This window comes from Microbispora bryophytorum (genome assembly GCF_006874465.1).
In the GTDB taxonomy this organism is placed as follows: Bacteria; Actinomycetota; Actinomycetes; order Streptosporangiales; family Streptosporangiaceae; genus Microbispora; species Microbispora bryophytorum.
In genome coordinates this window covers 508,805-566,475 of sequence record NZ_VIRL01000001.1, presented here as the reverse complement: position 1 = coordinate 566,475, position 57,671 = coordinate 508,805, and the positions used below count along the sequence as shown (strand labels likewise).

Genomic DNA, 57,671 nt, shown 5'->3' with positions numbered 1-57,671 from the left:
TCCTCAGGCTGGCGACAACCTTGTGCACGGTCATGACGATCATACTGGGGAGTTTCACCGCCAAGAAGAACACAATCTTGAAGCCCACATCGTTTCGCGGCCTTCGGGGTTGCGCGATATAAACCGACGTCTTCAGTGTGTCATTGGGTAGAGCTGAACGGTCGTAAACGTCTTATACCGAAACCCTACGGTGGCAACTGAAGGTGTGGCGAAGTGTGGGTCCGGCTTCCACAGCGGCGGCAGTCCGCCGACCGTGCGCCGTTCCCTCCGCGAGGATGCCGAACAACGACAAGCGCCCCGACCTGGCGTAGGCGGGGAACTGGAAGACCGTTAGCCAGTCGGCGTGCTCGGCTACGAAGGCCTTTATGCCAGCACCAGGTGCAAATTCAGGTTGTCCCAGACCAGCACGATCGGGGCGCCGAGCTGGGCGTGGGCGGTCAGGAGCAGATCGCGCTAGTCCCTCCAGCCGAAAGCCTTGGACTCGCCCTTGCGGCCCCGATACACGTGCAGGCGGTAGATCAGCCGGGAGCGTTCACCGCTCTTGTAGCAGACCAGGGCGGCGATGTTCACCCGACCGGTGCCGCCACCGCACACATGCACCACCGGAGTACGCCCGCGCCGGCCCCAGGTACGCGCTTGAGGCGGCCTCACCCTTAACCGGCTTCGTCCTCGAAGCAGATCCAGGCGCCAGAGGCTGCCGCCGCCTTTCCACCTACGGCCACACCTCCTTCTTCCATACCTCGATCGCGGCCTCATTGCGCTCGATCCTCCGCCGGGCGGGGCGCTGGCACGACCAGCCGTTACGGCGCAACAGCAGCCACACCCCGGGCACCGTGTAGCCGATGTGGAACATCCGGCCGATCAGCGTCTTGATCCGCATCAGCGTCCACCGCTCGTCGGCGAACCCGCGTCCCAGTTCGGCTTCCAGCCGGGCGAACTGCGCGGGGCTGAGCTTGGGCCGCGAGGGTGGGCCCTTGGAGGCCAGCGCCATGGTGCCGCCTTCACGCCAGGCACGCCGCCACCGCTCCACCGACCGTTCGGTGACGCGCAGCGTGCGCGCCACCCTCGCATTTGTGTCCCCCTGTTAGAACATTTCGGCTGCTTGCAGCCGCACTGCCTCGCGACGCTGCTGATCCTGGGGAGTGAAGCCGGCGCTGCGCATACCGCACATATCGGTCGTATCGAACAGATCAGCCCACGTCAGCTATCCCGACAAGGCGCATTTAAGTTCGGTAGTCCTTAAAGTGCCTCTTGTAGATTTTCGGCACTCAAGCTATCGTCCTGTGTAGCGTCAACTGTCAGGAGGCTGATTATGGCGGAGGCCGACTCGCCAAGAACAAACGTCCTTTATCAAGGCGTCAACTCACAGCAGGGGGCGTGGGTTGGTTCGATTCTAGACGGTAGTCGCTTTGTCCGGTCGAGTTTCAGCGACTGCGAGTTCGTCGACACCTCCCTTCGAAGCGACACATTCGCGCAGGTGTCGTTCGATGACAGTCGAATGTTGAGGTGCAGCTTCAACAATGTCGTGATAGAGGCGAGTGACGTATCCGGCCTCATCATAAATGGCGTCCACATCGGGGACCTGCTGGCCGAGCACAAGGCAAAGGGGTGATTCGTGTGGCGGAAGAGAGGTTCTTCATTCTGGAGAGCGCCCGTCCGGACGTCCTTCGCGACTTCCAGTTGGCGGCGCTCACGATCGATGACGCCATCGCCAACGCCCTATCTCTCGCCTCGGACGGCTGTCATAGCGATGGCAAAGAAGGCGGCTCCGACGGAAACGAGACGGGTAAGGAATCGAGCGAGAAGGACAGCGAGGGCAAGGAGTCCAGCGACCCGGAACTCCTCAGTTCGATCGATCCACTCGTGCTTCCGGGTGAGATAAGCGCCGTGGAGCAATTCCTGCGCCCAATGATGTGATGCGCTCGATAATCGTCTTTGCTCCTTCGCATGATGACGGCGCCCAGTCATTCATTGATCATTGTGCGGAGAAGAATGTGTCTTGCGTGCTCGTGAGCGACCTCCGAGATATGTCATTCACTCTTTCGTATGAGCACGGCAGGCATCCCCGATGGCTCTGCTTCGTGGGTGATCAGCGATTCTCGTCCACCGACACCTGTGTTTGGGTCAGGCACGCCGGAGCCCTTCGACCGATCACCGAGGTCGAAGAAGAGCGATTCGCGTCACAGGAGTACTTCGCAGCCCTGTGGTCCTTGGCAGGCATGGCGTCTCACACGGTGAACCGTCCAGGTCGATGGGCCTGGGACTACGGCCAAGGCCTACGATCGCTGATCAGGGATTCGTTCGTCGGCATCTACACGGGTTCCCGCACTACCGAATTCCATGAGTTGGTGAATCTCACGCGGGAGAAGTCTGCCGGCGAGATTCATTGGCAGGACCCGATTTCCTTGGACACCTGGTGTGGTGACACGCTACCGACGGAGCGGGAAATGCCTCCGTTCCTGCGGGCACAGGTGTGCGACACCGCGTCCTATGATTTGTATCTGATAGTGGGCGAGCACTTGTTTCCTTTGAGGTCGGCCAGCGGCCTCGATCGCTCGTCGGAGAGGTACGCGACCTGGTTGGCTCGCTTCAGGAACCGGGCCGCGAGAGAAGGCCTGTCTTTCTATACGGTTGCGGTGGTCGGCCGTCGAGGTCATCCTCTGGTCTCCGCGGTCAGGACGGACCCGCCGCTCGCCTGGTACCGGCAGTGGTCCGATGAAGTACACGACGCATTGGTCGACGTCTGCTGTGGGAGCGGTAAGGACTCTTGATCGTCTTATTGGGTGCCACGCACGATAAGACCATTGTTCATACTGCGGCAATGGCGAGATACCACGATGTTCCGTTTCTATTTTTCGATGTACAGCGCTTTCTCGACGAAGGAGGTTGGATCTGGGACGGCGAAAGTCGTGAAGGAAGACTGTGGTACGGCGACACCGTTCTGGAACTCTCGAGATCACGAGTTAGCGGCATATATTCCCGCCTGATCGACACCACTGAGCTATTGGCCGCGGAAACAAGAGGCGCGGCCCGTGTGCGGCTACGGGCATTGGTCGAAATGCTTGACGCGTGCGAGGTCGCTGTAGTGAATCGCCCGCGCTTAGAGCCCAGCAACGGCTCCAAACTCTACCATCTATGGGTGCTCGAGAAATTCCGTTTCACGACCCCCCGATCCCTGCTGACGAACTCTTGGGAGCTGCTCAGCGACTTCCTCGAACAGAACGGTCGCGTACTCTACAAAGGCGCGAGCTCGGAGAAGACCGTCGTCTCCCTGTTCACCAACACGGAAGCGGCGAGATCGGAATTACTGCGCAACAGCCCTGTCTTGTTTCAAGCGTATGTGCCTGGTGTGGATGTTCGATTGCACCTAGTGCGCGGTGAAGCCATCGCTCTTAGCGTGACCTCCGAACGATCGGAGGACTCCCTCGTGGTCGATTACCGATTCGATCCTTCGCCGAAGCGCTACGCGGTTGTACCGGTACCGGACGACGTGTTGTCATCGTGCAATGCATACCAAGCATGGTCGGGGCTCGACTTCATCGGTTTCGACTTCCGGGTGAGCCAGAAGGGCTGGACCATCCTGGAAGCGAACCCGATGCCTGGTTACGAAAGTTACGACCGCAGAGTCGACAATCGGATATTCAAAGCTTTGCTGAGCCTGCTCAGCGTCCACCGGTAGATGCGCAGCATGATCTACCGAACTTAAATGCGTCTGGTCGGGTAGCTGACGAGGGCTGATCTGTCTGTATGACCAGGGTGTGCGGTATGCCCAAGGCGGCGGCTTCACCCCCCAGGAGCAGCACCGCCGCGAGGAGATAAGGCTGCAAGCAGCCGAGATGTTCGCGCAAAATGCTGATCGGCAGGATGTTCCACCTCGGCTACACCGTGCAGGAGGTGTGGTACCTGCTGCGGCGTAACGGCTGGTTGTGCCGGCGCCCCGCCCGGCGGGCGATCGAGCGCGACGAGGCCGCGATCGAGGTGGGGAAGAAGGAGGTCTGGTCGCTGGTGGAAGATCCGCGGCGGCCAATGGCGCCTGGACCTTCGGCTGGATCGACTACCGGGATTGGTCTTGTCTGCCCACGCCCAGCTTGGAGCACCGATCGTGCTGGTCTGGGACAACCTCAACCTGCACCTGGTGCTGGCATAAAGACCTTCGCCGCCGAGCACGCCGACTGGCTCACCGTCGTCCAGCTCCCCGCCTCCGCTCCCGACCTCAACGCCACCGAGGGCATCTGGTCCCTGCTCAAACGCGGCGCCCTTGCCAACCTCGCCGCCGCCGACCTGCCCCAGCTCGTCCGCGTCATCAAACGCGCCCTGAAGAAGATCCAGTACAGGCCTCACCTCATCGACGGATGCCTCCCCCCGACCGGCCTGGCCATGAGGATGGGAGTCGACATCATGAATTAAAGAGCGGCGACGGATGGGACGCCACCGCCGTCGAGCGGCCCGTCTCCTCGCTGGTCAGCTACCGCCGCCGACACCGCCGCGATGAGTGCTGGGCCAACCACTGCGGTTCCTTCCCCTCCAATGCCGCCGCCCTCATTTGCTACCGCCGACTCGCCAAGGACGACGCCTTAGGTAGTGCCGGCGAAACCCATCCGGATTCTTTCGTGATCTCGGTGTGGTCGTGACGGTAGTGGATCTCTGTGATTTCCGCGGGCGGCCGCCGGCGGAGTCGCCCGCCCCGCGTCCCCGCAAGACGTCGTCGCCTTTTTCACGGTTCGGTGGTCGGCCGGGACGCCGTGACGCGCCCTGGGACCGCGGCGGTCTCCTCCTCCGGCGGCGGCGCGGTCCGGCCGCGGCGTTCGGTGGACACCACCAGCGCGACCCCCACCACGATCAGGGCTCCCGCCACCAGCATGGCCGCGGTGACCGGCTCCGACAGAACCGCCATCCCGAGGAGCACCGCCACCACCGGGTTCACGTACGCGTAGGTGGACACGAGCGAGATCGGGGCATGGCCGAGCAGCCAGATGTACGACGTGAAGCCCACCAGTGAGCCCACCAGCACCAGGTAGGCCAGGGCCGTCCACGACTGCCAGCTCACCGCGCCGACGTGCAGCCGCTCGCCCTGCACGAGCCCCATGACCAGCAGGGCGACGCCGCCCACCGCCATCTCGACCGTGCTGGCCACGAAGGGGTTGGCCGGCATCGGGATGCGCGGGGAGAGGAACGATCCCACCGACCACGACAGCGAGCCCAGCAGCACCACGGTGATGCCCGCTCCGCTGCCGGACGCGCCGCCGCCCCGGAGCGAGAGGAAGGCGACTCCGGCGAAGCCCACCAGCACGCCGGCCAGCGTCAGCAGGTGCGGCCGGTCCCGGAAGGCCGTTCTGAGCACGATCAGCCACAGCGGGGTCGAGGCGACGAGCAGCGCGGCCAGGCCGCTGGAGATGTGCTGCTCGGCCACGGCGACCATGCCGTTGCCTCCGGCGAGGAGCAGGAGCCCCACCAGCGCGGCGCTCCCGAACTCTCTCCACCGCATGCGGAAGGGCACGGCCCTGACGAGCAGGACCGTGCCGAGAACCAGCGCCGCCGCGACGAAACGGAGTCCACCACTCGTCATGGGCGGAAGGGTCTGGATGGCGATCGCGATGCCGAGGTACGTCGAGCCCCACACCACGTACACGGCCGCCAAGGCCAGCCATACCCGAGTGTCATGACCGTTTCGTTCCATGGGTCATGACAATAGACCGTCGCTTCTGTACGGTGATTACCGGTTCAGCTTCTCCACGATCAGACGGTAGAGCTGCCGCGGCCGGCCCGGCTGAGGAGTGCGGTTGGGCGGAAGCGGCCACGCGAGTCCCTCGTCAACCAGCGTGCGCAGCAACCGCCTGGCCGTCCGCGGGGTCACCCCGAGCATGCGCCCGGCGCCCTCCGCGTCCACGACCGTGTCCCCGCCCTCCAGCTTGGCGGCCAGGCGCGCCAGCACCTCGACCCCCTTGGGCTTGACCGGTCCGCCCGGCTGGGGCGGCATCCGGGGCGGTGGCACCAGCGCGCGCCCCTCCCGGTCGACCGCGAAGCCCTGCGGCTGCTTGCCGCCCTGGGTGCGGGCGAGCGCGCCCCTCGCGTGCGTCTCGGCCTCGTGCGTGGTGCGGCCCATCCCCACACCCACCTCGACGGCCAGACCCAGCTCCTCGCGGATCCGCGCGGCGAACGGCAGCACGCGGAACCCGTCCGTGGCCGTCGCGATCGAGCCCTTCGTCGCCACCACGAGATAGCTGTGGTCGTCGATCGGCCACACGCTCGCGTTGATCCGGTTGGCCTCCTGCACCAGCAGGCGGTGCAGTGACAGCCGCAGCTCGTCGCGCCAGTAGCGCGGCGCTGCCCGCCGCACCGGCTCGCGCAGCGTCGGCACCTCGACCAGCACGACCGTGAGCTGCGACTCCTCCAGCCGGTGACGGGCGCCGAGCAGCGACGCCGTGTGCAGTGCCGTACGGACGGCCGCGGAGGTCGGCCGGATCGGCACCACCGGCACCCCGGCTGCGGTCAGCCGGTCGGACACACCCTGGACGCACGTGAGAGCGCCCGTCGTGGCCCCTTGGCGGAACAGCCGCTCGTGAAAGGCCGTGATCGTGCCGACCGGGCCCGGCTCGTCACGGCTGTGGACCTCACCCGAGGAGAGATTGAGGTCCATGTACGCCTCGTCGATGTCCGGCCGCCCGAGCACGTCGAGGCTGACCCGGCGCGGATCGATCCGCTCGTCCAGCGAGGCTCGCGCGATGGCCGCCACGAGCGCGGCCCCGCCGAGCTGCACGTGCGTGGCGGGCATCGTCAGCACGCCGGCCCGGCGGGCGAGTTCGAAAGGCACCGGACTCGCGAACAGGCACGCGTCCACACCCGGACCGAGCCGGGTCACCTTGTCAGCCGCCTCCTGTTCATCTCGGTACGCGGCCGCGACCAGCCGGCAGGGCACCGGGGCAGCCGAGTGCCCCATGAGCATCACCCGTTCGACCAGATCGTGCGACCCCACCACACCAATGGTGAGGTCGGGTGTCACCGTGCCCAGACGTGACCCGCGCGGAGTGTCTTCCGTGCGCTCGACCAATGTTCGTCCCATCCCACGTCGCCCTCGTTTGTTGTGGCTTCTCTTTGGAACGATCGCTGGTTAAGGCCGTAATGTCACGCCCAGATTCGCCGGAATACCATTCTGGGTGGTCCCGGCTGTTCCGTAAATCGGAAGGTCCCCGCTGGTCAGGGCATTAGTAAAGGTTTCCGGACTCAGACCTCGTCCGAAGTGGAAATTTCACGCACCACATCTGCGCCGAGTGACTGCATACGCTGCGCGAGCGCGGCGTGACCGCGGTCGATGAGATATCCGGACCCGATCGTGGTCTCGCCCTCCGCCGCGAGACCGGCGAGCACGAGCGCGATTCCCGACCGCAGATCGTGCGCCGTCACCTCGGCGCCGCGCAACGGCGTCGGGCCGTGCACGACCGCCCGGCTGTCCTCGACCTCGACGTTCGCCCCCATCTTGTTCAGCTCGCCCGCGAGCGCGAAGCGGCCGTCGAAGATGCGCTCGTGGATGTAGCTGGAGCCCTCCGCGAGGCAGGCCACGGTCATGAGCGGCGACTGCAGGTCGGTCGCGAAGCCGGGATAGGTGTCGGTGATGACGTTGATCGGGCGCAGCGGGCGGTTGCGGCGGACCTGGAGCACCGCGCCGTGGTTCTCGAACTCGACGCCCATCTGCTCCAGCTTCCACCGGACCACGCCGAGGTGTTCGAGGGAGGCGCCGACCAGGCTGACCTCGCCTCCGGTGATAGCCGAGGCCATCGCGAACACGCCGGCGTCGAGCCGGTCGGGCATGACCGTGTGCTCCACCGCGGTCAGCTCGTCCACGCCTTCGACGGTGATGAAGCCCGTGCCGCCGCCGCGGATGCGCGCGCCCATCCGGGTCAGCATCGTGATGACGTCGAGCACCTCGGGTTCGAGGGCCGCGTTCTCGATGATGGTGGTGCCCCGCGCCAGCGCGGCGGCCATGATCAGGTTCTCGGTGCCGGTGTGCGACGGGGTGTCGAGGTAGAGCGGGGCGCCGATCAGGCCGCCCGCCTTGATGTGGATGACGGACTCGCCCTCGTCCACCATCGCGCCGAGGCGCTTGTAGCCCAGGTAGTGGAAGTCGAGGTTGCGGCTGCCGAGGTTGCATCCGCCGATGCCCTCGATGATCGCCTCACCGAGGCGGTGGAGCAGCGCGGGGACGAACAGCACCGATCCCCGGAACCGGCGGGCGATCTCCGCGGGCAGGACCGGGCTGGTCAGGCGGGAGGCGTCGATGACGAGCGTCCGCTCGCTCTCGTGGAACTCCACCTTCGCGCCCACGGCCTGGGCGAGCTCGACCGCCCGGCGCACGTCCTCGATGACGGGCACGTTGCGGAGCACCGTGCGGCCCTCGGCCGCGAGCAGCGCCGCCCCGATCATGGGCAGTACGGCGTTCTTCGCGCCCTGGATGAAGGCGGTTCCACGCAGTACGTTGCCACCGCGCACGCGGTAACGGACCATGAATTGCTCCTATTTCGGGGGAAGGGTGGGGGACTCCCGTCAGCCGGCAGCCGGGTTGTCGGCGAGGACGATCGGCCTAGAGTAGCCGCTGTTCCGGGAGCTTCGGGGAGGAACTACCCCCAGAACGCAGGGGGGAACGAGTCACTTGAGACTACTTGTGTGACCTGTGTGATTCAGCCGCGGAAGTGCTCGCCGGTCAGCCGCTCGTACGCCTCGACGTAACGGCTACGAGTGCGCTCGACGATCTCGTCGGGCAGCGGCGGGGGCGCCTCGCCCGACGACCTGTCCCAGCCCGACTCGGGGGACAGCAGCCAGTCCCTGACGAACTGCTTGTCGAACGACGGCTGGGAGTGGCCGGGCTCCCACTGGTCGAGGGGCCAGAAGCGGGAGGAGTCGGGCGTCAGCACCTCGTCGCCCAGGGTCAGCACGCCGTCGGCGTCCCAGCCCAGCTCGATCTTCGTGTCGGCCAGGATGATGCCACGTTCCAAAGCGATTTCGGCCCCGCGGCTGTAGACGTCGAGGGTGATCCGGCGCAGCCGCTCGGCCACGTCCTCGCCCACCTCCGCCGCGACCTCCTCGTACGTCATGGGTTCGTCGTGCTCGCCCATTGGGGCCTTGGACGACGGCGTGAAGATCGGCTCGGGCAGCCGGGACCCGTCGGTGAGCCCTTCCGGGAGCCGCACGCCGGAGACGACGCCCTCCCGGCGGTAGTCCACCAGACCGGAACCGGTGAGGTAGCCGCGGGCCACGCACTCCACCGGCACCATCCGCAGCCTGCGGCACAGCACTCCGCGGCCGGTGAACTCCGCCGGGACGTCGGTCGAGACCACGTGGTGGGGAACCACGTCCTTGAGCTGCTCGAACCACCACAGCGACAGCCGGGTGAGGATCTCCCCCTTGTCGGGGATGCCGGGTTCGAGCACGTAGTCGAAGGCCGAGATGCGGTCGGACGCGACCATCAGCAGCAGCCCGTCGGGAGTCTCGTAGAGGTCGCGTACCTTGCCGGAGTGCAGGTGCTTCACCGTTCCATCTTCCCAGTCCTGCGCACCGCCTTGAGCAGCGGGACAGAGCGCGGCCGGGCATGGACGCGGCCGGCCGCGCACGCAGGCGCCGGGCGCCACCTGCGTACGGACGGCCACGAGAGGTCGGGAGGACGCGGTCAGGAGGAGGCGGCGGCCAGGGCGATGTCGGACCGGTGGTGGGAGCCGCGCATCGTGATCTGCTCCAGCGCCTCGTAGGCCCGAGCCCTGGCCTGGGCGACGTCGGCGCCCGTGCCGACCACGTTGAGCACCCGCCCGCCGTTCGAGGCGAGCCGGTTGTTCTCGTCGAGGGCCGTGCCCGCGTGCAGGACGTACGCGTCCTCGACCGTCACCGGAAGCCCCGCGATCGGGTCGCCCTTCACCGGGTCGGCCGGGTAGTTCTCCGCGGCGAGCACCACGGTCACGGCGGCGCCGTCGCGCCACCGCAGCGGCGGGTGCCCGGCGAGCGCGCCGGTCGCGCACGCGAGCAGCAGCTCTCCCAGAGGGGTCTCCAGCCGGTCGAGCACGACCTGGGTCTCCGGGTCGCCGAACCGCGCGTTGAACTCGATCACCCGGGGGCCGTTCGCGGTCAGCGCCAGCCCGGCGTACAGCACTCCCGTGTACGGCGTGCCGCGCCGCGCCATCTCGGCCACGGTCGGATGCACGATCTCGGCCATCACCTGCTCCGACAGGCCCTCCGGCGCCCACGGCAGCGGGGTGTAGGCCCCCATGCCGCCGGTGTTGGGGCCCTTGTCGCCGTCGTAGGCCCGCTTGAAGTCCTGGGCAGGCTGGAGCGCCACGGCGCTCGTCCCGTCGCACAGCGCGAACAGCGACACCTCGGGGCCGTCGAGATACTCCTCGATGACGACGCGCTCGCACGCCCTGGCGTGCTCCAGGGCCTCCTCGCGGCTGTCGGTCACGACCACGCCCTTGCCGGCGGCCAGGCCGTCGTCCTTCACGACGTAGGGCGCGCCGAACGCGTCGAGCGCCGCCGCGGCCTCCTCCTCCGTCGTGCAGGTGTACGCGCGTGCGGTCGGCACCCCGGCGGCGGTCATCACGTCCTTCGCGAACGCCTTGGACCCCTCGACCTGCGCCGCCTGCGCCGACGGGCCGAAGCAGGCGATCCCGGCGGCCCTGACGGCGTCGGCGACGCCGGCCACCAGCGGAGCCTCGGGGCCGATCACGACGAGGTCCGCGCCCAGCCGCTCGGCGAGCGCCGTCACGGCCGCCCCGTCGGTCGGCGTGACTTGGTGCAGGGTGGCCACCTCGGCGATGCCCGCGTTGCCGGGGGCGCAGTGGACTTCTACGACGGCGGGGTCGAGCCGCAGGGTCCGGCACAGAGCGTGCTCACGACCCCCGGAACCGATGACAAGTACGCGCACCGGACCATTGTCGCAGCGGTCGGCCGCCTCCCGGCCTCCGGCGTCTTCTCGGGTGTCTTCTCCGGCGCCGGCGCGTGCCCGGGTGGGGGCGCCGAGGATGTCACGCGGAGCTCGGCGCCGAAGCGGGCGAAGCGGCGCCGATGTGCCAGGTACGAGTGGGATACACACCGATGGCCAGTTTGTGGAGGCTGTTTTTGGCAAGAAGTGCATGATCGGCGGGACTTGACGCCGCTACCCTGGAACAGGTGTCCAACGGCCGTGTGGTAGGTTGGATAGGCTTCGCGCTGTCTCGTGGCGATTGGAGGTGGTCTGGGATGAATTCTGGTGATCCCGTCAGTACGTGCTCGCGCACGTACGTCGTGCGCAATCCCGACCACTCCACAACTGAAGCCCGAGGGACAGCTCACGCCTGTATGAAGGGGTGACATCACGTCGCGCGTAGAGCGTGTCGGCTCGGGCGGGAAGGGACCGCCATGCGCTCCACTCTGCTCTTTCCCCGCATCAACAGGCACACCCGCGTCATGTCCACGCACCTCGGCGCCGCGTCGATGAACGCGGAGCCGGTCGTCGGCTGCGTCCCACCGAGCAACTCCCTCGTCGAGTTCGGCGCGTACGTCGGCGGTAGGAAGGTCGAAGCCGGCGGCATTCCCGAGGCCGTGCGCCTGGTGCGCGAGCACAACGAGGCCAACGAGGTGCCCGACGCGTACGTCTGGGTCGGTCTGCACGAGCCCGCCGCGCCCGAGGTCGAGTGGCTCGCCGAGGTGTTCGGCCTGCACCCGCTCGCCGTCGAGGACGCCATCAAGGCCCACCAGCGGCCCAAGGTCGAGCGGTACGGCGACTCGCTGTTCGTGGTGCTCAAGACCGTCGCGTTCCTCGACCACGAGGTGTCGACGGCGAGCGGCGAGATCATCGGCACCGGCGAGATCATGGTGTTCGTCGGGCCCGACTTCGTCGTGACCGTGCGGCACGGACGGCACTGTCCGCTCGGCGACGTCCGCGAGAAGCTGGAGTCGAAGCAGAAGCTGGTCGGCCGCGGCCCCACGGGCGTCCTGCACGCCATCGCCGACCACGTCGTGGACAAGTACCTGCAGGTCGCCGACCTCATGCAGGCCGAGCTCGAAGAGGTCGAGGCGGCCGTCTTCGCGGAGGTCAGCTCCCGCGACATCAACAGGATCTACCAGCTCAAGCGCGAGATGCTGGAGCTCAAGCGCGCCGTCGGACCGCTCCTGACCCCCTTCAACGCCCTTCCCCAGCGGCGCAGCATCCCCTCCGAGATGCGTGAGTACTTCCGCGACGTCGGCGACCACCTGTCCCGCGTGTGCGAGCAGGTCCAGGCGTCCAACGAGCTGTCCGACTCGATCCTCCAGGCCGCCCTGGCGCGCTCCAACGCCCTCGCCAACGAGGACATGCGCAAGATCTCCTCGTGGGTGGCGATCATCTCGGTCCCCACGATGATCGCCGGTATCTACGGCATGAACTTCGAGCACATGCCCGAGATCCAGTCTCTGTACGGCTACCCCATCGTGATCGGCGTGATGGTTGTCGCCTGCACGCTTCTGCACCGCGCCTTCCGCCGCAACGGCTGGCTCTGACCGCCTTTCTCCCCTTCTCCCCGGGACGCCCGCACGCGCGTCCCGGCGGGAGTCTCGCGGCTCGCCAGGACGCGCGTGGGCCGGATCAGGCGGCCCGGCCGGCCTTCAGCAGGGCCGCGGTGTCGGCGACCCGGCGGCCCTGGTGACGGGCCGCCTGCAACGACACCTCGCCGGGTGCGCCGTCGCCCGCCACGTGCGAGGCGCCGTAGGGATTGCCCGACTGGAACTGGACGGGGTCGGTGTAGCCGGGGGGCACGATGATGCCGCCCCAGTGGTAGAAGGTGTTCCCCAGCGCCAGGAGGGTGGATTCCTGTCCGCCGTGGGCGGTGTTGGAGGCGGTGAAGGCCGAGTACACCTTGTCCGCGAGCTTGCCCTGGTACCAGAGCGGGCCGGTGGTGTCGATGAACGCCCTGAGCTGGCCGGCCGGGTTGCCGAAGCGGGTGGGGGCGCCGAACAGCACGGCGTCGGCCCAGACCAGGTCGTCGAGGGCGGCCTCGGCGACGTCGGCGGTGTCCTGGAGATGCGCGACCCACTCCGGCCTGGTGCCGACGACCTCCGGTGGGGCCGTCTCCGCGACCTTGCGCAGCCGCACGTGTGCGCCGGCCTTCTCCGCGCCCTCGGCGACGGCCTGCGCCAAGGCGTGCACGGTGCCCGTGGCACTGTAGTAAACGATCGCGACGTTCACGGGTTCCATGATCGGCTTCCTTCTTCAGGGGTGGTCTCAGCGGTACGACGACACACCCCCTCGCAATGTGAGGCGGGGCCGCGATCTCCCAGAGCCGGGACCTCCCAGAGCCAGGACCGCACAGAGACGAGACCTCCCGGCACCGAGACCTCCGGCACCGAGACCTGACAGTCGGGTGGGGTGTCTCGTCGTACCGAGTGAGGACGGATGCGACCAAGGGGGCCGGCGACACCATGACCAACCCATCGGGGCCGGGAGACAGCCGGCTCGACCCGAGCCTGAGCGTGATCATGAGCGAGCGGCGCCGGTTGATCAATCTCGCGTATCGGCTCCTCGGCTCCCTGGCCGACGCCGAGGACGTCGTGCAGGAGACCTACGCCCGCTGGTACGCCATGTCGCGGCAGCGGCAGGAGGCCGTCGAGTCTCCCGGCGGGTGGCTGACGACGGTCGCCAGTCGCATCTGCCTCGACCTGCTCGGCTCGGCGCGAGCCCGGCGGGAGCGCTACGTGGGCGAATGGATCCCGGAGCCGCTGCCCGAGCCCGCGGAGTGGATCGGCGGGCGACCGGGCGGTGCGACGGCCGATCCGGCCGACCGGGTCACTCTGGACGAGTCGGTCAGCATGGCCTTCCTCGTCGTGCTCGACTCGATGACCCCGGCCGAGCGCGTCGCGTTCGTCCTGCACGACGTCTTCCGCTATTCCTTCACCGAAGTGGCCGAGATCGTCGGCCGCACCCCGGCGGCGTGCCGCCAGCTGGCCTCCTCGGCCCGCCGCCGCATCCGCGACGCCCAGGCTCCGGCGACCCCGGTGGCCCGGCGCGCGGGGATCGTGAGGGACTTCAAGCAGGCGTGGGAGGCCAAGGACATCGACGCCCTCATCGGCCTCCTGGCCCCCGACGCCGTCGCGACCGGCGACGGCGGCGGGTTCGTCGGCGCCGTGCCCCATCCGGTCGAGGGCGCCGAGCGGATCGCACGCTTCTTCATGGACCGGGCCAGCGCGGTGCCCTCCGTGACGGTCCGGGAATGCACGGTCAACGGCCAGCCCGGTCTGGTGGCCCGGCAGGACGGCGTCACCGTGTCGGTGATGGCGTTCGACATCGCGGATGACCGGATCACGCACATCTGGGCGGTGCTCAACCCCGACAAGCTCCGGCCTTGGGTGACGGGCTGACCACCGCGGCATCCGTTTCGCCGCGTACGCTTCATGACCGGAATCATGAGCAATCAGTCATTGCGATATGTCAGATGATGTTGTTAGGTGGGGGGAGCGGGCCGCTCGACACATCGACCGTTTCCACTCGCACAGGAGCGTGTCATGACAGAGGCGACACCCCGGCTGGCGACTTATCCCCTGACCCGGGAGCGTGCCTTCGATCCACCGGACGAACTGGCACGCCGTCGCGCCGAGGCGCCGGTCCAGCGGATGACGTACGCGGACGGGCACGAGGGCTGGCTGGTGACCGGCTACGCCGAGGCCCGCGCGATCCTGGCCGACAACCGTTTCAGCACCCGCCCCGAACTGCTGCACTCGCCGATCCCCCAGCGTGGCGAGTTCCGCGGCGAGCCGCTCACGCCGGGGTTCTTCCTCCGCATGGACGCTCCCGCGCACACCCGCTACCGCCGCCTGCTGACCGGGCAGTTCACCGTGAGGCGGATGAAGCAGCTCGAACCGAGAATCCAGGAGATCACCGAGAGCCGCCTCGACGCCATGGAACGCGAGGGCGCCCCCGCCGACCTCGTCGAGTCCTTCGCGCTGCCCATCCCCTCACTCGTGATCTGCGAACTGCTCGGCGTGCCGTACGAGGACAGGGAGAAGTTCCAGCGTGACTCGGCGGTGCTGCTGGACCTGGGCTCCTCGATGGCGGACATCCGGGCGGCGGTGCAGGACCTGTACTCCTACCTGCACGACCTGGTCACGGCGAAGGCGAAGGAACCCGCCGACGACATACTGAGCGGCCTGGTCGCGGGGGCTGAGCTGACGACCGAGGAGATCGCCGGCGTAGGGCTGCTGCTGCTCATCGCGGGTCACGAGACGACCGCCAACATGCTCGGCCTCGGCACGTTCGCGCTGCTGACGAACCCGGACCAGCTCGCCGTCGTGCGGGACGACCCGGCCGCCGTCGAGAACGCGGTGGAGGAACTGCTGCGCTACCTCAGCATCGTGCACATCGGGCCGACCCGTACGGCCCTGGAGGACGTGGAGGTCGGCGGCGCCCTGATCAGGGCCGGTGAGGCGGTGACGCTGTCCATCGGGGCGGCGAACCGGGACGCCGGGCGGTTCGAGGGCGGCGACGTCCTCGACGTGAGCCGGTCGGCGCACGGGCACCTGAGCTTCGGGCACGGCATCCACCAATGCCTGGGTCAGCAGCTCGCCCGGATCGAGATGCGCATCGCCTATCCCGCCCTGCTGCGCCGCTTCCCCAACCTGCGCCTGGCCGTGCCGGCGCGGGAGGTTCCGTTGCGGTCCAATATGGCGATCTACGGTGTGCACCGCCTGCCGGTGCTGTGGTGAGACAAGTGGTGGGAGAACGATGAAGATCAAGGCGGACACCGGACGGTGTATCGGTGCGGGGATGTGCGTGCTCACGCTGCCCCAGGTGTTCGACCAGAGCGAGGACGACGGGACGGTCGTGGTGCTCGACGCCGAGCCTTCGGCGGACGTGGCGCCCGCCGTGAACAGGGCCGTGCAGCTCTGCCCGTCCGGCGCGCTGTCCGTGGAGGAGTGAGTCGCCCGGGGCGCGCGACGGCGACCGCGCCGGGCCGGGTGCCGCTCGGCTACGTGACGTCGCGGTGCGGGCGGTGCGGGCGGTGCGGGCGGTGTGGCCCCGGGATGCCGGGCTTCAGGCTCCTACGGGGCGGAGCGGGGTCACCGGGTCGGGCAGCGGCAGGCCGCGGGCCTTCCAGAGGCGGCGCATACGGTCGGGGTAGTCGGTGACGACGCCGGCCACCCCCAGGTCGATCAACCGGGCGGCCTCTTCGGGGTCGTTGACCGTCCACACCACGACCGGCAGGCCCTGCCGGGCCGCTCCGGTCATCAGCGCCTCGTCGACGAGCACGCGGTCGGGGGACAGCGTCGTCGCCCCCACCGCCGCGGCCGCCGCCGCGAGGTCGCCGCCGACCTCGCCGAGGCGGATGCCGTTCATCCAGGCGGGGGTCATCGTGTCGCGCTCGACCAGGGCGTACCGCCGCTCGACCAGCGGCCTGGCGATCTCCAGGATGCGCCAGTCGAAGCTGAGCAGGGCCGCCCTCGACAGCCGGTCGTGCCGGTCGAGCTCGTGCACGACCTCCTCCACGAAGCGGCGCGGGTCGGCGCACAGGTCGGGGCGGGTGGGATCGGACTTCAGCTCGACGTGGAGGCGCACGTCGTCGGCGCCGAGGGCGCCGATCAGGCCGAGCACCGCCCCCAGCGTCGGCATCCGGGTGTCCGGCAGCGGCACCTGCGTGAGCGCGAAGCGGTCGTCCGGCCGCTCGGGCAGCCGTACGCCGACGTCGAGGGTCCGCAACTGGGGCAGCGTGAGCGCGACGATCGGCTTGCCGACGTAGGGGAACATCTCGTCCCCCGGCGCGGCCATGCCCGTGTCGGCGCTGGTCACCGGGGACACGTGCAGGTCGTGAGTGAGCACCAGCTGCCCGTCCGCGGACATGGCGACGTCGAACTCCAGCGCGTCGACCCCCAGCTCCAGCGCGAAGGCCAGGCCGGGCAGGGTGTTCTCGGGCCTCAGGCCCCGGGCTCCGCGATGCCCGTGCAGCTCAACGTATCCATGCACAGCGGCGTACCTTACCGCCTCGGTCGTCCGCGGCCCGGAACCCTCCGGTTCCGGGCGCGTACGCCACCGATCATCAGATAAGGGAGCGAATCCGGATGGTCTTCAGATGAGGGAACGAATCTGGATGGTCTGCGTGCGGCCCGGGCCGACGCCGATGGCCGAGATCGGGGCGCCGCTCATCTCCTCCAGCGCCCTGACGTACGCCTGCGCGTTCGGCGGCAGGTCGTCGAACGTCTTGGCGCTGGTGATGTCCTCCTGCCAGCCGGGCAGCTCCTCGTAGATCGGCGTGGCGTGGTGGAACTCGGTCTGCGTCATGGGGATCTCGTCGTGGCGGACGCCGTCGACGTCGTACGCCACGCAGACCGGGATCCGCTCCAGCCCGGACAGCACGTCGAGCTTGGTCAGGAAGAAGTCGGTCACGCCGTTGATCCGCGTGGCGTACCGCGCGATGACCGCGTCGAACCAGCCGCAGCGGCGGTTGCGGCCGGTGGTCACGCCGTACTCGCCGCCGGTCTGGCGCAGCCAGTCGCCCTGCTCGTCCAGCAGCTCGGTCGGGAACGGCCCCGATCCCACGCGCGTGGTGTACGCCTTGAGGATGCCGATGATCCTGGTCAGGCGGGTCGGCGGGATGCCGGAACCGGCGCAGGCGCCGCCCGAGGTGGGGGAGCTGGAGGTCACGAAGGGGTAGGTGCCGTGGTCGATGTCGAGCAGCGTGCCCTGCCCGCCCTCCAGCAGCACGACCTTGTCCTGGTCGAGCGCCTGCGAGAGCACGAGCGAGGTGTCGGCGATGTGGGGGCGCAGCCGCTCGGCGTAGCCGAGGTACTCCTCCAGCACCTTCGCCGGGTCGAGCCCACGGCGGTTGTAGATCTTGGTGAGGATCTGGTTCTTCTCGCCCACCGCGGCCTCGATCTTCTTGCCGAGGATGCCGGGGTCGAGCAGGTCCTGGACCCGGATGCCCATGCGGTAGATCTTGTCGCCGTACGCCGGGCCGATGCCGCGGCCGGTCGTGCCGATCTTGGCCTTGCCGAGGAAACGCTCGCTGACCTTGTCGATGGCCTTGTGCTGGGGCATGATCAGGTGCGCGCTGGCCGAGATCAGCAGCCGGTCGCAGGAGATGCCCCGCTCGGCCAGCCCGTCGATCTCGCTGAGCAGCACGCCCGGGTCGATGACCACGCCGTTGCCGATCACCGGCACCACGTCGGGCGACAGCACTCCCGTCGGCAGCAGGTGCAACGCGTACTTCTGGTCGCCGATGACGACGGTGTGGCCCGCGTTGTTGCCGCCTTGGTAACGCACGACATAGTCGACGTCGCCGCCCAGAAGGTCGGTGGCCTTCCCCTTGCCCTCATCGCCCCACTGGGCGCCAACGAGAACGACAGCCGGCATGGTTCAACTCCTGCACCAAGACGAAAGCCCCTGACGCAAGCGCGGCAGGGGCCCCTTGCACACAGAGACTACCTGAGGGGCACCCTGACGGTGAACGGAGTCTTAAGCCGCGAGACGGGCCCACGGCTCCGCGCACAGCCCCGTGTACGGCCCTGTTCAGGCAGTTCGTCCGGGAGGTCGTCCGGGGGTCGTTCAGGAGTTCGCGGTGAGCGCCTGCGCGGCGTCCTGGCTGCTGTCACGCAGGAACTGGGCGCAGCGCTCGGCCTCGTCCTTCTCGCCGATCGCCTGGGCGGCCCGGGCGAGGGCGTTCAGGCAGCGTAGGAAACCCTGGTTCGGCTCGTGCTCCCACGGGATCTGTCCGTGCCCCTTCCAGCCCGCCCGGCGCAGCTGGTCGAGACCCCGGTGGTAACCGGTGCGGGCGAACGCGTACGAGGTGACGGCGTGACCCGCGGCGAAGTAGTCGTCGGCGAGAGCGGCCCAGGCCGCCGAGTAGGCGGGGAAGCGAGCCGCCACGTCTGCCGCCTTGGCGCCCGACTCGAGCATCTGCCGCGGCTCGGGGGTGTCCGGAAGCAAGGTGGGCGGCGGGCCGGCAAGGAGGTTCTCGTGCGATTCCATGGTGACAGTCTTACCTGTCATGAGCCCGAGGGGTATGGGCCGCCCGGCGGGAACAGAAGATCGATACAAGAATGGATCTTCGTGTTTCCCGCCGGGCCGTTCCCTTACTTGATCCTGGTGCCCGTGGAGTTGAGCTGCTGGCATGCCTCGGCGATGCGCGCGGCCATGCCGGCCTCGGCGGCCTTGCCGTACGCGCGCGGGTCGTAGGCCTTCTTGTTGCCGACCTCGCCGTCGACCTTCAGCACGCCGTCGTAGTTGCGGAAGATGTGGTCCACGATCGGGCGGGTGAAGGCGTACTGCGTGTCGGTGTCGATGTTCATCTTCACCACGCCGTACGAGATCGACTCGCGGATCTCCTCAGCGGTGGAGCCGGAGCCGCCGTGGAAGACCAGGGAGAACGGCTTCTCCTTGCCGTACTTGGCGCCGACGGCGTCCTGGATCTCCTTGAGCACGCTCGGGCGCAGCTTGACGTGGCCCGGCTTGTACACGCCGTGGACGTTGCCGAAGGTGGCGGCCACGATGTAGCGGCCGCGCTCGCCCAGCCCGAGGGTCTCGGCGACGGCCAGCGCGTCCTCCGGCGTCGTGTACAGCTTCTCGTTGATCTCGCCGACGACGCCGTCCTCCTCACCGCCGACCACGCCGATCTCGATCTCGAGGACGACCTTGGCGGCGGCGGTCTTGTCGAGCAGCTCGCTGGCGATCTGGAGGTTCTCGTCCAGCGGCACGGCGGAGCCGTCCCACATGTGCGACTGGAACAGCGGGTCCTGGCCGCGCGCGACGCGCTCGGCGGAGATCTCCAGCAGCGGGCGGACGAACGAGCCGAGCTTGTCCTTCGGGCAGTGGTCGGTGTGCAGCGCCACCGTCACCGGGTACTTCTCGGCGACCACGCGGGCGAACTCGGCGAACGCCACGGACCCGGTGACCATGTCCTTCACGGTGGTGCCGGAGAGGAACTCCGCGCCACCGGTCGACACCTGGATGATCCCGTCACTTTCCGCCTCCGCGAAGCCGCGCAGCGCGGCGTGCAGGGTCTGCGACGAGGTCACGTTGATCGCCGGGTACGCGAAGCCGCCCGCTTTGGCGCGGTCGAGCATCTCGGCGTAGACCTCTGGAGTCGCGATAGGCATGCGAAGTCATCTCCTTCTGACGGTATGCGGCGTGGCAAGTATCCCGAAGGCCGGGCCGATCGGGAAAGCCGGGTATGTGGCGTGCCCGGAAAGCCGCGGTCATTCCGCGATTCACGGTTTTCCACAGCCCTGCCGCTTCTCAGTCTCATCGCATCCGGGACAGGTAGGCTCGCCCCGTGGACGTGCTCTTGGACCTTCTTGACCCGAAGTGGTGGCTGAGCATGCTCGGCGCCTTCGCGACGATCGGCGTCATCGCCATCGTATTCGCCGAGACGGGGTTGCTCGTCGGGTTCTTCCTGCCCGGTGACTCGCTGCTGGTGACCGCTGGAATTTTCAGCACCGCCGCCGCCGCGAAGGGATTCGGGATCGCGCCTCTGTCGCTGCCCACTCTGCTGATCGGCGCGCCGCTGGCGGCGATAGCGGGAGCGCAGCTGGGCCACCTCCTGGGGGCGAAGGTCGGCAGGAGGATGTTCGACAAGCCGGACTCCCGGCTGTTCAAGAGGGAGCACGTCGAGAAGGCGGAGTACTACTTCGAGAAGTTCGGCCCGGCGAAGGCCGTGGTCGCGGCGCGGTTCATGCCGATCGTCCGCACCTTCATGAACCCGGTGGCCGGCGTGCTGGAGATGGACGCGCGCCGTTTCTTCGTCTGGAACGTCGCCGGCGGTGTCGTCTGGGTCGAGGCCCTGCTGCTGCTCGGCTATTTCCTCGGCAGCAAGGTCGAGGGCATCGACAAATACATCCTTCCCGGGGTCTTCGTCGTCATCCTTCTGTCGGTGATCCCGATCGTGCGCGAGGTCATGAAGAGCCGCCGGAGCGCCACCGCCGCTCCCAAGGGCCGCCACCACGCACCCCGGTAAAGCCGCCGACGGGACGCGCCCGTCCGCCGGCGCCTACGGGGAGCCGGCGGATGACCTGCGGGAAGTCCTGCCGCACGAGAAGTGACCGGTCAGTACTGAGATATGCCTCACACCCGCTACCCTCCCGATTGTGGGACGCCACAGGTCTGATCCCCTTGGCATCGCCAGGCTGGCGCTGGTCGGTCTGGCGGCCGTGCTGCTGCTCGCCGTCATCGTGGTCGGCGCGGGAGCGCTCCTGTCCACGTTCGGCTCGGAGGAGCCCGGCTCCGGCGTGGCCTCCACCCCGTCGGCGCAGCCCTCCGCAGGGCCCTCCACAGGGCCCTCCGCCGAGCCCTCCGCGCCCCGCGCGCCCACCGTGCGCGTGGTCTGCCGGGCCGAACGGTGTCCCGTGTTCGTCCGGGTGCCCGGCGGCGACGTGCTCATCGACCGGGACCTGACCCGGGGCGAGGAGGCGTCCTATTTCCAGCCCGAACTCGACGTCGTCCTCGACGACGCGAGCACGGTCCAGGTCTTCGAGAACGGAACCGTCAGATCCCCCGGGCCGGCCGGTGAGCGGCAGGCGTTCAGTGTGAAGCGATCCGCGGATCAATGAGCGACAGATCGGCGAGCGAGTAGGCGGAGCGGTACGGCACGCCCGTCGCCGCCAGCGCCTCGTCGCCACCCCGGTGCACGATCGTCGCGATGCCCACGACCTGCGCACCGGCCTCGCGCAACGCCTCCACGGCGGTGAGCACGGACCCGCCCGTCGTGGTGGTGTCCTCCACCGCGAGCACCCGGCGCCCGGCGACGTCCGGGCCCTCGATCCTGCGCTGCAGGCCGTGGGCCTTGCCCGCCTTGCGCACCACGAACGCGTCGAGCGTGCGGCCGCGGGCCGCCGCGGCGTGCAGCATCGACGTCGCCACCGGGTCGGCGCCCAGCGTGAGACCGCCGACCGCCTCGTAGCCCAGATCCTCGGTGAGGTCCAGCATCACCCGGCCCACCAGCGGCGCCGCCACACCGTCCAAGGTGATGCGGCGCAGATCGACGTACCAGTCGGCCTCCTTGCCGGAGGACAGCACCACCCGGCCGTGCACGATGCCCTTGTTCTTGATCTCGTCTAGCAGTCTGTCGCGGTCACTCATGAGGCTCAGCGTACGGCCGGTCCCGCGGTGCGGGCCGTATGGGCCGGGACGCCCCGGGTGTGGCGTGCGAAGACTACTGAGAGTAAAGAGGCCCCAGCGGTTTAGCCAGGACATGGACTGCGGAATGTATCGCCGTGCAACTCACCGTAATCGCGAGGTCGCAATGGGTAGAGAAGTCCGGCATGCCGACATGGAACTGCTTGAAACCGTGCGGGGAGGCGACACGGCGGCCTTCGGAACGCTCTACCGGCGACACTCGGCCGCCGCGCGGTCCCTGGCCCGGCAGGTGGCGCAGAGCGAGGACGCGGTCGAGGACCTCCTCGTCGAGACCTTCGCGAGAGTTCTCGAGGTGGTGCGGCGGGGAGGCGGGCCCGTCTGCGCGTTCCGGCCCTACCTCCTCGCGTCGGTGCGCCGCTACGCTGCCGCCGGAGTGGTCGACCTGGCCGACGGCGACTCCCTCTACGTCGATCCCGAACTCACGGGGCTGGAGCGCTCGCCGCTCGCCCGCGCCTACCGCTCGCTGCCGGAACGCTGGCGCGCGGTGCTGTGGCATGGGGAGATCGAGGGCGGCAGGCCCGCAGACGCGGGTCCGATGCTCGGTCTGTCGGGCAGGGCCGCGGCCCTTCTCGCCCGGAAAGCACGTCAGGGCCTGCGGGAGGCATACCTGCGGTTGCACCTGGAGAGCGCCCCGCGTGCCGAGTGCCGGCCGATCCTGTCGATGATCCTGCGCTATGTCGAGAACGGCCTGCCCAAGCAGGAGGCCGGTGCGGTCGACGCCCACGTGGCCGAGTGCATCGACTGCCGGTCGGTCTTCCTCCAGCTGGTCGATCTCACGCAGGAACTGCGGGCCGTCGTCGGCCAGCTCGTCGCCGGGCCGGCCGTGGACGACTACCTCGCCGACCTCGCCACCGCGGCCGCCACGGGAGCACGGCCGTACGGGGGCATGACGAGCCGCATGAGCGGGCGCGGTTCGAACGGCCGGGCGGGCGGCAGGCTGGGTGGCGGGTTGGGGAGCAGGGCGCGGGCGCGGCTGGAAGCCGTGCGTCATCACATGGGGGCGTTGACGAGCCGCGCGGACCGCATGAGGGGGACCGTTCGGACCGCCCAGGGCGGGACGGGCCCGGCAGGGCGTGCGCGTGGACGGGCGGGCGCGCTGCTGCGAGGGGCGTACGCCAGGGCCCGGACGACGACCCTGCGCGCGTCCGCGAAGGCGCGTGCGGTGCCGGGGGCGGTGTACGGCCGTGCGCGAGTGATCACCAGGCGCGTGTTCGCGAAGGCGGGCCCGAAGGTGGGTGGGGTGCCGCGACTGGCGTTCGCCCGAGCGCGGGCGACGCCGGCGCGGCTGTCCGCACTGGTGCGGAGCGTGCCGACGTCGCATCGGGCGGTGCTGGGAGGCATCGCCGTGGCCGCCCTCGCGACGGCCGCCTTCCTGCTCGTCGCCCAGCCGACGGGCATGATCTTCACCGGCGGCTCGGGCAGGCAGGACGGGACGCGGGCTCTGGACCGTCCGCAGCTGGCGGACAGTGCCTCGCGTTCGCGAGCCGCGACCGGCCACCCCGAATCGGCGGGCGCCACGTCTCCCTACGACTCGCCGAGGCCGAGTGCCCAGGAGTCCCGGACGGATGTGGGCGCCCCGACGCCGGAGACCTCGGACGATCCTGCGGCCGTAAGCGGTGCCGACGGGCCTAGCGCGGGCATCGCGCTCGGCATGCCCGAGATCACCGGAAAGGTCACGCCCGGTGCCGATCGGCAACCGCCGCGGGAGGAACCCACGGCACGGGAGAACACAGCACGAGAGGCCATCGCGCGGGAGAACACGGCGCGGGAAGACAGGGCGCGGGAAGACAGGGCGCGGGAAGACAGGGCGCGGGAGGCAATCGAGCGGGAGGTCAGAGGTCAGGCCGCCACGGGTCAGGCCGCCACGGGTCAGGCTGCCACGGGTCAGGCCGCCAGGGGCCAGACGGCCACGGGGCAGGCGGCCACAGGTCAGGCGGGTAAGGGCCAGGGGGCTGAGAGCCAGGCGGCCACGAGCGCCTCACGGGCCTCCGCCCCGGAACGCCAGCAAGTGCGAGGTCAGCTCTCCCGGGACCCCTACCAGGGCCGTCCCGTTGAGGCCCGCGCGCAGGGCACCACCCAAAGCAGTGGCCAAAGCAGTGGCCAGGGCAGCGTCGGGCTCCGCGCGCAGGGCGGTACTCAAGGCGCTGCCCAGGGCAGTGCCCAAAGCAGTGCCCAGACGCGCGAGCGGGACAGTGCCGGCGGCAGTGCCCGGGGCCGCGGGCAGTCTGAGGCGCGGCAGGCGCCGGAGCGGGCTCGGGAGCGACGTGAGTCGCAGGCAGGCCGCCCGGCCACCGAGCGCGCGCCACTCGTGCGGCCAGGAACCGCACAGGGCCGCTCGCAGGCAGCGGAGCGCGGTCGGGCGGCCCGTGAGCATGTCCGATCGGGCCGGAGCGGCGCCGGATCCCGGAAGGCCGCAGGCACCGGGAGGAAGGCGAAAGAGACGCTCGTCGTCGCCATCGATCCGCTCGGCGCCCTGCTGCGCGGCCAGTCCGGGCTCCTCGCCGTACGGCTGCGCGACGCGGGCGACGCGACCACCGGCGAAGTCGCCGCGACGGTGACCCTCCCGCCCGGCGTCCGCTACCTGGGTCAGGACGGGCGCGGAGGCCCGAGCCGTGAGGCGGGCGGCGGCACGCGGCAGGGGCACGAGCCGAAGCCGGGCGCGGTGGGGCAGAACGGTGCGGTGCGGGAGGACCGTGAGGCGGGCGACGGCGCCGGTCAGGGGCGTACGGCGGGCGGGCGCGCGGAGCACGGCCGGACGGGAAACGGCGCGGGCGACGGCTGGTCGTGCACGGCGTCGGGCCGCCTGGCACCGGGCAAGACGGCGCAGGGTAAGGCGGCGCAGAGTAAGGCGGCACAGGGCAAGGCGGCACAGGGTCAGGTGGTGCGGTGCGTCCGGGGTCCGCTCGCCGCCGGCGAGGTGACAGCGATCTTCCTGAAGGTGGCCGTGGCGGCGGACGCGCCCACGGGCCGGGCCTTCACCGTACGCGTGCGGTCGGGGCGGCTGGAGACCACCGCCGAATCGACCGGGGGAGTGCGCGCCTCCGGCGCGGCCGCGCGCTTCGCCGCGGACGGGCGCCTCCTCGCCCGGGTCGTCGGCAACGCGCTCGTGGGCTCCGCCGCGCCGGCCGCTCCCTGCGGAGCCGCCGCGGGCGGCCGGGACTCGGGCGTGAGCGTGCCGATCGACCTCGACAGGGACCCCTCGACGCGTACGTCCAGTTGCGCCGATCTCGGCCTGCCCGCCGGAGGCAAGGTGCTGTGGGCGGGCCTCTACTGGTCGGGCGGCGGCCGGGGGACGGTTCCCCCGGAGGACATCCGGGTGCGCGCGCCGGGGATGCCGGGATACACGACCCTGCGCGCCGCCGAGGTCGCCCGGCGGAATCTGACCAACGGGTCCGGTTATCAGGCGTTCACCGACGTGACCTCTCTCGTCCGTACGGCGGGTGGGGGCCGCTGGTGGGTCGCGGGCGCCCCGGCGCGTGCGGGAACGGTCCGGCACGCGGCCTGGGGCCTGGTGGTGATGGTCGAGGACGAGCGGCAGGCGTACACGCGGGCCGTGGTCCTGGACGCGGCGGCGGTCATCGGGAGCGGGGAGAAGGCCCTGCGGCTCCCCCTCGACGGCCTCGCCCCGGGCGGCGCGCCCGCGCGGATCGACCTGATGGTGTGGAACGGCGCGGGGGTCAGGGCGGGGGTCGTCACCATGAGTGATCGTGCTCGCGGGGACCGGGAGGACCCGAGCCGGGAGGGCGTCCTGGGCCAAGGAGACGCCGGAGGCGTCGCGGTCGACACGCTCCACGCTCTCCTGGGATCCCACCCCGCACTTCAGCTCGCCACCCGGCGCGACCCTGTCTTCTTCGGCGTCGCGGTCGTGAGCGCGAGAACCTGGTCTTGACAGCTCCCCTCACTGCGGAGAGGGGAATCAGCCGTCGCCGGGGCCGGCTTCCCGCTTCATTGCCGGTCGCCTCTTTGCCTGCTTTTCATAACAAATTGGGGGGAGGCGATACATGGACAAACTGGTACGGTCGGCGTGAACGCTTCCGATCCCAGGGTCGTGGGTGTCTCGATTCCTCTACCAGGCGGGCGAGGGCTGAATCGTCGGGAATCACCCTCGCGGGAAGACACGCTTGTCTACCCTGAGAGAGCCACGTAGGAAGGGCGGTGTCGCGTGGATCGCTGCGCGCTGTTCGTTGACGCCGGCTACTTGCTGGCAGACGGCGCGATGGCCGTCCATGGGACCCGCCATCGCGAGGCCGTCTCCTGGGACTATCCGGGCCTGCTGCAGCTCCTGACCAGCTTGTCAAGAGAGCGCACCGGCCTGCCGCTCCTGCGCTGCTACTGGTACGAGGCGACCGTCGAGGGCCGCCGTACGCCGGAGCACGACGTGCTGGCGGACATCCCCGGGCTCAAGCTTCGCCTCGGCCGGATCCGGCCGGGCCGGCGGGAGGGCGTCGACGCCCAGGTCCACCGGGACCTCATGACCCTGGCGCGCAACAACGCGGTCTGCGACGCGGTCGTGGTCAGCGGTGACGAGGACCTCACTCAGGTGGTGAGCGACGCGCAGGACCTCGGTATCCGTGTGACCGTCATGCAGATCGCCGCCGACGGCGCCTGGTCGGCGGCGCGCACCCTGCGGCAGGAGTGCGACGACCTCGTCGAGATCGCGAGTGGCCATCTCCGGCCGTACGTCGCGATGCTCACCGGAGCGGACCCCCGTCCCGGCCTCGGCAACGGCCAATCCCACGGCAACGGCCAATCCCACGGCAACGGCCAGTCCCACGGCAACGGCCTCGTGCCTCTCTCCCACGGAAACGGTTCGCTGTCCAACGGGACCCACCTCACCGGCTCGCATCAGAACGGGACACAGCCGAACGGGACACCGCCGAACAGCAGTCAGTCACAGGGGAGCCACGCCGCCGGCCTTCACGGCGGGGCGACCCCGGTGACGGGATCGCACGGCCCCCCCTCGCCGAGCGTGTCGCAGGACCCGGGTGCTTCCGGCCCGGCGTCGAACGTCACTCAGCCGCACGCCATGGGGACACCCGGCATGGGCACCCACAGCGGCGGATCGCACGGCATGGGCCCCCAGGGGACCGGAACTCACGCGAACGGCATCCACGCGAACGGCGCCCCCCAGGGAAGCGGCCTTGAGGGAGCGGGCGCCCAGGGGACCGGCACCCACGGCACCCACGGCACCCAGGGGACCGGTCTTCAGGGAACCGGCACTCATGGCGCCCAGGGAGCCGGTCTTGAGGGGACCGGTACCCACACGAACGGCACCCAGGGACCCAGTCATCAGGGAACCGGCACTCATGGCGCCCAGGGAGCCGGTCTCGAGGGGACCGGCACTCACGCGAACGGCGCCCAGGGAGCCGGCACCCACGGCACCCAGGGAACAGGTCTTCAGGGAACCGGTGGGCATGGTGCCCAGGGAAGCGGTCTTGAGGGGACCGGTATCCACGGGAGCGGCGCTCAGGGAGCCGGTCTTCAGGGAACCGGTGGGCACGACACTGGCGCACACGGCACTGGGGGACACGGCACTGGGGGACACAGCGGCGGGCGGTCCTCCGCCGCCCACGCGCGTCCTGCCCTTCCCGCGCAGCCGTCCCCGCCGGTCTACAACGGCTACTCGCCGGAGTCCCCGCAGCCGCCCGTGCAGCCCTCTCAGCAGCAGCGCCAGGCTCAGCCGCCCGGGAATACTCCGCTGCCGGCTCCGCCGGCGTCCGCCCCGGCGTCGCCTCCCTCGGGAGTTCAGACGCCGCCGAGCAGCCCTGTGCAGAGCCAGTATGGCTCCGGTGCCTCCGGGAGCCAGTACGGCTCGGGTCCCTCCGGCGGCCAGTACGGCTCCGGCTACTCCCCCTCCCAACTGGGGCCGTACACGGGGCCGCAGCCCGCGCCGGTGCCGATCCACACGGGAGGGACCACGACGCTCGCCGAGGCGGTGAAGGCGGCGCACAAGGAGGGCCACGACTTCGGCGAGTCGGTCGCCAGGGACGCCCCCGCGCTGTGGCTGGAGGCCGTGCTCGCCCGCAAGCCCCGGATGCCGTCCGATCTTGAGGCCCGCCTGCTGCAAGGGTCCTCGCTGCCGATCGACTTCCTGCTGCACGACGAGGTCCGGCACGCCCTGCGCCGCGGCTTCTGGGACGCACTGGAGCGTGCCCGCCGCTGACCGGGCGTCCGTGACGGTCCCGCCCGGCTGAGCCGGGGGAAGAGCGGAGCGGGTGTGCCAGGGGAGAGCGGCGTGGGCGTGCCGCCACGCCCACGCTTACCCTGACCCAGGCGAAGGCGAAGGCGAAGGCGAAGGCGAAGGCGAAGGCGAAGGCGAAGGCGAAGGCGCCCCGTCCCCGGCCTTGCTGAACGGGGGGCGTACGCGATGTCAGCCCAGGGCGTCGAAGCCGGCCCGAAGGTGGGAGACGCGCTCGCCCAGCTCGGCGACGGCACCCTTCAGGGGCGTGTCACCGGACTTGTCCGCCAGGTCCCGCACCCGCCGCAGCTCGTCCTCGACGGCGGTGACGCGGCTGGACAGTTCGGCCAGTACGGAAGTGTGGTCGCCGCCGCCCGGAAGCTCGTTCGACAGGCGTTCGCGCAGCAGCGCCGCCTGCTCGGCGAGCCGCCGGTTCATCGTGTAGAGCTCCACGAACACGGCGACCTTGGCGCGCAGCACCCAGGGGTCGAACGGTTTGGTGAGGTAGTCCACGGCTCCGGCGGCGTACCCGCGGAAGGCGTAGTCGGGGGCGCTGTCGACCACGGTCAGGAAAATGATCGGGATGTTCCTGGTGCGCTCTCTCCGCTTGATGTGCGCGGCGGTCTCGAAGCCGTCCATGCCCGGCATGCGCACGTCGAGCAGGATCAGCGCGAAGTCGGTCGCCAGGAGGGCCTTCAGCGCCTCCTCTCCGGACCGGGCCCGCACGGGCAGGACGTCCAGGGAGCTGAGGATCGCCTCCAGGGCGATCAGGTTCTCTTCGCGGTCGTCGACCAGCAGGACCCTGGCGCGGTCAGGCATCGATCATGCCTCCTGGGAGTCTCGGGCCTCTGGGGACGGCACGCCCCTCGTTCGTTCTGTTCCCCCGTTGCGGCCGCGCATGAGCCATCCACGCAGCCGTTCGAGCAGCCGGTCGACGTCGACGGGCTTGGGCACGTAATCGGAGGCGCCCGACGCGATGCTCTTCTCGCGGTCTCCCCGCATGACCTTCGCCGTCAGCGCGATGATCGGCAGGTCGGCGAACTGCGGCATCGTGCGGATCGCCGAGGTCGTGGCCCAGCCGTCCATCTCGGGCATCATGATGTCCATCAGCACGAGCGCCACGTCCTCGTTGCGTTCGAGCTGCTCGATGCCCTCGCGGCCGTTCTCGGCGTACACGACGGTCGAGCCGTGCCGCTCCAGCACGCTGGTCAGCGCGAAGACGTTGCGGATGTCGTCGTCCACGATGAGGATCTTGGCCCCGGACAGCGGGTCGTCCCCCTGCCAGTCGTGGCCGTCCACCAGCGGCGTGTACTGGGGGACCGGCAGGTCGGTCGGGAGAGGGATCTCCGGGAGGATGTCCTTGATGTGCAGGTCGGGCACCACGTCGACGCGGCTGTCCGGCTCCACGGGCGTGGCGATCGCGCCGCCGTCGGGTGCGGCGAGCGGCCCCGAGTAGCTCGGGGGCAGGTACAGCGTGAAGGTGCTGCCCTCTCCGGGAGCGCTCTGGACGTGGATCTCGCCGCCGAGGAGACGGGCGATCTCCCGGCAGATCGACAGGCCGAGGCCGGTGCCGCCGTATTTGCGGCTGGTCGTGCCGTCGGCCTGGCGGAACTGCTCGAAGATCACTTCGAGCTTGTCCGGCGCGATGCCGATGCCGGTGTCGACGACCTTGAAGGCCAGCATGTCCTCCTGCGATCCCTGCAGTTTCTCGTCAACGTACGGCACGTTGGCGGGCGCGTGGGTGACTTCCAGCCTGACCTCGCCCTCGTGGGTGAACTTCACCGCGTTGGACAGCAGGTTGCGCAGCACCTGCTGCAGCCGCTGCTCGTCGCTGCGTAGGTCGTTGGGCACGGAGGGGTCGACCTGAACGGTGAACGACAGGCCCTTGTCCTGCGCGAGCGGCGCGAAGGTGGCCTCCATGTAGTCGACCAGCGCGGACAGCGACATCGCCTGCGGGTGGATGTCCATGCGGCCCGCCTCGACCTTGGACAGGTCGAGGATGTCGTTGATGAGCTGCAGCAGCGCGGAGCCGGCGTCGTGGATCGTCCGGGCGAACTCGACCTGCTGCGAGGTCAGGTTGCCCTCGGTGTTCTCCGTCAGCAGCTTGGCGAGCACGAGCAGGCTGTTCAGCGGGGTGCGTAGCTCGTGGGACATGTTCGCCAGGAACTCGGACTTGTAGCGCGAGGACACCGCCAGCTGCTCGGCCCGCTCTTCCAGCGTCCGCCGGGCCTGCTCGATCTGGAAGTTCTGGATCTCGATGGCACGGTTCTGCTTGGCCAGCAGCGCCGCCTTGTCCTCCAGCTCGGCGTTGGACCGCCGCAGCTCCTCCTGCTGGCGCTGGAGCTCGTCGGAGCGCTCCTGCAGCTCGATCGCGAGCCGCTGCGACTCGGTAAGCAGGTCCTCGGTCCGGGAGTTGGCCATGATCGTGTTGATCGTGACGCCGATGGTCTCGACGAGCTGCGTGAGGAACGCCAGGTGCACCTCGCTGAACTGCCTGAACGAGGCCATCTCCAGGACGCCGAGCACCTTGTTCTCGAAGAGGATCGGCAGTACGACGATCTGCGCCGGGTTCGACCGGCTGAGCCCGGTCTCGACCGTGATCGAGTCGACCGGCACGCCCTCCAGGATGACCTGCTTGGCCTCCAGGGCGGACTGGCCGATGATCCCCTCGCCCAGCTCGAAGCGCGGCTTGGGCGCCGATCCCGGCTGGATGCCGTAGCCGGCGATGAGGTTGAGCCGGCCGTCGTTGTACAGGTAGCAGGCGCCGTGGCTGGCCGAGACGAGCGGGGTGAGCTCGCTCATGATGAGCCGGGCGACCTCAATCAGGTCGCGGTGGCCCTGCATCAGGCGCGAGATCCGGGCCAGGTTGGACTTGAGCCAGTCCTGCTCCTGGTTGGTCTTGGTCGTCTGGCGCAGGGTGGCGACCATCGTGTTGATGTTGTCCTTGAGCTGGGCCAGCTCGCCCGGAGCCTCCACGGTGATCGACCGGGTGAGGTCGCCCCTGGCGACGGCGCTGGTCACCTCGGCGATGGCGCGCACCTGGGTGGTCAGGTTGCCGGCCAGTTCGTTCACGCTCTCGGTGAGCCGCTTCCAGGTGCCCTCGACGCCCTCGACGCGGGCCTGGCCGCCGAGCTGGCCCTCCGAGCCGACCTCGCGGGCGACGCGGGTCACCTCGGAGGCGAAGGACGACAGCTGGTCGACCATGGTGTTCATGGTGCTCTTGAGCTGGAGGATCTCGCCCTGGGCGTCGACGTCGATCTTGCGGGTCAGGTCGCCGTTGGCGACGGCGGTGGTGACCTGGGCGATGTTGCGCACCTGGTAGGTGAAGTTGTTGGCCATCGAGTTGACGTTGTCGGTGAGGTCCTTCCAGACGCCCGACACGCCTGGGACACGCGCCTGGCCGCCCAGCCTTCCCTCGGTGCCGACCTCCCGGGCGACGCGGGTCACCTCGTCGGCGAAGGCGGACAACTGGTCCACCATCGTGTTCATCGTGTCCTTGAGCTCCAGGATCTCGCCCTGGGCGTCCACGGTGATCTTCTTGGACAGGTTGCCCTGCGCCACGGCGGTGGAGACGACGGCGATCTGACGGATCTGCGACGTCAGGTTGTTGGCCATGAAGTTGACGTTGTCGGTGAGGTCCTTCCAGATGCCCGACACGCCGCGCACCTGCGCCTGACCGCCCAGCCGTCCCTCGGTGCCGACCTCCCGGGCGACGCGGGTCACCTCGGAGGCGAAGGACGACAGCTGGTCGACCATCGTGTTCATGGTGCTCTTGAGTTCGAGCATCTCGCCCTGGGCGTCGACGTCGATCTTGCGGGTGAAGTCGCCGTTGGCGACGGCGGTGGTGACCTGGGCGATGTTGCGCACCTGGTAGGTCAGGTTGTTGGCCATCGAGTTGACGTTGTCGGTGAGGTCCTTCCAGACGCCCGACACGCCCTTCACCTCGGCGCGGCCGCCCAGCTTGCCCTCGGTGCCCACTTCGCGGGCGACGCGGGTGACCTCGTCGGCGAACGCCGAGAGCTGGTCGACCATCGTGTTGAGGGTCTCCTTGAGCTCCAGGATCTCGCCCTGGGCGTCCACGGTGATCTTCCGGGACAGATCGCCCTTGGCCACGGCGGTGGAGACGACGGCGATCTGCCGCACCTGGGAGGTCAGGTTGTTGGCCATGAAGTTGACGTTGTCGGTGAGGTCCTTCCAGACGCCCGACACCCCGCGCACCTGCGCCTGGCCGCCCAGCTTGCCCTCGGTGCCCACTTCGCGGGCCACCCGGGTGACCTCCTCGGCGAACGCCGATAGCTGGTCGACCATCGTGTTGACGGTGTGCTTGAGCTCGAGCATCTCGCCGACCGCGTCGACGGTGACCTTGCGGCTCAGGTCGCCCCGCGCGACGCCGGTCGTCACCTCGGCGATGTCGCGGACCTGCGCCGAGACGCGGTCGGACATCGTGTTGACGGCCTCGGTGAGGTCGCGCCAGCTTCCCGACATGCCGCGCAGGTTGGCCCGGCCGCCCAGCTTGCCCTCGGTGCCGAGGTCGCGGGTGACCCGCGTCACCTCCGAGGTGAACAGCGAGAGCTGGTCGACCATGCCGTTGATGGCCTTGCCCAGGCGGCGTACCTCGCCCCGGGCGGCGCGGTCCACGTCGATCCGGCGGGACAGGTCGCCCTTGGCGACCGCGTCGATCACGTCGGCGGCGCCGCTGACCGGCGTCACAATGGCGTCGATGAGGTCGTTGACCGAGCCCACGCTCTCCGCCCACGCGCCGACGCCCGGCCCGGGGCTCAGCCGTTCGGTGAAACGGCCCTCCTTGACGATCTCGCGTCGCACTCGGGCAAGCTCGTTGGCCAGGTGTTCGCGCCGGTCCGCGACCTCGTTGAGCAGCAGCCGGATCTCGCTGAGGACTCCCGGCGGGGCGTGGGAGACGCGGCGGCGGAAGTCGCCGTCACGCCATGTGATAAGCGTCTCAAGGAAGGGAACGAGATCGGATTCGCGGTAGACCCGTTCGGTCCCGGCCAGCTCGGCGTTGGCGGGCGACATTTAGCCTCCTTTACCCCGACGGGGCTGACGCGACCAAGGCGTAGGGCTTCGTACGGCCTGTCAAGCCGCGGACTCCATGCCAGTCTGTCACGTTCCGTGGGGTGCGGGGCCCCCTTGCTTGACCCAAGGTCGGCCGGGAGTGTGGTAAGCACAATGGTGGTGTCAACTAGTCCCCGAGCCGTCCTGGCGGCGTCCTTCACGCCAAGTGAGACGGCTGTGCCCGAAGTGAAGCGGTTCACGCGCGAGGTGATGACGGCGTGGGCCGCCATGTCCGTGTACCCCGAGGCCGAGCGTTTGGTACGAGAACTGGTCGCGGAGGCGGTCGGCGCGCCCTTCGAGGTCGTGTGGCTCCACCACGGCGAGTCCATCCAGGTGGAGGTGCGGGAGAAGACGGACGGCCAGGACTTCGGGCCGCCGGCCGACGCCGTCGCGTGGGGCGTCACGTTCACCTCGTCGTTGCGCACCCGCTGGGCCCGCCTGGAACTTCCGGGCGGGGAGCCGGTGCAGAGCGACGAGTGGCTGCTTGAGGCCGCGCACGGCCCGGGCTGGCTGGGCTTCCTCGCGGACGCGAGCGATCTGCTCGCGGGCACGCTCAACCCGGACATGGTCCCGGCGATCATCGCGCAGATCGTGGTGCCGCGCCTGGCGAGCTGGTGTGCCGTCTACACCGACCAGGACGGGCTGGGGGAGCTGCGGCCCGCCTATCTCTGGCACGCGGACGAGACTCAGATCGACGTCATGCGCGACGAGCTGGAGGAGATCGCGCTGCCTGCGGACGACGCCCCCGCCGTGCTGCCGATGAGCGAATGGCAGGCGCTGGCCTACCCGCTGACCGCCCGGGGGCGGCGGCTCGGCGTGATGTGCCTGGGCCGGCGCGACCGCTTTCCCGACGAGGCCATGCAGATCGCCGAGGACCTCAGCCGGCGTGCGGCGCTCGCGCTCGACAACGCCCGGTTGTACGCGCAGCAGGCGGCGGCCAACAGGGCGCTGCAGCGCAGCCTCCTGCCCCCCGACGAGCCCACGACCCCCGGGCTCGACTTCCATGTCATCTACGAGCCGGCCGGGGAGAACAACGAGGTCGGCGGCGACTTCTACGACCTGTTCCCGATCGCGGAGGGCGTCTGGCGCTTCGCGATCGGCGACGTCTGCGGCACCGGGCCCGAGGCCGCCGCGGTCACCGGGCTGGCCCGTCACACGCTCCGCCTGCTCGCCCGCGAGGGGTACGGCGTGGCCGCCGTCGTGGGCCGGCTCAACCAGGCCATCCTGGAGGAGGGGGAGCGCGCCCGCTTCCTGACGCTGCTGCACGGCCAGATCACGGTCACTCCGGAAGGACTCGACATCCGCCTCGTCTCGGCCGGGCATCCCGAGGCCCTGCGGCTGCGGCCGAACGGCGTCGTCGAGGTCGTCGCCTCGCCGCAGTCGCTGCTCGGGGTATTCCCCGAGGCCAAGTTCCAGGAGGACAACCTGCGGCTCACCCCGGGCGACGTGCTGCTGGGCGTGACCGACGGGGTGACCGAGCGACGGTCGGGCGGCCGGCTGCTCGACGACGACGGCGGCCTGGCCAAGCTGCTGGCGGAGTGCATCGACCTGTCCGCCCGCGCGGTGGCCGAGCGCATCCGCCGCGCCGTGCAGGACTTCGCGCCCGAGCCGAGCGCCGACGACCTGGCCATCCTCGTCCTGCGCGCCCCCTAGACCTGCGCCTGCTCGCGGGTCGTCACTGAGCCGAGGGCTGCCCGCGGGCGGACAGGGCGCGGACGGCGAAGTCGATGGACGCGGTCATCTGGTGCACGCGCTCCTCCACTCTCGGCGTGCCCGGTCCGGTGTCGTACCGGTAGACGGACGCCTCCCTGCCGTGGTCGGCCAGGGCCCGCACGTAGTGCTCCACCTGCCGTGCCGGGCAGCGCGGGTCGTTCGCCCCCATGAGGATCAGCAGCGGGGCCTCCACCATGTCGGCGTAGGTGATCGGGGAGGACGCGGCGTACCGTTCGGGCACCTCGGCCGGTGAGCCGCCCAGCAGCGCCCGGTGCGCCGCGCGCAGGCACTCGGCCTCGTCCTCGTACGCCGCCGCGTGGTCGGCGATGGGCACGGCGGCGATGCCCGCCGCCCACGCCTTCGGCTGGGTGCCGAGTGCCAGCAGGGTCAGGTAACCGCCCCACGCCGTGCCGGCGAGCACGAGGCGGTCGGGGTCGGCGATGCCGCGCTCCACCGCCCACTCGCGCACCGCCGTCACGTCGGCCAGCTCGATGTGGCCGACCTCGCCGCGCAGGGCGTCGCGCCAGGCCGAGCCGTAGCCGGACGAGCCGCGGTGGTTCACCCTGATCACCGCGAAACCGCTGTCGACCCACGCGGCGACCTGCGGCCGGAACGAATCGTCGTCCTGGCCGCCCAGGCCGCCGAACCCCGGCAGCACGCTGCGCAGGAGGAACACGGTCGGGTATGGCGCGGCCACCCGCTCCGGCCGGGAGACGAGGGCGTGGATGCGCCCGCCGGGGCCCTCCACGTCGATGTCCTCAAGCGGCACGGACGGCGGCGGTGTACGCCCGGGGCTGAAGACCACGTGGCCGTTGCTCGACTTGACGACCGGCGGGTGGGCGGCGCTGGACCAGGCGTATTCGACGGTGCCGTCGGGGCGCGGCGCGGCCGCCTCGATCACCCCGTGCGGGCTCTCGATCGGGGTGAGGCCGCCCCCGGCGAGGTCGTAGCGGAGCAGCTCCGTGCGTCCCCGCTGGTTGTGGATGATGAGCAGCGCCCGGCCGTCGTCGTACCAGTCCGCGGAGATCTCGCCGCGCATAGGCAGCCAGATCTCCCGCTGCTCGCCGGTCACCGGGTCCCAGACGAGCGGTTCGCGGCGGCCCCGGCGCTCGTGCAGGAGGAGCAGGCGCCGGTCGCCGGGGACGGGGGCGAACCTGCCGCCGGTCAGGCCCCTGCCCGGTCCGTCGTCCAGCTCGGCGACCGTCGCGCCGTTCGCCCTGATGACCCGTATGGCCGGGTGCAGGACGTCGCCGTGCTCGCTGTGGTGAACGGCGATGAGCGATCCGTCGAGCGACATGTCCGCGACCGCGGCGTACTCGTGGTGGCGATACAGCGTGACCGGCTCGTTCCCGGGCCTGGCCAGCAGGATCTCGAAGCCGTCCCGGGAGGAGCGGCCGACGGCCGCGGCGCCGTCCGAGGAGAGCGCGAGCCCGCAGGGGTGGCCGGGCGGCATGGCCAGGGGCACGTCCGGGCCGCCGTGGAACGGCTGGCGCGACCACACGCCGTGCCCGTCGTCGTGCCCGTCATCGTGCTCACCGTCGTGCCCGTCGCCGTCCGTGCCGCGTTGGGTGTCGCCGTGAGTGTCGCCGTGGGCGTCGCCGAACCACCAGATCCACTGGCCGGTGGGGTCGATCGCGCCGTACCGGGTGCCGCGGGGGCGATCGGTGACCTGGCGGGTCTGGCCGCTCGCCCGGTCCCAGGCATAGATCTCCCAGAAGCCGGAGGCGTTGCCCCGGTAGACGGCACGCTGCGGCGCCTGGCGTGCCCACGTGGGCAGGGTCACCCGCGGTGCCCGGAACCTGGCCTGCCAGCGTTCCTCGGCCTTCATGCCGGCCCTCCCCTGCGTTCCTACGGGGTCGGGTTCAGTATGTCTCGCCACTCGCGACAATGCCTCACAAATGGGCGATGTCGGGCCGTGAGTTCGGGCGGCGGACCGGTCAGGACAGGTCCAGGCCGGCGAGCTGGGCGCGGCTGGCCACGTTGAGCTTCGGAAACGCCCGATAGAGGTGGTAGCTGACGGTCTTCGGGCTGAGGAACAACTGCGCGCCGATCTCCCGGTTGGTCAGGCCCTTGGCGGCCAGCCGCACGATCTGCAGTTCCTGCGGGGACAGCGCGGACAGTACTTCAGCAGGCGCGGCCGGGGAGCTGGTGTCGCCGGTGGCGCGCAGCTCGGTGCGGGCGCGCTCGGCCCATGGGCGGGCGCCCAGCCGCTCGAAGGTCTCCCACGCGGCCCGCAGGTGCGGCCGGGCGCTGCCCTTGTCGCGCTCCCTGCGCAGGCGCTCCCCGAAGGCGAGCCTGGTGCGGGCCGCCTCCCAGGGACGGCCGCTGCCGGCGTGGAGCCGTACGGCGGCGCCGAAGTCCTCGTGCGCCCGCTCCCAGTCGGTTTCGAGCAGGGCGCGGCAGCGGTGCAGGACGGCCAGCGCCCAGTCCTGTCCCGAGGCCGTCGCCCACTCCTCGAACCGGCGCAGCGGCTCACGCGCGGGCAGCCCGAGCCGTACGGCCGCCTCGATCTGGTCGGGGGCGAAGTAGACGGCCTGGATCTGGTGGCGCACCGGGCCGGTCATGGCGGTGTCGAGCCGGTCGAGAGCCTCGGCGAACCGGCCCTGACCCAGGTCGAGCAGGGCCAGCGCCCACTCGGCCCACGCCAGGCCGTTGACGATGTGGTTGGCGTCGAAGCGGTCGCGCGAGCGGGCCGCGAGCTCGGCGCATCGGTCCGCCTCTCCCCGCACGGCCGCCAGCCACGCCCGCGTGCCCTCCAGGTAGCCCGCCCGGTTGCGCTGCCCCGTGCCGGAGGTGAGCCGCAGACCCTCGGTCGCGGTGGCCTCGGCGTCCCGGAACCTGCCCAGATACAGCTCGGCGGCGGCGAGCGTGACGTGGACCAGGGGGAGTTTGCCGATGTCACCGGTGGCCCGGCACTCCGCGGCCATGGCGGCGGAGATGTCGTGTCCCGTCCTGAAGTCACCGACGAGCGGGGCGACGAAGGCCGCGTTGATCCGGAACGTGTGCGCGCCGGAGGCGATCCCGCCGCCCCTGGCGACCATGCCGCGCATGATGGGGAGCCCCTCCGCCGGCCCCCGCTGCAGCAGCGCCGCCGCGCCGGTCACCGCCTGGACGGCGGGATCGAGGCCGTCCTCCGGACGCAGGCCGAGCCTGTGGAGGTGTTCGGCCGCCTCGGCGACCCTGGCCGGGTCGCTGAGCTGCCAGGCGTTGCGCGCGGCGTCGATCAGCATGAGTCCGGCCGCGATCAGGTCCTGCCGCGCCTGCCCGCCGGGGCCCTCCGCGCTCGTGAGCGCAGTCAGCTCCTCCGCGCCCGCCAAGAGCAGATCGTGGGCCAGGTGGGGGGCGCCCTCGTCGAACGCGATCCTGGCGCGCAGGTCGCACAGCCGCGCGCGGGAACGGGGGTCGTCCACCAGCGCGGCGGCGTCCTCGACCAACTCCCTGGCTCGGCGGGCCTGGCCCGCGTCGGCGGCGGCGACGGCGGCCTCGGTCAGCCGCCCCGCCTTGAGCGCGTGGTCCTCGGTGAGCTCGGCGGCCCGTTCGAGCGCTGCGCAGGCCCCGGCGTTGCCGTCGCGTTCCCGGGCGCGCCGTGCGGCCTGCTCCAGCGCCCGCGCCGCCGTCTCGTCGGGGCCGGTGGCGGCGGCGGCCAGGTGCCAGGCCCGCCGGTCCGGCTGATGATCGAGCAGCCGCGCCAGGATCGCGTGGATCTCCAGCCGCAGATCGTAGGTGCCGTGCCGAAACGCCGCCGCGCGCATGAGGGGGTGGGTGAAGGTCACCCGCCCCCCGTCGATCGTGACCAGGCCGGACTTCTCGGCCACGCCCAGCGCGGCGGGCGCGATCCCCAGCTCCCGGCCCGCCCGTACGATCACGTCCGGGTCGCCGCCGTCGGTCAGCGCGGTGACCAGCAGCGCCTTCTGGGCGTCCGGGGGAAGTTCGGCGATGCGGGCCTCGTACGCCTGCTGGATGCGGGCGGGCAGCGGCAGCGGGCTCCGGTCGTAGGCGGGCAGGTCCGTGCGCGGGAGTTCGAGCAGGGCGAGCGGGTTGCCGCAGCTCTCCTCGATGACGCGGTCGCGCGTGCCGGGGGCGAGCCCGGGGGCCGCGTGGGCGAGCAGCGAGGCGGCGCTGCCGGCGTCGATGCCCGACAGCCGGTGCACGGGCAGGCCCGAGGGGTCGAAGCCGTCGCGCGCGGCGAAGATCATGACGATGCCCTCGGCGTGCAGCCGGTGGGCCGCGAACCGCAGCGCCTGCGCCGACTCCTGGTCGAGCCACTGCGCGTCGTCGATCAGGCACAGCAGCGGCCCGCCCTCGGCCAGCTCGGCCAGCAGCGACAGCACGGCCAGGCCCACCAGGAGCCGGTTGGTCACCGGGGCCAGGCCGAAGGCGCCGCGCAGGGCGGCCGCCTGCGGCTCGGGCAACGCGTCCAGCCGGTCGAGCCCATGCCCGAGCAGCAGGTGGAGCGAGGCGAACGGGATCTCCGCCTCGGTCTCGATGCCCACGCCGCGCAGCACGCGCATGTCCTGGGCGCACTCCGCCGCGTATGCCAGCAGCGACGTCTTGCCGATGCCCGGATCGCCCCCGACCACGAGCACGCCGGAGCGTCCGGCACGCGCCCGGTCGAGCAGGCCGTCGATCAGCGCATGATCGGTCGCACGCCCCCACAGCACGCCGGAATCCTAGTGCCCCTGATCGCTCCGCCCGGCCCGGCGTCCCGCGGGGGCGATGCGGCCGGGGGCCCTTCCGGTGACAGCACCGGTCATGTGTCCGATACCCCTCGGACATCGGCATTCCTAGCGTTCTCAGGGTGAACAACACGCAAGCGGTCGATCTCATCGGGGTCACCAAACACTACGCACACGGCGTCACGGCGCTGGACGACGTCACGATCGGCTTCGGCGCCGGCACGTTCACCGCAGTGATGGGGCCCTCGGGGTCGGGCAAGTCGACGCTGCTGCAGTGCGCGGCCGGGCTGGACCGGCCCAGCACGGGCCGGGTGGTCGTGGACGGCCGCGACCTGGCCGCACTCGCCGACCGGAAGCTGACGCTGCTGCGCAGAGACCGGATCGGCTTCGTGTTCCAGTCGTTCAACCTGCTGCCCTCGCTCACCGCGGAGCAGAACGTGGGCCTGCCGCTGCGGCTCGCCGGGCGGCGCCCCGACCGGGAGCTGGTGCGGCAGAGCCTGGGCGCCGTGGGCCTGGCCGAGCGCGCCGGGCACCGGCCCGCCGAGATGTCGGGCGGGGAGCAGCAGCGGGTGGCCATCGCGCGGGCGCTGGTCACCCGCCCCGCCGTGCTCTTCGCCGACGAGCCGACCGGCGCCCTCGACGCCAACACCAGCCGCGACGTGCTGCGCCTGCTGCGCACCCTGGTGGACCGGCAGGCCCAGACCATCGTCATGGTCACCCACGACCCCGTGGCGGCCTCGTACGCCGGCCGGGTCGTGTTCCTGGCCGACGGCCGCGTGTTCGGCGAGCTGCACGAGCCCACCGCAGAACTGGTCGCCACCCGGATGCTGCAGCTGGAGGCGTCGTGCTGAGGATCGCCTGGTCCACACTGCGTACGCGCTGGATCTCTTTCGCGGGCACCTTCGCCGCGCTGGCGCTGGGCGCCGCGTTGATCGCCGCGCTCGGCCAGGTGCTGGCCTCCAGCGTCACGTCGCCGCCACGGGGGCCGCAGCGATACGCCGCCGCGCCCGTCGTGGTCGTGCCCGACGAGAGGCTCACCGTGGACACCTGGCGGGGCGGCAGCAGCGCGCCCCTGGCCGAGCCGCGCGGCCTCGGGGACGACCTGGTCGCCCGCTTCCCCGGCGCGGTGGTGGACCGGATCTTCGCCGCACGACTCTCGGACGGGCCGGCGGCGGTGGGCAGGCCCTGGTCGGCCGCCCGTACGGCTCCGCAGACGCTCGTGGCGGGCCACGCGCCCTCGGGGGACGGCGAGATCGCGATCAGTTCCGGGACCCAGCCCGAGCGGCGGCGCGCGTCCGCCGGGGCGCGGGCACTGGTCGGGACGCGGGTGCCCGTGGTGACCGCGACCGGGATCGAGACGTATCGGGTGGTGGGCGTCACGACGGCGGGGCCGCAGCCCACCGTGTTCTTCGCCGACGCGCGCGCCGCCCGGCTGTCGCCACGCGTGGACGCGCTCGCGCTGTGGCGGCCCGCCGCCGACGTGACGAAGGCGGTGGCAGGGGTGGCGCGCGTGCTGACCGGGCAGGACCGGGCGCTGGCCGATCCGTCCCGCGAGGCCGACGAGCGGGCGCGCAACAACGCCGACACGATCGCCGGCATCGCCGCCGGGTTCGCGGCCTTCATCGCGATCTTCGTGGTCTCGTCCACGTTCGCGTTCGCGGTGGGGCAGCGGCGGCGCGAGTTCGCCCTGCTACGGACCATCGGCGCGACCGCGGGCCAGGTCAGGCGGATGATGTACGGCGAGGCGGCCCTCGTCGCGGTGGCCGCCTCCGCGGTGGGCGCGTTCCTCGGCCCGCTGGCCACCCGGCCGATCCTCGACCGGCTGGCCGCGCTCGGGATGGCGCCGGAGTGGCTGACCCCGTCGCGGTCGTCCGTGCCCGCCTGGGTGGCCTTCGGCACCGGAGTGCTGGTCGCCGTGACCGGCGTGACCGTGGCCGCGCGGCGGGCCGGGCGGGTGCGGCCCGCCGAGGCGCTGCGCGAGGCGGCGGTGGAACCCCGCGCGATGACCTGGGGCCGGTGGATCGCCGGGCTGGGTCTGCTGGGCACGGCGGTGGTCAGCATGGCGGTGAACGCCGTCGGCGATCCGGGGTCGGCCACGAACAACAAGACCTTCATGCCGATCGTCATGCTGCTCATCGCCGCGCTGGGCCTGCTCGCGCCGGTCTTCGTGCGGCCCGTCACCCGCCTGCTCGTCGCGCCGCTGGAGCGGCTGCGCGGCGCCGGCGGCGTCGTGGTCGCGGGCGGGACGGCGGCCTCGGCCAGGCGGACCGCCGCCACGGCAGCGCCCGTCCTGGTCACCGTGGCGCTGGCGGCCTCGCTGCTGGGCGGGGCCGCGATGACCGACGCCGCGAAGTCGGCGCTGCAGACCCGGCCGGTGCGCGCCGACTACCTGGTGCTCCCCGACGGGGACGCCGGACTGGACCGGCAGCTCGTCCAGCGGCTGCGGGCGATCCCCGGCGTGGACGTCGCCACCGAGACCGCGACCAGCGTCTACACCCTCGAAGGCGACACCCAGCTCATCCGCAGGCCCGCCCAGGCCGTCGAGCCGGGCACGCTGTCCACGGCGCTGTCGGTCCCGCTGGCCGCCGGATCGACGGCCGGGCTGCGCGACGACACGATCGTCGTCTCCCGAACCTGGGAGCTGAGCGTGGGGCAGCGGGTGCGCATGTGGCGGGCCGACGGCAGCCCGGTCACGCTGACGGTGACCGGCGTGCTCGGGGACGATTCGCCCGCCGACGCCTACGTCACACCCGCCCACGCCTTCTCCGCCCTGCCCTCCGTCGCGTATGTGACGGCACGTCCCGATGCCGCGGCCCCGGCCGTACGGGCCGCGCTGGAGGATGCCGTACGCGGCCACAACGCCCGCGCGGTGAGCAGGGCCGAGTGGGTGCGGGAGTCCGGCGACCGGCAGGCCTCGGCCAGCCGGCTCGGGCTGCTGGCCGTGCTGGGGATCATGCTCTGCTACACCGTGATCGCGCTGGTCAACACGCTGCTGATGGCGGCCTCCGACCGCGCGGCGGAGTGGGGCGGCCTGCGGCTGCTGGGAGCGACGCGGGCGCAGGTGCTGCGATACGTCGTGGCGGAGGCGCTGGCGGTGGTGGCGGTCGGAGTCGTGCTGGGATTCGCGGCCACGGCGCTCGGCCTGCTGGGGCTGGAGGCGGCCCTGCTGCGCCTGGCCGGGTTGTTCGCCTTCGACGTGCCGTGGCTTCCGGTCGTCTCGGTGATCGCGATCTGCTTCCTGCTGGGGGCGGTCGCGGCGATCACTCCCGCGCTCCGGACCAGGGGTGTGGCGATCCCGCGCCTGTGATCCGCCCTGTGATCCGCGCCGTGTGGTCAGGTCGTCCGGGGGCCGGGCTCGCCTGGTCAGGACAGCGCCGTCCAGCGGGTGATGTGGAAGGACGCGGTCACCGGCATGGGGGCGGGCAGCGCGGCGATCTTCGCGGCCAGGTCCTCGGGCCGCGTGTGCCAGGCGCTCGGGCCCATGCCGACCACCGCCTCGACCTCGTCGTGGCCGAGGGAGAGCGTGATCTCCTCGGTCTCCTCCGCGGTGCGGGCGAACCGGCCGCCCAGCGTGTCGTCCAGGCGGCGGTCCTTGTCCTCGTCCACGCTCAGCAGGCCGAGACGCTCGACGAGCGGGCTCAGGTGGCCGGGGCCGGGCGTGACGACGACCAGGGAGCCGCCGGGCCGCAGCATCCGGGCGAACTCCTCCGCGTTGCGCGGCGCGAAGACGTTGAGCAGCACGTCCACGCGGTCGTCGCCGACGGGGATCGGCCGCCACACGTCCGCCACGACGGCGCCGACGCGGGGATGCGCGCGGGCGGCCCGTTTCAGCGCGTGCTTGGACACGTCGATCGCGATGCCCACCGCGTCGTCGCCGAGCGCCGCGGCCAGGTAATAGCCGGTGCCCGCGCCGGCGTCGGCGACCACGGCGGCGCCCTCGCACATCCGGGCGAGGCGGCGGGCCAGCGGGGCGTAGTGGCCCGCCTCAAGGAAGCGGGCCCGCGCGGCCACCATGGCGGGCGTGTCGGCCGTGCCGGCCGGGCGGGTGAGCATGTTCACATATCCCTGCCGCGCCACGTCGAAGGAGTGGCCGCGCCCACACCTGACCGACCCCTCGGCCAGGTGGATTGCCGTACGGCAGGCCGGGCAGATGAGGTGGTCGACGACGTCGGCGAGCATCCGTCCATCATGCACCCCGTGCGGACTGCGACCCGGCGACAAGCCGGCTGCAGGAGCACGGCAAGCCGGCGGAGGTTCCATGGACGCGCAAGGAGCTTTCGAAGGGGGAGACCACGATGACCCGCACTCGCCGCCGCTGCCCGCGCTGCCGCACCGAACTCGACGAGGGTCCGATCCTCTACCGCTGCGCCCACTGTGAGCGCGCCGTCTACGCGGCCGACGTCGACCTCGACTACACGCCCGTCCCCGCCGCCCGCTGAACCGGGCTTCTTCTGGCACGGGTGCTTCTTCTATCGTGATGCGATGCCGCAAGAGCCGAGAATCGTGGCCGGTGTCGAGATCGTCCCGCTTTGTGATGCCGTGGGTCCCATGAAGGAACCGGTCCGCAAGCCGCTGCCCGAGATGTTCGCCGGTGCGGTGTTCGAGCCCGGCGAGGAGTGGGTGCTGCACTTCCACTGCTTCCTGGTGCGGGCGGCGGGCCGTACGGTGCTGGTGGACGCCGGGATCGGCGGCGCCGGCTCGCCCGCGACCTGGGCGCCCCTGCCCGGCCGCCTCGTCGGGGAACTGGCCGCCGCCGGGACCGATCCGGCAGACGTGGACGTCGTGGTGCTGACCCACCTGCACAGCGACCATGTGGGCGGTGCGGTCGTGGACGGCGCTCCCGCCTTCCCGAACGCCCGCCATCTCGTGCAGCGCGCGGAAGTCGAGTGGGCCGCCGGCCCGGTGCGCGAACTGATCCTCGATCCCCTGCGGGACCTGCTCGACGTCGTCGACGGGGACGCGGAGCCCGTGCCCGGGGTCCGGGTGGTGCACGCGCCCGGCCACACGCCCGGCCACCAGATCGTCGAGGCGGGAGACGTCGTCATGAGCGGCGACGCCCTGCACCACCCCGTCCAGCTGGCCGATCCGGCGATCCGCTACGTGTACGACGAGGACCCCGGCCTCGCCGTACGGACGCGCAGGGACATCCTCGCCCGGGCCGCCGTCCTCGCCCCCTCTCACTTCCCCGACCCCTTCGTGCACATGAAGTGATCGGACGGCCGCTCCGCGCTCGTCTCCTTGCCGGGCTCTCGGCCGTGGGCACACACGGATTTCCCTCATCGCCGATGCCGTCCCCCCTGTCGCGGTGATCCCCTTTCGTCCGGATCTGCTCGTTCTAGATAGTCTTGTCCGGAAAGGGGGGGTCTGTAATGCCCGACGTCGTGGGGCTCCGGGGGACGATCAGCTACGGTGACGCGCTGGCGACCGAGCTGTGCATGCCTCTGGCCTTCGCCACGACCGGCTAGCGCCGGCGAATCCTCTCCCGTGCGCAAGACGAACGACCTCCGCGGACAACCCATGGCCGGATTCGGCGTGCTGCCCGTGCTGCTCATGCCCCCCTGGACCGGCCGCCGCGCTGCTGCCGGCCGTGCCACACCCCACATTTGGAGGAACCGATGTACACCCGAATTCTCGCCGCGATCGACGGCTCCGACCGGGCCGACCGAGTCATCCGGGCCGCCACCGATCTCGCCCGCCTCACCGGCGCCACCGTCCACGTCCTGCACGCCGAGGCGAGCGAGGCCGTGTACGACCAGGTGGTCGCGCTGGAGGACGACGCCACGGCGCACGCGGTGGTCGACCAGGCCCTCACCCGGTTGCGTGAGGCCGGCGTCGAGGCGGACGGAGAGGTGGTCGACGTCCTGCGCGAGGGCGTTCCGGACGCCGTCCTCAACCGAGCCCGCGCGATCAACGCCGATCTCATCGTGCTCGGCCCCCGCCACCATGGCAGGCTCGGCGCTCTGCTGGGCGGCAGCGTCAGCCACGAGGTCGGGCTGCACACGCCCACCTCGCTCCTCCTGGTGCTCTGAGCCGCCCGGCCGGTGAGGAGCAGGGTGGCGCAGACTGGACGCATGGGCGTCCGGGCGGGGGCGGGTCACTGCGTGGTCGTCGTCGTGTACGACGGCGTCCGGTTGCTGGACGTGACCGGCCCGCTCGAGGTGTTCACCGTCGCCAACGAGCACGGAGCGACGTACCTGCTGCGCACCGCCTCACCGGGCGGGCGGGACATCAGGACCAGCGGCGGCGTCCGCCTCGGCGCCGACCTGGCGCTGGAGGACCTGGCCGGGGAGGCGCCCGACGTACTGCTCGTGCCGGGCAGCCCGGACATCTCGGCCACCGAATGCGACCGGGCCCTGCTCGAACAGGTCCGTCGGCTGTCGGAGCGGGCCGGGCGCACGGCATCGGTGTGCGCCGGGGCCTTCGTCCTCGCGGCGGCCGGGATCCTGGACGGCCGCCGGGCGGCCACCCACTGGGATCTGGCAGACCGGCTGGCGCTCACCTACCCCCGCGTGACGGTCGACCCGGACGCCATCTTCGTCCGGGACGGCCGGGTCATCACCTCGGCCGGGGTGACGTCCGGGATCGACCTGGCCCTGGACCTGGTCGAGGAGGACCACGGCACCGCACTGGCCAGAACGGTCGCCAAGCACCTGGTGGTGTTCATGCAGCGGCCGGGCGGCCAGTCGCAGTTCAGCGTGCGGCTGCGTTGCGGGGGCACACGCGGCGAGGCCCTGCGGCCGGTGCTGGACGCGGTGACCGTCGATCCCGCCGCGGACCATGGGCTGAGCGCGATGGCCGCCCGGGCGGGGCTGAGCGTCCGCCAGCTCACGCGCCTGTTCAAGGGGGAGACGGGCATCACCCCTGCCCGGTACGTCGAACTCGTCCGAATCGAGACCGCGCGGGGCCTGCTGGAGGCCGGGGACGATCCGCTCGACGTGGTCGCGCGCCGCGCCGGGTTCGGCTCGCCCGAGACCATGCGGCGGGCGTTCGTCCGCGAGATCGGTGTGCCGCCCGCCGCGTACAGGTCGCGTTTCCGCACCACCCGCGCGTAGGGCGTGCCGGCGCGGGTGGTGCGTGACCGCTTCATCGAGAGCAGCGCGGGCAGCACGGTCAGCGAGCCGACGACGGCCGTGAGCACCACGAGGATCGTGCCCTCGGCGAAGCCCATGAAGATCCCGTTGCCGGTGAGGAACATTCCCGCCATGGCCACGATGACGGTGATGCCGGAGATGAGCACGGCGCGTCCGGACGTGGCCGCCGGGACCAGCACCACCTCGCCGGCGACGGACAGCCCTTAGTGGGGATCGGGACTCGTGGAGACCGGGCCGGGGTCCGGCGGGTCGGCGAGGGCGTGCACGCCTGCGCGAATACGTTCGGTGGCCATGTGCCGGTGCTGACGGAGGTAGTCGATGACGTCGGCGCGGAGTGCGGTGAAGACGGCGTACGCGAGGTAGCCGGCGTCGACGGAGGGCCGGGCGGCACGGATCCGGTCGGTGAGTTCGTCGATCCAGAACTGGCTGGCGGGGTTGGCGTAGTAAGCGTGCGGTGCGTAGTGCTCCAGTGCGCGGATCAGCGTGCGGTTTTCCGCGACGAAGTCGAACAGGGCATCGAGGTAGGCATGGAGTCGTGCACCGGCGTCTCCGCCGGGTCCGAGTGGGGGCGCTCCCGATCGCACGCGGTCCTGCAAGGCGGCGACGCGTGGCGCGATGAGCGCTTCGACCAGTCCCAGCAGGTCGCCGAAGCGGCGCATGACCGTGGCCTTGCCGACGCCGGCGGCCTGGGCGATGCGGGCCAGGCTGACATGCTCGAGGTCCTCTCGCTGGAAAAGCGCTTCCGCGGCGGTCAGTACGGCGGCGCGGTTGTGAGCGGCATCGGCGCGTTCGGTCACGGTCACGCTCCTTGCATAAGTGGACCGTTGGACTTACCGGACCAGCGGACCGGTTCACCTCTCCGGCGTCGTTCGCCGGCTGCGTGGCTCCGGTGAAACGCATGGGCCGGGCCCTGTCACGAGTGGGGCGCCATCTGGGAAAGGAAGGCGACGGGGCGGCCGGTGGCGTGGGAACCGTCGCAGCCCAGCTCGCCCGGCTTCGCGGGCTCACGGTGATCGGCACGGCCGGCCCAGGCAACCACGACTACCTGCGCTCTCTCGGCGCCGTCCCGGTGAGCTACGGCGACGACCTGGCCGACCGAATCCGCGCTGTGGTCGCCGGCGGTGTGGACGCCGCTGTCGACGCCTCGGGGCGTGGTTCCCTCCCCGCTTTGGTGGAGTTGACCGGGGACCCCGATCGGGTCATCACTCTCGCCGACGCGTCGGCACAGTCACTGGGCGTACGGTTCGTCTACGGCGAGCCCGATGACATGCGCGGCATTCTGACCGAAACGATTACGTTGGTGGCGGCAGGCGCGATCACGGTGCCCATCGCCCTCTATCCCTTGACCGACGCGGCCGCCGCTCATCGCGACAGCCAGGCAGGGCATGTCCGCGGCAAGCTCGTCCTGGCGCCCATCTGACGGCTGCGGCCGGGACGAATTCCGAAACGGGTTTCTCCGTCAAGGTGTTGACCTTGAGCCCACTCCAGCTACCAGACTCCTGCCTGTTTCGGGTCGAAGGGAGCACGATATGGAACACGTGAACCTCGCGCTTGGGGCGATGCGCTTCGGCAGCCAGGTGGACAAGCGGGCCGCGTTCGACCTGCTGGACCGCTTCGTCGACGGGGGCGGCACCCTGATCGACACGGCGAACTGCTACGCGTTCTGGTCCGACCCGGACGGCGCCGGGGGGCACAGCGAGAAAGTGATCGGTGAATGGCTGGCCAAGCGTCCCGGTCTCCGCGACCGCGTGCGCCTCAGCACGAAGGCGGGCGCGCAGCCGGTCGGCGGCGGAGAGTGGCCCGCCAACCGGGAGGGGCTGTCGGCCGCCGCGATCAAGACGGCGGCCGAGGACAGCCTCCGCCGCCTGCGCACCGATCACGTCGAGCTGTTCTGGACGCACATGGAGGATCGGTCGGTTTCGCCGGAGGAGACCGGCCACGCGCTGGCGCTGCTCGTCGAGTCGGGAACGGCCGGTCGCCTCGGCGCGTCCAACCACCCCCTCTGGCGGGTGGAGCGCGCCCGCCAGATCGCCCGGGCCAACGGATGGCCGGGGTACACCGCCCTGCAGTTGCGCCACTCCTACCTCAGCCCACGCCCCTGGGCGAAGGTGCCGGACCAGACCCACCGCTTCGGCTGGGTGACGGACGAGGTCCTCGACTACGTCGCCGTACACCCCGAGGTCGCTCTGTGGGCCTACACTCCGCTGCTCAACGGCTCCTACACGCGCGACGACCGCCCCCTGTCCGAGGCGTACGACCACCCGGGGACGAGCCGGCGGCTGGCCGTGCTGACCGACGTGGCGGCCGAGCTCGGCGTGACCCGCAACCAGGTGGTGCTCGCCTGGCTGGCGGGGGGCGTCCCGCCGCTGACGCCGATCGTCGGCGTCAGCAACGCCGCTCAACTGGATGAGGCCCTGGCGGGCGTCGCCCTGACACTCCCGGAGAGCTGCGCGCGCGCCTGGACGCGGTGGCCTGAGCGGCGCCGCCGGCCCCACCGCCTGTCCGGACACGATCTAGGCTCAGGGCATGCGATCGGAGCTGCGATGATCCCGGCGGACGTCTTCTACGCGGGGCTGTTCAAGGTGGCCGCCGCGGCGGCCGGTTTCCTCACCGACTCCTCCGGGCGGGTCCTGCTCGTGAAGCCGGGCTACCGCGACCACTGGGGCTGGCCGGGCGGCCACATCGACGAGGGGGAGTCGCCCGAGGCGGCCTGCGGCCGGGAGCTGGCCGAAGAGCTGGGCCTCTCCCGGCAGGTGGGCCGCCTCCTCGTGTTCCAGTGGGTGCCGCCGCTGGACGACCGGCCGATCCCGCTGGTCCACTTCCTGTTCGACTGCGGCACGGTCGAGGACGGGACCAGCGTGACCCTGCAGGAGGAGGAGCTGGACGACTACGGGTTCTTCACCGCGGAGCAGGCCGCCTCTGTCATGCCGGCCTACCTGCTGGCGCGGCTGACGGCCGCGCAGCGGGCCCGTACGACCGGCGAAACCGTCTATCTCCCTGCCGCGGTCGCCGAATAGTTTCCCGTCCCCGTGGAATGGGGTGGACGAACGCGACATGGCGCGCGTGAGTGACGCAACGGGACGGTGAGGCATGGACGATCCGGAGCTCAAGAAGGAGCTCGACGAGGTGGACACGCAGATCGAGCGCCTGCGCGAGGAGACCAGGCAGATACGCGAGGAGATCGGGCAGAGCTGGGACGCGCCCACGGATATGGCGGAGAGGGCCACCCTGCTGACCAACGTCGAGCAGCAGGAGGCGCTCATCGACGACCTCCAGGTCAGACGCGAGCAGATCCTGCGGCGGATGAAGGGCTGAGCCCCGCCCCGGGCTGCCCGGTCGAGCGAACGCTTCGACGAGTGGGGCAGCGCGCGGCCGGAACCGCGTTTGTACGCTGGTATGTGGCACGACGTGGTGGCGTACCGGACGACGGGGGCGGCGTGGGTGTCATGACCGCTATGCGAACGAGAGCTGTCAGGGGGGAACCGGCCGGGCTGCCCGCGGAGGTGACCAGCTTCGTTGGGCGTCGGCACGAGCTGGCCGAGCTCAAGCGCCTGCTGGGGAGCGCGCACGTGGTCACGGTCATCGGCGTGGGCGGGGTGGGGAAGACCCGCCTCGCACTGCGGGCGGCCGAGGAGGTCCACAGGAGCTTCCCCGGCGGCGTACGGCTGGTCGAGCTGGCCGCGCTCGAAGATCCCGGCTTGCTGGCGCAGGCCGTGGCCGAGGCGTTGACGGTCAACGAGCACTCGACCCGGCCGCCGCTCGACGTGCTGGTCGAACGCCTGCAGGGCAGGCAGAGCCTGATCGTGCTCGACAACTGCGAGCACGTCCTCGCCGAGTGCGCGGTGCTCGTGGACACGCTGGTCCGTGCGCTTCCCGAGCTTCGGGTCCTCGCCACCAGCAGGCAGGCGCTCGGCATCGGCGGTGAGCGGATCGTCGAGCTCGCGCCGCTGCCGATGCCCGGCCCGGACGGCGACTCGGCGGTGCCGCTCGCCGAGTCGGACGCGGTCCGGCTGTTCGCGGAGCGGGCCGCGGCCGTCGTGCCGGGCTTCGAGGTGACCGAGGAGAACGAGGAGGCGGTGGCCGAGATCTGCCGCCGGCTCGACGGCCTGCCCCTCGCGATCGAGATGGCCGCCGTACGGCTGCGCGCCCTGTCGGTGGGGCAGGTGCTGGCGCGGCTGGACGACCGGTTCCGACTGCTCACCGGGGGATCGCGGGCCGCGCTGCCCCGGCAGCGTACGCTGCGGGCGCTGTTCGAGTGGAGCTACGAGCTGTGCACCGGGCAGGAGCGGTTGCTGTGGCAGCGGGTCTCGGTCTTCGTCGGGTGCCTGGACCTGGAGGCGGCCGAGCAGGTGTGCGCGGGCGACGGCATCGCCCGCGAGGACGTGCTCGAACTCGTCGCGGGGCTGGTCGACAAGTCGGTCCTGCTCCGCCGGGAGTCCGAGGGGGCGGTCCGCTACTGCCTGCTCGACACGGTGCGGCGGTTCGGCCGTGAGCTGCTGGCCGCCTCCGGGGAGGAGGCGACGCTGCACCGGCGGCACCGGGACTACTACCGGAAGATCACCTCACGGGCCTGGGCGGAGCTGTTCAGTTCCGCCCAGCAGTCGTGGGTGGAGCGCCTGCAGCGCGACCACGCCAACCTCCGCAAGGCCCTGGACTGGTCGCTGCGCGAGCCGGGAGAGGCCGAGACGGGCCTGGCGATGACCGCGGAACTGCTCTACCACTGGAGCGGCTACCACCTGTCGGAGGGGGCCGGCTGGTTCGACCGGAGCCTGGCCGCCGCGGCGGAACCCGGTGAGGTGCGCGCCCACGCGCTGTGGGCGGGCGCCTGGATCGCCTTGCTCAGGGGCGACTGCGCCACCACACTGGCGCGGCTGGAGGAGGCCACGGCGATCGCCGAGAGGCTCGGGCTGCGGGTGACGCTCGGCTACATCGCCTTTCTGTCCGGCATGGCGGCCGTGTCCGGGGGCGACCTGGAGAACGGCATGCGGCGATACGAGGAGGCGGCGGCCGTCCACCGCGCCCTCGGCAACCCGATCGGGCTCGCGCTGGCGCTCAACCGGCTCGCCCTGGCCAACGCGTTCCTCGGCCGTCCGGGCGTCCGCGATCTCGCCGAGGAGTGCCTGGCCCTGTGCGACCTGTACGGCGAGGGCTGGCACCGGGCGTACGCGCTGCTGGCGGTGGCGATCGACGCCTGGCACCGGGACGACATGCGCGAGGCCTGCGAGATCGACAACGAGAGCCTGCGCCACAACACGGCGGTGGGCGACCAGCTCGGCCTGGGCATGAACCTGGAGGCCCATGCCTGGTTCGCGGCCGGCGAGCAGAAGTACGAGCGGGCGGCCCGGCTGCTCGGCGTCGTACGGACCTGCTGGCTGGCCGTCGGCGCGCGGCTGCCGGAGTTCCGCTACATGGGCCGCTGGCACGACGAGTGTGAGGCGGCCACAAGAGAGGCGCTGGGCGAGCACGCCTTCCAGGCCGAGGTGTCCCGAGGCGCGGCCATGACGCGGGAGGAGGCTCTGGCGTACGCCCTGCTCGAACGGGCGCCCGCCGCGCGCGGGCCCGCGCCGTTCGAGGGCCGGATCGCACCGCTGACGCGCAGGGAGACGGAGATCGCGCACCTTGTCGCCGAGGGACTGAGCAACAAGGACATCGCCGGCAGGCTGGTCATCTCCCAGCGCACCGCGGAGGGTCACATCGAGCACATTCTCGACAAGCTCGGGTTCAAGTCGCGCGCCCAGGTCGCCGCCTGGGTGAAGGAACGGCTGAGCGAGCGCGCGGACGGATCGGCGAGCGGGCCGGTCAGTGCGAGGCGTAGGCCGGCAGCTCGAACCACATGATCTTGCCCTGGCGGGTGCGCTCCGCGCCCCAGCAGCAGGCCAGCGAGGCCAGCAGCCGCAGTCCACGCCCGTGCTCGTGCTCGTCGGAGGCGGGCTGCCGGGTCATCGCGGGCATCTCGCCGTCGCTGTCCTCCACCTCGCAGCGCAGCAGTCCTTCGACGGCCGACAGCCGTACGACGAGGTCGCCGCAGCAGGTGTGGCACAGCACGTTCGTGACCAGCTCGCTCACGAGCAACTGCGTCACGTCGGACAGGTTCTCCATGGCCCAGGCGGTCAGGCGCTCGCCGACCAGTCGCCGGGCCTGCCCGGCGGAGGTGGCGTCGGCGGGCAGCCGCCAGGTGGCCGCCTCGACGTCGGGGTCGTCCACAAGCTGGATCGCGAGGTCGCCGACCCGCTGCCGCAGCCTCTCCCAGCGCTGCCGGACCGCGGAGTGCCAGCGCTGCGAGGCGGTGAGCGCCTCGTCGGCCTGGGCGGACGACGGTGATTCGTCCCGGACGGGACAGTAGAGCAAAGTCATGACTTCTCCTCGCCCTCGGCTCGGAGTTCGGTCGAGCCGGGGGCACGCGATTCGGCACATCGCCAGACGCTGTGTCGCCTGATTCGCTCGATACGCTCACTCATGCGGCACACCCCAGAGACGCGCGCGCCGGGATACTGCGGCCATCCGGCATGAGCTCACCGCTGTCGTCGAAGAGCACCACGCCGTTGCAAAGCAGTCCCCATCCCTGCTCAGGATGGAAGGCGATCAGACAGGCCGCGTCGCGGTCGGGTGCGTCCGCTGACGGGCACTTGGGGTGGTGCTGGCACATGATCGGTCCCCCTGGCTCTCATGCACTCTTAAAGACGTTTTCAGACTGCCTTCTCCTACCTTGGGGTGATGAGGGGGAAAACACCCGTATCGATACCTGTTCGAGGCATACGTACGTATTGGGTGCTGGCAGGGTCGACGGCAGGTAAAGTCCTGCGGGACCCTCACTCGTTGAGGGAGATCATGCGTCCTCGGCCGATCAACCGGTGCCCTGGGAGCCGTACGGCGTCCGGGGCCGACGCCGGGCGCCGTCGCGGGGCCGGGACGTTCCCGGCCTTGCCCGAGGTCGTCGGCGAGCGGGGCGAGGACGGGCGCGGTGCGTGCCTCGACGACCTGTTCGAGCTCGGTCATGCGGCTTCTGCTCGACGGCGTCACCTGCCCGGTGGAGCGGAGCCGTGCCTCCGGTGGTGATTAAAGTGGCCGCATGAGTGAGCGCAGCGAGCGAATCAACAGGTACGGCGTCCGGCGAGGTGCCGGATCCCGTGCCTGCGGCACGACCGAACTCCGGACCGCAGGCGAGGAGCGAGCATGAGTCCCAGGATCGCGACCGCGGAGACCGTCTCCCGTGAGCAGTTGCTCGATTTCGTCCGTGATCGCCACCGGGCGATCCTGATCACCACGAGACGCGACGGCGGCCCCCAGGCGTCCCCGGTGACGTGCGGCGTCGACGCCGAGGGCCGCATCGTCGTGTCGACGTACCCCGAACGTGCCAAGAGCCGCAACGCCCGCCGCGATCCGCGCGCGAGCGTGGTCGTGCTGTCGGACGATTTCGACGGGCCGTGGGTGCAGGTGGACGGCACCGCCGAGGTGCTCGACCTGCCGGAGGCCCTGGAGCCGCTGGTCGAGTACTACCGCTCGATCTCCGGCGAGCACCCCGACTGGGAGGAGTACCGCGCGGCCATGGTCCGCCAGGGCAAGTCGCTGGTGCGGATCACCCCGGCGTCCTGGGGGCCGGTGGCCACGGGCGGGTTCCCGGCCCGCCTGGTCTGAGGCGACGCGGCCGCGCGGAAGCCGGACCGGCAGGTCCGGCCGTCGGGCCGGCCGTGCAGGGCCGCGGACACGACCTGGACGCTCAAGGGGCTCCCCCTGGATCGGTGATTCCCTCCGAGGCTCCGAACAGGGGGAGGCAGGGTTCGAGGCCGTGGATCTCGAACCCGTCGGGGGTGGTCCACTCGTCGCGCGACAGCCGCAGCCGCTGCTGCAGGGCGGCCTCGCCTCTGCGCTTCTCCACGGCGAATCCGTCCTCCCGGTAGCCGAGCCGCCTGGAGACCGCCAGCGACTTCGTGTTGTCCAGGAAGGCGGACGACGTCGCACACCGTGCGCCGAGCCCGGCGAAGGCGAGGTGCAGGACGGCGGCGCGCATCTCGGTGCCGATGCCTCTGCCCTGGAAGCGCCGCCCGAGCCAGGAACCGGTGTCGACCTCACGGGTGACCGCGAAGTCGCGGGCCCGCATCTCCTGTACGCCGGCCACCTGGCCCTCCCATATCGTCACGAACGAGCACGCCCAGTGGTCGGGCGACCAGGTTCCCCACTGCCGGAAGTGGATCTGGACGGTCGAGCGGGCGCGTTCGTGCGGCGGGGCGTCCGTCCACGGCTCGCCGAACGGCATCTCGCCGGGATCGTGGACGCCCTCGGCCGCCCGGTCGGCGAGCGCGTCCAGGTCGTCCAGGCCGGGCAGGCGAAGCTCCAGCCGGGGGGTCGTCAATCGCAGTGCCAGGAGCGGCCAGTGTCGCATGGCACGATCCTGACAAGACGGGCCGCCCGCCGGACAGTGGTTTTCCCGGAGAAAACGAGTGTCCGTCGTGTCGGGGCGCGGCTAGCCTCGGAGGCCGCCACGAGCGCCGGGGCCGCGAACCGGCGCGGACAAGGAAGAACGCATGCCCGACCCGCTCACCACGCCGGCCGCCGAGCTCCCCGTACGACGACTCGGCCCCGAGGACCTGGATCGATGCCTGGCCCTGAGCGAGGACAGGGCCTGGGGCCGGGAGGAGCGCAAGTGGCTGTTCCTCCTGGAGAACGCCGAGGTCTACGCGATCGAGGCCCCGTCGGGAGAGCTGGCGGGCACGGTCACGCTGACCCGGTACGGCACGACCGCGGCGGGCATCGGCATGATGCTCGTCGCCACCCGGTACGGCGGACGCGGCCTGGGCCGCAGGCTGATGACGCACGTGCTCGACACGGCCGGTGACGCGACCGTCTTCCTCTGGGCCACCGAGCTCGGCCGTCCGCTGTACGAGAAGCTGGGGTTCGAGACGCTGGGCGTGACGGAGGCGCGGGTGGGGCGGCTGCGCCCCGGGGACGACCCCGTCCTGACGAGGCCGGCCGATCTCGGCTCCGATCTCGACGCGGATCCCGGCTTTGATCCCGGCTCCGATCTCGACGCCCTGCTCGCGCTCGACGCGGAGGTCTTCGGCGCCGACCGGGCCGCGCTGCTGGCGCGGCTGTTCGCCTTCGCCGAGCAGGTCAGGGTCGTCGAGGACGAGACGGGGCCGACCGGCTACGCCGTGTCGTGGCGGGCCATGAACAACATGCTGTTCATCGGGCCGGTGGTCGCCGGCGACGAGGCGGCCGCCCGCGCGCTCGTCACGGACCTCGCGCGCGACGCCGACGGCCTGGTGCGGATCGAGGTCGAGCGCACGCGGCCGGGCCTGCTGGACTGGCTCGGAGAGCGGGGCGTGTCACAGGCGTTCTCGACGTCCTTCATGGTCCACGGAGGCAGGCCGCTCCCCGGAGACCGGACCCGCTTGTACGCCCCGATGATGCTCGCGATGGGCTGAACCCCCGATCACGGGACTCCTGGCTCTCGGGCGTCCCCGCTCACGGTGACTCCCGGCCCGCCGGGTCCTGGCTGGTGGGGGTTTCGGCTCGCGGGGTTTGGCTCGCGGGGTCCTGGGTGGCGGGGGTCCTGGCTCACCGGGACTCCCGGCCCGCCGGGCCCTGACTGGCGCTGCTCGCGGGGTCCTGGCTCATGGGATCGCTTCGATCCGGCTCTGATCCGGCTCTGATCTGTGCCGTCTACCGTCGCGACGTGGGACACCGGCGCCCGCGCAGCAGCCGGCCGTGTCGTCGCTGCGGGCGGGTGCCTCGCGAGACGAAGGAGCCGGACATGCGCGATCCCGTCACCCACGCCACGCACCACGAACGCACCGAGCCCAGCACCGAGCCCAGTACGGAGCCCAGCACGGAGCCCTGCACGGAGCCCTGCACCGAGCCCTGCACCGAGCCCTGCACAGAGCCCGGGTCCTACGCGGCGCCCCGCACCGGGTCCTGCGCCGAGCCCTGCGCCGGGCCCTGCGCCGGGCCATCGGAGCCCGACGGGCCGTCCGGGCACGCCGCCGACGCGTTCCCGCACGTGCTGCTGGAGGCGCTGCGAGGCTCTCCCGGCACCCCCGCCTTCGAACAGGGCGCGAGGATCGTCTCCCGGGGCGAGGTGCTGGACCTCATCGGGCGCATCGCCGTCGCCATGCGCGATGCGGGGCTCGGGCCCGGCAAGGGCGTCGCCGTCCGCACCGGCCTGTCGCCGGAGGCGTTCGCCGCCCAGATGGCCGCCCATGTGCTGGGCTGCCGCGTGGTGAGCGTGAAGCCCGGGTACACGCCCGGTCAGCTCGCCGATGTGCTCGGCGTGGGAGTCGACGCCGTGGTCCTCGACCGGTCGACGGCGACACCGGACCTGCTCCATGCCGCCGGGGCCGCCGGGTCCGCCGGGTCCGCCAAGTCCGCCGGGTCCGCCACGGTGCTGTCACTGGGGCCCGCCCCCGGGGTGGCCGGTGCGGCCGACCTCCTGGCCCATCCCGGCGACGGTCGCTTCCCCGCCGTGACGGCGCGACCGGACGACACGGCCCTGCTGACCTTCACCAGCGGCAGCACGGGCCGGCCGAAGGGCTGCGCGCTCACCTACCGGGCCCTGGCGGCGCACTGGTCCGCCCTTCGCGGCTGGTCGTCGGCAGCGCCCGGCTTCGGCGAGTCCTTCCACCGCTACATGCTCTTCGGCACCCTGTCCAGCCTGGTGGTGCTGGAGTTCCTGGCGCCGTGCCTGCTCGGCGGCGGCACCGCGGTGATCCCCGACGAGGACGGCCGGCCGCTGTTCCCGTACGCGATCGAGCGGCACCGGATCACCGGCGCGATCGTGACCGTGCCCCGGCTGTGCCAGATGCTCGACCTGCTCCGCGAGGAGCCGGTCGACCTCGGCA

The 57,671-nt window shown here is 71.0% G+C and carries 46 protein-coding genes and 2 pseudogenes (1 of these 48 cut by a window edge); 26 read left to right on the top strand and 22 right to left on the bottom strand.

Features of this window, described 5'->3' with window-relative positions:
• Positions 1-712: 712 nt before the first annotated feature.
• Positions 713-1,072, bottom strand: a pseudogene (locus tag FLX07_RS38785) (winged helix-turn-helix domain-containing protein); the annotation flags it as partial.
• A 240-nt stretch (positions 1,073-1,312) separates the two neighbouring features.
• Between FLX07_RS38785 and FLX07_RS02680 the strand changes: the two are divergent.
• From FLX07_RS02680 to FLX07_RS02660, 4 genes are all read left to right on the top strand, one after another.
• The gene (locus FLX07_RS02680; RefSeq protein ID WP_142567788.1) at positions 1,313-1,612 is read left to right on the top strand and encodes a pentapeptide repeat-containing protein; all 300 of its coding nucleotides are present in this window, start codon (positions 1,313-1,315) and stop codon (positions 1,610-1,612) included.
• Between the two features lie 5 nt (positions 1,613-1,617).
• Positions 1,618-1,917, top strand: coding sequence for a hypothetical protein (locus tag FLX07_RS02675; RefSeq protein WP_142567787.1), 300 nt, complete (start codon positions 1,618-1,620; stop codon positions 1,915-1,917).
• 904 nt (positions 1,918-2,821) lie between these two features.
• A complete protein-coding gene (locus FLX07_RS02670) occupies positions 2,822-3,679 on the top strand; it encodes an ATP-grasp domain-containing protein (protein WP_142567786.1) in 858 nt (285 codons plus the stop codon).
• Between the two features lie 170 nt (positions 3,680-3,849).
• Entirely contained in the window at positions 3,850-4,407 is a 558-nt protein-coding gene (locus FLX07_RS02660; protein WP_208762040.1) for a winged helix-turn-helix domain-containing protein, read from the top strand.
• A 307-nt stretch (positions 4,408-4,714) separates the two neighbouring features.
• Here FLX07_RS02660 and FLX07_RS02655 read toward each other — a convergent pair whose 3' ends face one another.
• The 5 genes from FLX07_RS02655 to purD form a co-directional block, all read right to left on the bottom strand.
• Positions 4,715-5,677 carry an EamA family transporter gene (locus FLX07_RS02655; RefSeq protein ID WP_142567785.1) on the bottom strand — a complete coding sequence of 321 codons (963 nt, stop codon included), beginning with the start codon at positions 5,675-5,677 and terminating at the stop codon, positions 4,715-4,717.
• Between the two features lie 36 nt (positions 5,678-5,713).
• Positions 5,714-6,958 carry a transcriptional regulator gene (locus FLX07_RS02650; protein WP_167748113.1) on the bottom strand — a complete coding sequence of 415 codons (1,245 nt, stop codon included), beginning with the start codon at positions 6,956-6,958 and terminating at the stop codon, positions 5,714-5,716.
• Positions 6,959-7,221: 263 nt separating this feature from the next.
• Positions 7,222-8,499 (bottom strand): UDP-N-acetylglucosamine 1-carboxyvinyltransferase, encoded by a 1,278-nt coding sequence (murA, locus tag FLX07_RS02645; RefSeq protein WP_142567784.1) that lies wholly within the window; start codon positions 8,497-8,499, stop codon positions 7,222-7,224.
• A gap of 173 nt (positions 8,500-8,672) precedes the next feature.
• Entirely contained in the window at positions 8,673-9,521 is an 849-nt protein-coding gene (locus tag FLX07_RS02640; RefSeq protein ID WP_142567783.1) for a phosphoribosylaminoimidazolesuccinocarboxamide synthase, read from the bottom strand.
• A 137-nt stretch (positions 9,522-9,658) separates the two neighbouring features.
• On the bottom strand, positions 9,659-10,900 hold the full coding sequence (purD, locus tag FLX07_RS02635) for a phosphoribosylamine--glycine ligase (RefSeq protein ID WP_142567782.1): 1,242 nt from the start codon (positions 10,898-10,900) through the stop codon (positions 9,659-9,661).
• 473 nt (positions 10,901-11,373) lie between these two features.
• Between purD and FLX07_RS02630 the strand changes: the two genes are divergently transcribed.
• Positions 11,374-12,492, top strand: coding sequence for a magnesium and cobalt transport protein CorA (locus tag FLX07_RS02630; RefSeq protein WP_142567781.1), 1,119 nt, complete (start codon positions 11,374-11,376; stop codon positions 12,490-12,492).
• An 85-nt stretch (positions 12,493-12,577) separates the two neighbouring features.
• On the opposite strand, the gene wrbA is transcribed toward FLX07_RS02630, so the two are convergent.
• A complete protein-coding gene (gene wrbA / locus FLX07_RS02625; RefSeq protein ID WP_142567780.1) occupies positions 12,578-13,186 on the bottom strand; it encodes an NAD(P)H:quinone oxidoreductase in 609 nt (202 codons plus the stop codon).
• A gap of 224 nt (positions 13,187-13,410) precedes the next feature.
• Here wrbA and sigJ point away from each other — a divergent pair, with 224 nt between their 5' ends.
• The 3 genes from sigJ (at position 13,411) to FLX07_RS02610 (ending at position 15,901) form a co-directional block, all read left to right on the top strand.
• Positions 13,411-14,346: an RNA polymerase sigma factor SigJ gene (sigJ, locus tag FLX07_RS02620; RefSeq protein WP_142567779.1), complete on the top strand. Its 936-nt coding sequence runs from the start codon at positions 13,411-13,413 to the stop codon at positions 14,344-14,346.
• 144 nt (positions 14,347-14,490) lie between these two features.
• Entirely contained in the window at positions 14,491-15,687 is a 1,197-nt protein-coding gene (locus tag FLX07_RS02615; protein ID WP_142567778.1) for a cytochrome P450, read from the top strand.
• Between the two features lie 19 nt (positions 15,688-15,706).
• Positions 15,707-15,901 carry a ferredoxin gene (locus FLX07_RS02610; RefSeq protein ID WP_139573837.1) on the top strand — a complete coding sequence of 65 codons (195 nt, stop codon included), beginning with the start codon at positions 15,707-15,709 and terminating at the stop codon, positions 15,899-15,901.
• A gap of 114 nt (positions 15,902-16,015) precedes the next feature.
• Here the strand turns inward: FLX07_RS02610 and FLX07_RS02605 are convergent, their stop codons facing one another.
• The 4 genes from FLX07_RS02605 to fbaA form a co-directional block, all read right to left on the bottom strand.
• Positions 16,016-16,942: a glycerophosphodiester phosphodiesterase family protein gene (locus tag FLX07_RS02605; RefSeq protein ID WP_142567777.1), complete on the bottom strand. Its 927-nt coding sequence runs from the start codon at positions 16,940-16,942 to the stop codon at positions 16,016-16,018.
• A gap of 102 nt (positions 16,943-17,044) precedes the next feature.
• Complete coding sequence (locus FLX07_RS02600) at positions 17,045-18,328, bottom strand: adenylosuccinate synthase (RefSeq protein WP_142567776.1); 1,284 nt, start codon at positions 18,326-18,328, stop codon at positions 17,045-17,047.
• Between the two features lie 192 nt (positions 18,329-18,520).
• Positions 18,521-18,943, bottom strand: a complete 423-nt coding sequence (locus FLX07_RS02595) for a DUF3151 domain-containing protein (RefSeq protein WP_142567775.1) — start codon at positions 18,941-18,943, stop codon at positions 18,521-18,523.
• A gap of 104 nt (positions 18,944-19,047) precedes the next feature.
• The gene (fbaA, locus tag FLX07_RS02590; RefSeq protein ID WP_142567774.1) at positions 19,048-20,070 is read right to left on the bottom strand and encodes a class II fructose-bisphosphate aldolase; all 1,023 of its coding nucleotides are present in this window, start codon (positions 20,068-20,070) and stop codon (positions 19,048-19,050) included.
• A gap of 176 nt (positions 20,071-20,246) precedes the next feature.
• Between fbaA and FLX07_RS02585 the strand changes: the two genes are divergently transcribed.
• Both FLX07_RS02585 and FLX07_RS02580 read left to right on the top strand, forming a co-directional pair.
• A complete protein-coding gene (locus FLX07_RS02585) occupies positions 20,247-20,927 on the top strand; it encodes a DedA family protein (RefSeq protein WP_229689460.1) in 681 nt (226 codons plus the stop codon).
• Positions 20,928-21,057: 130 nt separating this feature from the next.
• Positions 21,058-21,519 carry a hypothetical protein gene (locus tag FLX07_RS02580; RefSeq protein ID WP_142567773.1) on the top strand — a complete coding sequence of 154 codons (462 nt, stop codon included), beginning with the start codon at positions 21,058-21,060 and terminating at the stop codon, positions 21,517-21,519.
• On the opposite strand, the gene FLX07_RS02575 is transcribed toward FLX07_RS02580, so the two are convergent.
• On the bottom strand, positions 21,491-22,048 hold the full coding sequence (locus FLX07_RS02575; RefSeq protein WP_142567772.1) for an orotate phosphoribosyltransferase: 558 nt from the start codon (positions 22,046-22,048) through the stop codon (positions 21,491-21,493). The genes FLX07_RS02580 and FLX07_RS02575 overlap by 29 nt on opposite strands.
• 190 nt (positions 22,049-22,238) lie before the next feature.
• Between FLX07_RS02575 and FLX07_RS02570 the strand changes: the two genes are divergently transcribed.
• Positions 22,239-25,994 (top strand): sigma factor, encoded by a 3,756-nt coding sequence (locus tag FLX07_RS02570; RefSeq protein WP_167748087.1) that lies wholly within the window; start codon positions 22,239-22,241, stop codon positions 25,992-25,994.
• Between the two features lie 273 nt (positions 25,995-26,267).
• On the top strand, positions 26,268-28,268 hold the full coding sequence (locus FLX07_RS02565) for an NYN domain-containing protein (protein WP_142567770.1): 2,001 nt from the start codon (positions 26,268-26,270) through the stop codon (positions 28,266-28,268).
• A 207-nt stretch (positions 28,269-28,475) separates the two neighbouring features.
• On the opposite strand, the gene FLX07_RS02560 is transcribed toward FLX07_RS02565, so the two are convergent.
• Together FLX07_RS02560 and FLX07_RS02555 are read right to left on the bottom strand one after the other, a co-directional pair.
• Positions 28,476-29,102, bottom strand: a complete 627-nt coding sequence (locus tag FLX07_RS02560) for a response regulator (RefSeq protein ID WP_142567769.1) — start codon at positions 29,100-29,102, stop codon at positions 28,476-28,478.
• Positions 29,103-29,105: 3 nt separating this feature from the next.
• A complete protein-coding gene (locus FLX07_RS02555; protein ID WP_142567768.1) occupies positions 29,106-33,317 on the bottom strand; it encodes a HAMP domain-containing protein in 4,212 nt (1,403 codons plus the stop codon).
• Positions 33,318-33,533: 216 nt separating this feature from the next.
• Between FLX07_RS02555 and FLX07_RS02550 the strand changes: the two genes are divergently transcribed.
• Positions 33,534-35,009 (top strand): PP2C family protein-serine/threonine phosphatase, encoded by a 1,476-nt coding sequence (locus FLX07_RS02550; protein WP_229689459.1) that lies wholly within the window; start codon positions 33,534-33,536, stop codon positions 35,007-35,009.
• Positions 35,010-35,031: 22 nt separating this feature from the next.
• Here FLX07_RS02550 and FLX07_RS02545 read toward each other — a convergent pair whose 3' ends face one another.
• Positions 35,032-36,897, bottom strand: coding sequence for a S9 family peptidase (locus FLX07_RS02545; RefSeq protein WP_142567766.1), 1,866 nt, complete (start codon positions 36,895-36,897; stop codon positions 35,032-35,034).
• Between the two features lie 109 nt (positions 36,898-37,006).
• Positions 37,007-39,730, bottom strand: coding sequence for a helix-turn-helix transcriptional regulator (locus FLX07_RS02540; protein WP_142567765.1), 2,724 nt, complete (start codon positions 39,728-39,730; stop codon positions 37,007-37,009).
• Between the two features lie 137 nt (positions 39,731-39,867).
• Here FLX07_RS02540 and FLX07_RS02535 point away from each other — a divergent pair, with 137 nt between their 5' ends.
• Both FLX07_RS02535 and FLX07_RS02530 read left to right on the top strand, forming a co-directional pair.
• Positions 39,868-40,596 (top strand): ABC transporter ATP-binding protein, encoded by a 729-nt coding sequence (locus tag FLX07_RS02535; protein ID WP_142567764.1) that lies wholly within the window; start codon positions 39,868-39,870, stop codon positions 40,594-40,596.
• Positions 40,590-43,052 (top strand): ABC transporter permease, encoded by a 2,463-nt coding sequence (locus FLX07_RS02530; protein ID WP_142567763.1) that lies wholly within the window; start codon positions 40,590-40,592, stop codon positions 43,050-43,052. The genes FLX07_RS02535 and FLX07_RS02530 overlap by 7 nt, the downstream gene beginning before the upstream one ends.
• 56 nt (positions 43,053-43,108) lie before the next feature.
• Here the strand turns inward: FLX07_RS02530 and FLX07_RS02525 are convergent, their stop codons facing one another.
• Positions 43,109-43,924: a putative RNA methyltransferase gene (locus FLX07_RS02525; protein WP_142567762.1), complete on the bottom strand. Its 816-nt coding sequence runs from the start codon at positions 43,922-43,924 to the stop codon at positions 43,109-43,111.
• A gap of 116 nt (positions 43,925-44,040) precedes the next feature.
• Between FLX07_RS02525 and FLX07_RS36255 the strand changes: the two genes are divergently transcribed.
• The 4 genes from FLX07_RS36255 to FLX07_RS02510 all read left to right on the top strand — a co-directional run bounded on the left by FLX07_RS36255 (position 44,041) and on the right by FLX07_RS02510 (position 46,797).
• Positions 44,041-44,184 (top strand): hypothetical protein, encoded by a 144-nt coding sequence (locus tag FLX07_RS36255; protein WP_167748086.1) that lies wholly within the window; start codon positions 44,041-44,043, stop codon positions 44,182-44,184.
• A gap of 109 nt (positions 44,185-44,293) precedes the next feature.
• A complete protein-coding gene (locus FLX07_RS02520) occupies positions 44,294-44,956 on the top strand; it encodes an MBL fold metallo-hydrolase (RefSeq protein WP_223852895.1) in 663 nt (220 codons plus the stop codon).
• A gap of 404 nt (positions 44,957-45,360) precedes the next feature.
• On the top strand, positions 45,361-45,774 hold the full coding sequence (locus tag FLX07_RS02515; RefSeq protein ID WP_142567760.1) for a universal stress protein: 414 nt from the start codon (positions 45,361-45,363) through the stop codon (positions 45,772-45,774).
• Between the two features lie 42 nt (positions 45,775-45,816).
• Positions 45,817-46,797: a GlxA family transcriptional regulator gene (locus FLX07_RS02510; RefSeq protein ID WP_189104880.1), complete on the top strand. Its 981-nt coding sequence runs from the start codon at positions 45,817-45,819 to the stop codon at positions 46,795-46,797.
• An 89-nt stretch (positions 46,798-46,886) separates the two neighbouring features.
• On the opposite strand, the pseudogene FLX07_RS37425 reads toward FLX07_RS02510, so the two are convergent.
• Both FLX07_RS37425 and FLX07_RS02500 read right to left on the bottom strand, forming a co-directional pair.
• Positions 46,887-46,940 (bottom strand): annotated as a pseudogene (locus FLX07_RS37425) (hypothetical protein); the annotation flags it as partial.
• 99 nt (positions 46,941-47,039) lie between these two features.
• On the bottom strand, positions 47,040-47,633 hold the full coding sequence (locus FLX07_RS02500; protein WP_208762039.1) for a TetR/AcrR family transcriptional regulator: 594 nt from the start codon (positions 47,631-47,633) through the stop codon (positions 47,040-47,042).
• Positions 47,634-47,734: 101 nt separating this feature from the next.
• On the opposite strand from FLX07_RS02500, the gene FLX07_RS02495 reads away from it, so the two are divergent.
• The 4 genes from FLX07_RS02495 (at position 47,735) to FLX07_RS02480 (ending at position 52,673) form a co-directional block, all read left to right on the top strand.
• Positions 47,735-48,256: a zinc-binding dehydrogenase gene (locus FLX07_RS02495; RefSeq protein WP_142567758.1), complete on the top strand. Its 522-nt coding sequence runs from the start codon at positions 47,735-47,737 to the stop codon at positions 48,254-48,256.
• 109 nt (positions 48,257-48,365) lie between these two features.
• Positions 48,366-49,853 carry an aldo/keto reductase gene (locus FLX07_RS38660; RefSeq protein ID WP_142567757.1) on the top strand — a complete coding sequence of 496 codons (1,488 nt, stop codon included), beginning with the start codon at positions 48,366-48,368 and terminating at the stop codon, positions 49,851-49,853.
• 73 nt (positions 49,854-49,926) lie between these two features.
• The gene (locus tag FLX07_RS02485; protein ID WP_142567756.1) at positions 49,927-50,151 is read left to right on the top strand and encodes a DUF342 domain-containing protein; all 225 of its coding nucleotides are present in this window, start codon (positions 49,927-49,929) and stop codon (positions 50,149-50,151) included.
• Between the two features lie 140 nt (positions 50,152-50,291).
• A complete protein-coding gene (locus FLX07_RS02480) occupies positions 50,292-52,673 on the top strand; it encodes an ATP-binding protein (RefSeq protein ID WP_142567755.1) in 2,382 nt (793 codons plus the stop codon).
• Here FLX07_RS02480 and FLX07_RS02475 read toward each other — a convergent pair.
• Together FLX07_RS02475 and FLX07_RS37420 are read right to left on the bottom strand one after the other, a co-directional pair.
• Positions 52,636-53,190 (bottom strand): ATP-binding protein, encoded by a 555-nt coding sequence (locus FLX07_RS02475; RefSeq protein WP_142567754.1) that lies wholly within the window; start codon positions 53,188-53,190, stop codon positions 52,636-52,638. The two genes, FLX07_RS02480 and FLX07_RS02475, sit on opposite strands and share 38 nt — an antisense overlap.
• Positions 53,191-53,290: 100 nt before the next feature.
• On the bottom strand, positions 53,291-53,482 hold the full coding sequence (locus FLX07_RS37420) for a DUF5999 family protein (RefSeq protein ID WP_142567753.1): 192 nt from the start codon (positions 53,480-53,482) through the stop codon (positions 53,291-53,293).
• Between the two features lie 527 nt (positions 53,483-54,009).
• On the opposite strand from FLX07_RS37420, the gene FLX07_RS02465 reads away from it, so the two are divergent.
• On the top strand, positions 54,010-54,471 hold the full coding sequence (locus FLX07_RS02465) for a PPOX class F420-dependent oxidoreductase (protein ID WP_142567752.1): 462 nt from the start codon (positions 54,010-54,012) through the stop codon (positions 54,469-54,471).
• 82 nt (positions 54,472-54,553) lie between these two features.
• On the opposite strand, the gene FLX07_RS02460 is transcribed toward FLX07_RS02465, so the two are convergent.
• Positions 54,554-55,216 carry a GNAT family N-acetyltransferase gene (locus FLX07_RS02460; RefSeq protein WP_142567751.1) on the bottom strand — a complete coding sequence of 221 codons (663 nt, stop codon included), beginning with the start codon at positions 55,214-55,216 and terminating at the stop codon, positions 54,554-54,556.
• 142 nt (positions 55,217-55,358) lie between these two features.
• Here FLX07_RS02460 and FLX07_RS02455 point away from each other — a divergent pair, with 142 nt between their 5' ends.
• Complete coding sequence (locus FLX07_RS02455) at positions 55,359-56,258, top strand: GNAT family N-acetyltransferase (protein WP_142567750.1); 900 nt, start codon at positions 55,359-55,361, stop codon at positions 56,256-56,258.
• Between the two features lie 329 nt (positions 56,259-56,587).
• Positions 56,588-57,671, top strand: the 5' portion of a protein-coding gene (locus tag FLX07_RS02450; protein ID WP_142567749.1) for a class I adenylate-forming enzyme family protein. The gene runs 704 nt beyond the window's last position; only the first 1,084 of its 1,788 coding nucleotides appear in the window; its start codon is at positions 56,588-56,590; the stop codon falls past the right edge of the window.

Bases quoted from the DNA above. Each gene is read 5' to 3' on its own strand.
- FLX07_RS02575 (WP_142567772.1), bottom strand. From the start codon at position 22,048: ATGAGTGACCGCGACAGACTGCTAGACGAGATCAAGAACAAGGGCATC.
- FLX07_RS02600 (WP_142567776.1), bottom strand. From the start codon at position 18,328: ATGCCGGCTGTCGTTCTCGTTGGCGCCCAGTGGGGCGATGAGGGCAAG.
- FLX07_RS02495 (WP_142567758.1), top strand. From the start codon at position 47,735: ATGGGCCGGGCCCTGTCACGAGTGGGGCGCCATCTGGGAAAGGAAGGC.
- FLX07_RS02525 (WP_142567762.1), bottom strand. From the start codon at position 43,924: ATGCTCGCCGACGTCGTCGACCACCTCATCTGCCCGGCCTGCCGTACG.
- FLX07_RS02465 (WP_142567752.1), top strand. From the start codon at position 54,010: ATGAGTCCCAGGATCGCGACCGCGGAGACCGTCTCCCGTGAGCAGTTG.
- FLX07_RS02670 (WP_142567786.1), top strand. From the start codon at position 2,822: ATGGCGAGATACCACGATGTTCCGTTTCTATTTTTCGATGTACAGCGC.
- murA (WP_142567784.1), bottom strand. From the start codon at position 8,499: ATGGTCCGTTACCGCGTGCGCGGTGGCAACGTACTGCGTGGAACCGCC.
- FLX07_RS02515 (WP_142567760.1), top strand. From the start codon at position 45,361: ATGTACACCCGAATTCTCGCCGCGATCGACGGCTCCGACCGGGCCGAC.
- FLX07_RS02680 (WP_142567788.1), top strand. From the start codon at position 1,313: ATGGCGGAGGCCGACTCGCCAAGAACAAACGTCCTTTATCAAGGCGTC.
- sigJ (WP_142567779.1), top strand. From the start codon at position 13,411: ATGACCAACCCATCGGGGCCGGGAGACAGCCGGCTCGACCCGAGCCTG.
- FLX07_RS02455 (WP_142567750.1), top strand. From the start codon at position 55,359: ATGCCCGACCCGCTCACCACGCCGGCCGCCGAGCTCCCCGTACGACGA.
- FLX07_RS02595 (WP_142567775.1), bottom strand. From the start codon at position 18,943: ATGGAATCGCACGAGAACCTCCTTGCCGGCCCGCCGCCCACCTTGCTT.
- wrbA (WP_142567780.1), bottom strand. From the start codon at position 13,186: ATGGAACCCGTGAACGTCGCGATCGTTTACTACAGTGCCACGGGCACC.
- FLX07_RS02485 (WP_142567756.1), top strand. From the start codon at position 49,927: ATGGACGATCCGGAGCTCAAGAAGGAGCTCGACGAGGTGGACACGCAG.
- FLX07_RS02660 (WP_208762040.1), top strand. From the start codon at position 3,850: ATGCTGATCGGCAGGATGTTCCACCTCGGCTACACCGTGCAGGAGGTG.
- FLX07_RS02475 (WP_142567754.1), bottom strand. From the start codon at position 53,190: ATGACTTTGCTCTACTGTCCCGTCCGGGACGAATCACCGTCGTCCGCC.
- FLX07_RS02655 (WP_142567785.1), bottom strand. From the start codon at position 5,677: ATGGAACGAAACGGTCATGACACTCGGGTATGGCTGGCCTTGGCGGCC.
- FLX07_RS02460 (WP_142567751.1), bottom strand. From the start codon at position 55,216: ATGCGACACTGGCCGCTCCTGGCACTGCGATTGACGACCCCCCGGCTG.
- FLX07_RS02520 (WP_223852895.1), top strand. From the start codon at position 44,294: ATGAAGGAACCGGTCCGCAAGCCGCTGCCCGAGATGTTCGCCGGTGCG.
- FLX07_RS36255 (WP_167748086.1), top strand. From the start codon at position 44,041: ATGACCCGCACTCGCCGCCGCTGCCCGCGCTGCCGCACCGAACTCGAC.
- FLX07_RS02560 (WP_142567769.1), bottom strand. From the start codon at position 29,102: ATGCCTGACCGCGCCAGGGTCCTGCTGGTCGACGACCGCGAAGAGAAC.
- FLX07_RS02630 (WP_142567781.1), top strand. From the start codon at position 11,374: ATGCGCTCCACTCTGCTCTTTCCCCGCATCAACAGGCACACCCGCGTC.
- FLX07_RS02615 (WP_142567778.1), top strand. From the start codon at position 14,491: ATGACAGAGGCGACACCCCGGCTGGCGACTTATCCCCTGACCCGGGAG.
- FLX07_RS38660 (WP_142567757.1), top strand. From the start codon at position 48,366: ATGGAACACGTGAACCTCGCGCTTGGGGCGATGCGCTTCGGCAGCCAG.
- FLX07_RS02545 (WP_142567766.1), bottom strand. From the start codon at position 36,897: ATGAAGGCCGAGGAACGCTGGCAGGCCAGGTTCCGGGCACCGCGGGTG.
- FLX07_RS02480 (WP_142567755.1), top strand. From the start codon at position 50,292: ATGCGAACGAGAGCTGTCAGGGGGGAACCGGCCGGGCTGCCCGCGGAG.
- FLX07_RS02555 (WP_142567768.1), bottom strand. From the start codon at position 33,317: ATGTCGCCCGCCAACGCCGAGCTGGCCGGGACCGAACGGGTCTACCGC.
- FLX07_RS02610 (WP_139573837.1), top strand. From the start codon at position 15,707: ATGAAGATCAAGGCGGACACCGGACGGTGTATCGGTGCGGGGATGTGC.
- FLX07_RS02510 (WP_189104880.1), top strand. From the start codon at position 45,817: ATGGGCGTCCGGGCGGGGGCGGGTCACTGCGTGGTCGTCGTCGTGTAC.
- fbaA (WP_142567774.1), bottom strand. From the start codon at position 20,070: ATGCCTATCGCGACTCCAGAGGTCTACGCCGAGATGCTCGACCGCGCC.
- FLX07_RS02570 (WP_167748087.1), top strand. From the start codon at position 22,239: ATGGAACTGCTTGAAACCGTGCGGGGAGGCGACACGGCGGCCTTCGGA.
- FLX07_RS37420 (WP_142567753.1), bottom strand. From the start codon at position 53,482: ATGTGCCAGCACCACCCCAAGTGCCCGTCAGCGGACGCACCCGACCGC.